Source organism: Methanobacterium bryantii, assembly GCF_002287175.1.
GTDB classification, from domain to species: domain Archaea; phylum Methanobacteriota; class Methanobacteria; order Methanobacteriales; family Methanobacteriaceae; genus Methanobacterium_D; species Methanobacterium_D bryantii.
Window position 1 is genome coordinate 288,137 of the sequence record NZ_LMVM01000023.1, and the last position, 57,671, is coordinate 345,807.

Genomic DNA, 57,671 nt, shown 5'->3' on the forward strand with positions numbered 1-57,671 from the left:
TTGCATTTTTCCATAATTATGTTGTGAATACTTTTCTCAAGCATACTGGGTTTTAAAGCTACTAAAACGTTTGCATCATAATCCTCGATTTCTTTAACTTTTACAACCCCCTCAGCTTCTTTTAAAGCTTCAACAGCCATTTCTGGATTAGTTACTACTTTTATTCTCATAACTGCAGAGTTCCAGTTGGTCATCTTCTTAGCTATCTCTATTTTATCCATTTCATCTTCTATTTTACCTGTGATATAAGAATGAAGAGGGACTAAAATTATTGCAACAGTAAGTCCAGCTATAGTAGTAATTAAAGCTATATAAATTCCTTCTGCCATTCCTGATGAGCTTGCGCCCATTCCAAGAGCTCTAAATGTGTACCACATACCTAAAACTGTTCCTATTAACCCTAAAAGAGGGGAAATTTCAATTATCATTTTAATTGTGCCCAGACCTTTAGTCATTCTTCCCATCTCAACTATGAAAACACGTTCCATTGCATCTTCAACTTCGGTTTTATTTCTGTAACCTATTTTTAAGGCCTCGGAAATGATTTTTGAGACGGGATTTTGATATTTACCTATTGAACGCAGTGCTTCAAGAGACCCTCCCTTTTCCATTGCATCGTTCACTGTTCCCATAATTAATGGTGGAGAAACTTTTGATATCTTGCGCAAATAACGAATTTTCTCAAGGGAAGCTAAAAATCCATATACTCCTATAATAGTTATTATATATGTTATAATTCCTCCGCTTTGGAACATCTCCAGTATAATACCAAAGTTACCGCTTAAAAACTCATATATCATTGTTATCCTGATCCTACTGATTTTAGCATGTTTCAGTTTAGTTGTTGTGTGTCCATTTAATAAATCTATCAAAATTAAAGCTGTAAACTAATGTTCTATGCTCAAACATGTATGTTTGAGAGTTTTGTAAACATTCAAAAATTCTTTAATTTTGATTATCGAAACCAAATTTCAAATACTTTTGAAATCTAGGATTTCGAATGGGCAAACATAAATGTTTGCAAGTTTATGATCTTCGTTTGTGCTAATGATTTAAAATAGTTACTGAAATTTTTATTATTAAATTAATTATCAGTATGATTACTTTTACTTTCTTATATCACTGTTTTAAAAAAAAATTTATTCTGGATCTAATTAAGAAATTTAAAAAAATAGGTTTTTATGAATGTATTTTACATGTTCCTTTTAACTGTAGCCCATGAACGCCTTACAAAATCCGGCAAATTTTCATAGGTAAACCTCTTTAAAAATGCAATTGTTTTAGGATCGCTGGGGTATCCTGACCCAACATCTTTATATTCCTTCCTTATTATATCAATTGCCGAATCACGTTCAACCTTGGCAACTATAGACGCTGCTGCCACAATTGGAAACTTATCCTCAGCTTTATGTTCCGCTATAACTTTCAGATTCTCCTTAACACTTTCCATTTCATCACAAAATCTCTGAGGTTTAATATCAAGACAATCTATATAAGCAACATCAGGATCAAAATGCCCTATAACTTTTTTCATGGCTATTTTCTCAATTTCATTTAAATTGACATCTTTAGCCCTTAAATTATCGATGTCTTTAGCTTCTATGCTAACAGTGTAAGATTCTGCAATTTTCTTTATTCTCCTTGCAAGTACTTTCCTCCTTCCAGGAGTTAATCTTTTAGAATCTTTTAACTCAAGCCTTTCAAGCTTTTCAAGTCTATCTTCATCTATTGCTACTCCGCAAACAACAAGAGGTCCAATTACAGGCCCTCTACCCGCTTCATCTATGCCGATTATTTTCATTGTATCTTAAAAAAGGTTCTTGATTTTAAAATAAAAAGTTTAGTATTTAATTTAAGAAAAAAAATTGAGAAATAAGTAATTGACTTATTTCATAGCTTTCAGACGTACTTCTGGTTCAAGTGCCCTTGGTTCTGCAGCTACAATAGCAGCTCCTTTTGCGACTACAGTCATTGGGTCATCTGAAATTTCTACAGGAACGCCGACTTCTTCATATATCCTTTCTTTTAATCCTCTAAGTTGTGATGTTCCACCAACAACTACGGTTTCTTTGTAAACCCCGGATATAAGTTCAGGGGACATTCTCTCAAGTATGACTTTTAATGCCTCAATAAGTTCAACTACAACTGGTTCTGCGGCTTCTGCTACCAGTTCTGAATCTAATTCAACTTCTTTTGGTTTGTTAGTTTCCATATCTTTTCCAATTGCAGTGGTCTTTATAGCTTCAATATCAGAACCAGAATGGACCATTCCAACTTCTATTTTAGCTTTTTCTGCTTCGTGAATTCCTATCTGGACATTGTATAACTCTTTAACTTTTTCTACAATGTTATCATCAATATTATCTCCACCAAGTCTTACGGTTTCTATATCAGTAATTCCACCGAGAGAGATAACCACAATATCACTTGATCCAGCACCAATATCAATTACCATTGTACCAGATGCTTCTGCAATTGGTAATCCTGCACCTATAGCTGCTGCAAGACCTTCACTTATAACTAAAACATAGCTTGCTCCAGCTTTTCTACCGATTTCTTCTACAGCATTCTTCTCGACTTCAGATGCATCTCCAGGAATACCTATAACTATCCTATCAATATGATCCATTGAGTCTCCTGCTCCTTTATCCATAGCGTAAATAAGGAGAGCTTCTGCCTGAGCTACACTTTCTATAACTCCTTTTCTTAGTGGCCTTACTGCTATAATGTCCTCTGGTGTTCTTCCAAGCATTAATTTTGCATCTTCACCTACTGCAAGCACATAAGATGGATCTTCTTTTTTTACAGCTACTACTGATGGTATTTTATAAAGATCAAATTTATCTCCTGAAGGTTTTGCGACAACGGTGTTAAGTGTACCTAAATCAATTCCTAAGGTATTTGTTATCCCTTCCTTCCTCACTTCTTCTGTTTCTTCCTTCTTTCCAAAAAGATTCATTTTATTCCTCCTTTAAAATATCATTAAACCTTATTACAAATATTTTGTTTGACTTTGCAATTTCTTTGATCTTCTCTATATATTCTTCTTCAGTTGATATTAAAACTGTTGATAAAGCCACATCTGCCATTTTAAATAAAGGGTCAGCAATATCTCGAGCAAATTTCGGTAACCATCGGGTTATGTAAACATCAGATTCTATAAAACCAGTAGTTTTATCTTCTAAAAGAAATGATGCCTTAGCTGTGCTTTTTTCCAGGTCTCCTAAGAACTTTTTAATATGATCCTCAGGCCCTACAGCCAGCATTAAGTTGGGTTCTTCCCCAATATAATAAGGAGCTATTTTAAGGGAAGCTCCGCCGTCTTCTTTAGATATTAAACTTAGATTTCTAATTTTATCCGCGTCACCATATAACATAATAAAATCAAATTTTTTGGTTACAAATGACTCTCTTGAAGTAATGTGTTCCCTGCAAAGTATCTTCACTCTTTCTTTATCTAATATAGCTTCATATGCAATATTATTAATCATTTCTTCATTACCGGCTATTACACACCATATTTTATCTGAAGTTTGCATTGTTGAAACTTTTGCAGCTTTCCTTAAAGTCTTAATTTTGTTTTCTATCATCAATACCACGTCTTACTTCTCATGGTAAAACTCCACACATAATAATAAATAATTTTTTTTAAATAGGTTCTAACCTTTTGAAAACCTATGATTTTCAATACCCCGAAATTCTAGGAATTTCGAGGGCTTTTGAAATCATAGATTTCGAATGTTTGCAAATCAGAGATTTACAACCGTAAAAATTCACAGAATTTTTTGAGGTTGAATGAAAACCATAGGTTTTCCTGAACCCAAAAAAACTTATGGTTTTTTGAGGCCGTCGAAAATTCAAAGAATTTTCGGGTATCAAAATCCATAGGATTTTACAGGATTTTGCATACTTATTTTAATATACTATTACAATTCCTACATATAAAAAACTATAAATAAATATGCCCAAATTTATCCCAATAGTACTCCCAATATAATATGTTCTATAATATATGACAATTAAGCAGAATAATTATATAAACTTTTATGAATTGATAAGATAGTAAATTAAATGCATATCCCCCCATCTAAAAGAAAACTAAATAAATTCTTTTTTAAACAATATGGATGTGTTGAAGCTCTATTTTTAGTATTGACACTCGCTTAAGCATGAAAAAGATTCAAAGTTTCAAGTGCAGATCAATTCATGAAAGACATAATTTATACCAATAATTTTTATAGATGGAACATAAAAAATCTGTAAATCCATTACATTTGTAAATTCATTACATTAACATCATTAAAAATTTGTGATTCTCATGTTCGTTAAAGGAACTTTAAAAAAAGCAGGAGTATTTTTAACTTTAGCAGTCTTACCATTTTTATTTGGATATTTCTTAGTAAGCCTAATCTTATTTTCCATTGTAGCATTTATTATGCAGTTTTTCAGAGATCCAAATAGGAGGGTGCCTCACGAAAAAGGTGTTGTAGTAGCCCCGGCAGATGGTAGAGTACTCAAAGGACAAATTGACAAAATAGAGATAGTTGAATACGAAGATCCCCTAATGAAACATATATTAAAAAAAGGGGAAAAAGGGGTTCGGATAAGTACATTCATGTCTCCTTTTGATGTCCACGTGAATAGATCTCCTGTTTCTGGAAAAATTGTAAAAACCAAACACTTCTCTGGAAAATTTAAACTGGCATTTAAGGATGCTGAAACCGAAACTGAAAAAGAAAAGAATTTGATAGTAATTGACTCAGAATATGGAAAAATTGGAGTTATTCAAATTGCAGGTTTTGTAGCAAGGCGTATAGTTCAATATGTCAATGTAGGAGACAGTGTCGAAATAGGGGAAAGATTAGGAATGATCAAATTTGGATCTAGAGTAGATTTAATTGTACCCTACGAAAAATGTAAATTAATGGTTAAAGAAGGTCAAAAACCAAAAGCAGCAGAAACAATAATGGCTAGAATGGTAATAGCTAATTAAATACGTACAATTTTTTCTAAATATACTGTTTCAATCTGCAAATATATTTTCTTTTAAATATAACTATTCATAAAATTTATTTTGATCCAAAATCATTACTAAATTCAAACCATCTTAATATAAGAATATTACAATATCAATAATCATATTTCATAATTTCTGCACATAATTTGCAGATGTTTTTAGTATAAATATATTTATAACAATTATCAATGATTACACACGGGGTTTTAAAAAATATTTTGGATTCAAAATCTATTGATAAGATAGTATTTTCTAACCGGAGGAAACGAAGCATTCGAAAATTTTTAATTTCGTAAACGTCAAAATCGAAGATTTTGAAAGTTTCCTCGGCCACAAAAACAAAATTTTTGTGGGCTCCCAAAATTTCGAAGAAATTAAGGTTGAAGGAAAAAACCATGTTTTTTCCTGAACATTCGAAAATTTATACATAAATTTTTGAGGACAAATATGAATATTAAATCTTTTACATCTATTGCAGATATAGTTTCAATTGCAAACGCTTCATCTGGATTTTTAGCAATCATAATGGTAACTACCGGTAATTTTGTATTAGCTGCTAAGCTTATGTTGCTGGCAGTCATATTTGACGCATTAGATGGATGGGTTGCCAGAAAATTAAAGAGAGAAGATGAATTTGGCTTTGGGAAGAATGTCGATTCTTTATCAGACATTATATCCTTTGGAGTTGCTCCTGGAATGTTTTTATATATATTAAGCCAATCTTCTGGAATATTATACATCAATATAATTGTAGCTATTTTAATAGTCATATGCGGGATACTACGACTTTCAAGGTTCAATGTAATTACAGATTCACATGATGACAAGTTTGTGGGGTTACCTATCCCATCCACAGCATTGATACTTTCGTCATTTTATCTTTCAGGATTTTTCAATGCAGGTTTAGCATTAGTTATTATGACCGTTGTATCATTATTCATGATAAGCACAGTCAAATATCCCAAATTTAGAGGCATTACAACATTAGCTGTGGGAAGCATACTAATTATAGCAACGCTATTACCTCAAAACATTTTGTCATATATCACATATTTCCCCGCAAAGCTTTTATTTATTATTATGCTACTATACTTATTGATTGTACCAGTTATAGATTTATACATTAAATTCTTTAGAAGTGGTCCGAATGTTAGATAAGATACGTGGAAAAAAGAAAGACGATAAAGATACTCCTGATCTTAGGGGGAATAACAATAAAAAGGATGACTCCGATATAGGAGGGCGCCTTAAAGGCATGGTAGGTAAAGTAACTGGAAAAGGAGACGATGATAAAAAAGAAGAAATGAAAACTCCTCCCGAAAGGAAAATGCCAAGACCTATGCCTAAACCTATGCCTAAACCTATGGCAAAACCTGGTGCAAAACCACGATTAAAACCTCCTCAAAAGAGACCTGATGATAAACGGTCAGGAATGGGTGGTTTTGGAAGAAGAATCCCTGATGATGATCAGAAGACTCTTGTCGGGGCTGCAGTTTTTGGAATTATATTGATTGTACTTGTTGGGGCAGGTTACTACTTTTTAGTCTACGCACCTTATCAGGACACGCTATCAAACGCCAAACAAACAAAACTTGCCGCAGTTAATACCTACTTTACAGGACCGCTGGCAACAGATGCACGGGGAATAAATATTAGAGCCCAAATTTCAAGTGCTACTACACCTGATCAGGTAGATGCTATAGATGTACTGGGTCCAGCAACAGAGGCATGGAGAGAATATCAAAATCAAGAGATTAATACGCAAAAAGATGCCTATGGGCGAGTCATGATAACGTACAACGACAGCACCGGCTCGCAAAAGAACTCAATAGTTAAGGTTGCAGATGCTAAATCAATAGTTAAACAAGCAGATGCTAGTGTTTTATCACAAATGGAGATTACAACCCCAGATACCGTTGCTATCCCAATAATCATTTCCAGACTGCAGGCTGCTGGAGGCCTTATAAATGTCGGAAATTCTGTTGACGTGTATTTAATGAATGGAACCACTTCAAATACTACTGTGTCAACAACAAATGGTACTCCTCAAATAAGCGGAGCAACTGTTCTCGCAATTTTAAGAGCTAAAGACAGCGGAACCATAAATGCAAACAAGTCTCATGCGCAGACTGTTGCCATGAGTAACTTAGTTTCAGGTAGTTCACGCAGTGAATCAGCATCAGAAGATGTTGAAGAACTCTTAAAAGCTGCTGCAGCTGATAACTGGGATCAAAGTGAAGTAAGTTCATTATTGAACTCATATGGTTGGAAATTATCAGATTTCGAGAGAACTTCAAACCTAGGAGAACTTGACGCACAATACCTATTATTACTAGAGGTTCCAAGAGAAAATGCAATATTCCTTATACAAAACATGAACAATGTCATACTTACAGTTCCAACCCAACAAGCTCCTAACTGGATGATTAAGGAGCTAAAACAAATATACGGATAATCATCTAAAACAGGTATGTGTGGTAAATCGGACCATTTACAAAGGCCACATATACCAACATATTATTAAAAGGGGAAAAGGGGATATTAATGAATATAAACAAGATATGTGTTGTATTAATTGTATTAGTAGCATTTATAGGAATAATAGGTTCAAATTTAGATAATAATGCAGTATATGGAGCAACAACATGGATAAAATATAATCAATCCAACGTTGGTTTAAGCAACCTTGTCGCCACCATAACTGTAACTATAAAAAATAAAGGAAGCCATGTAGAATATTTTAAGATAAGCAATGTCTACCAAGGTAGTCTGGCTGACGATAGTACAATAAAATGGGTTGTATATGACACGAATCCATCAGCAGTGAAAATGGTTGATGCAGTTAGTCCAGAATTAGGTGGAGACTGGGGATGGAAAATACAACCAGGACAAACAAAAACAGTGTCATTTACAGTATATGCACTTGGATCAATGGGAGTATACCCTAACGGTGCAAGCGATCAAGCAGTTATAGTTAACGAAAACGCTTCAGACAGCATTTACTGGCCAATAATTCCAGATCCAGGTATAGATGCTTCATGGTTCCAGCCAAATGAAATAGAGATACTTAATCCAGATCTGGATCTTAAATCATGGAAAGGTACTTTCACATTCAAACTTACAAATCGAGCTGATAACAGCGTATCGGGAATAATAAGAGCCCCAGTTGTACCTACTGATTCAAAACTTATATACAGTGACCCCAAAGCAACATTCAAAGATAAAGACATTGTAATGGACGGATCAGTTGCAGCGTGGGATGTCACTTTAGGTGCAGATTGTACCCAATGGTTCAAATACACATACTACTGGCCTTGCTCAGGTTCATCATCATCAGGCACAGGGAAATACACATCAGCATCATTACAAACAGCCAATGCAGCATCAGACAACACATCAGCATCCACTAAAAACACAGGAATTCCATACCTCCCATTCGCAATCGGAGGTATTTTAGCTGCTGGCGGACTAGCCTATGCAAGGCTTAGATGATAACTCATGCGAATAACATTAACCTTAATAATAATAAGCAATAAAAAAAGGTTACATGAAGTTATCAACATTTTTTATCATTGCAGGGATGGTAATCATCTCCCTTTATTTTATGGTTGAAGTAAGTTTCTATGCAACAACAGAAAATGTTGTTTTAAATAAATCAGATACTCCTTTTCTTGAAATACCAAAAATAGGTGTTGATCAAAATATCAACAACAAATCCGTAAATTACGGAGTATATTATGAACCAGAATCGGCAAAACCTGGTTATGGAACAGTAGTGCTGGCAGGGCACAGAACATTTTACAGTTCCCCATTTTTAAATCTAGATAAACTAAAAACTGGGGATAATATAACTATATCCTGGCCAGAAATAGGAAATGTCCAGTATAAAGTGGTAAGATCATACATCGTCCCAGCATCATACCAGCTGCCCCTAGATCAAGGAAAAACTCTTATCCTGTATACATGTTATCCACTTGGATCATCCAAAGAAAGGCTGATTATACAGGCAAATCAAACTAAAATAACTCCATTCACATATTCAAAAGCAGCCAATGCAGATAATGGAAAAACATCTTTTCCATATGCCCCTTTACTAATAGCTGCCTTTTTAGGAATAGGTTTAGTTTTAAGCTATCTATATCCCGTACAAGAAGATAAAATATTTATTTTCATGACTACCATTGCTCTTACGCTATTTTTAGTATTTGGATATTACTTCCCAGTCCCAGGAGATCAAATATCATCGCAGATATCAAATTTGAGTGATATGTTTGGAGGTTAAACCTCCATATATACTAAATTTTATAATTAATGTCGCTCAAATTAGAAATAAGGTAGATTCTAATGGACATTGAAGATAGATATTTCAAAAATATTTCAAGCAGAGAAAGGGTAATCTTTGAAGGTGCAATTACAATGGGAGCACTGTTCCACCAGTTTGTTGGAACACCTGTAAATTCAGAAAATGCAGAAACACTTGAAAAATCCATAAAAGAGGCAATGGAACTTCAGCCATGCATTGAAGAAGTTGAAGTAAAAATAGATCGGAAGATGCTTGAAGAAGCTAAAAGTAAATTCAATTATGTATCTTTAAACGGAGATATGCTTGACATACGAGTAGTTTCGAAGTATGCTGATAAAAAAGCGGTTTTGAGGATGGAATACATTGAAGAGTTGAAGTATCCTTTGATGTATGTTGAAGATATTAATGAATAAACAAATTACAGTAAAAATTCCTGTAATTACTTTTTTGTGGTGACTTCATGGACAGTTTAAAAATGTATGAAGACTTAAAATTTGCTATAAGATGTGTAGATATATGGAAAGAACTTAAACCGTCTGATACTGAGTTGGAAGAAGTTCTTAAACATGAGGCAGATAAGAAAGGCTTAGATCAAAGCACTCTATTTTGCCAACCGTTACAGGACTATTTAGAGATGTTAATCGCTATGATTCAAAGTGAAACTGGAGAATGGTTCTTTTATGTAGATATTGCGGGTGTTTTATACGATTTTGCCGCGACAGAAGAACTTTCAGTATACAAAACTGAATCAGGTTATTGCGTCTGTTTCAAAAAATAAGAACTATTAGCATAATTTGTGATACATTTATTTTTATATAACTACGAACACATATTCATTTAAGATTATCATTTAAATCTGTCAAAGCTCTCGTTCTGATGGATAGAAAATCAAAGATTTTCTAATGTTTGCAAAACTATCGAAATTTACAATTTTGATGCCAGTGAAATTTTCAATTTCACGGCAGAGAAATGAAGTTTCTAATGCAGCAAATCGCAGATTTGCATGCTTTGTTTTGCCAGTTCTATTCTTTTATAAACTTCCCAGTGATAACATGATAAAAGTAGATAAAGAACTATGTAAGGGGTGCAACATATGCACAGAATTTTGCCCCTTTAAGGTTTATGAACAATCAAAAAAACCTAATAAAAAGGGAGTTCGTCTTCCAACTCCGGAGCACGAAGAAAGATGCACTAAATGTGGTTTATGTGCATTAATGTGCCCAGATCAAGCTATACGAGTTGAAGAGAAAGAAGAATAACCTAAATAATTAAAATTGGAGACGTTAAAATGGTGAATACTGAAAATTATTTCATACAGGGTAACGAAGCATGCGCAAGAGGTGCTATTAAAGCAGGATGCAGATTCTTTGCAGGTTATCCAATAACTCCTTCCACTGAAATTGCTGAAGATATGGCAGTATTTTTGCCTAAAGAAGGAGGATCATTTATACAGATGGAAGATGAAATTTCTGCACTTGGTGCAGTTATAGGCGGTGTTTGGGGCGGTCAGAAAGCAATGACTGCAACATCAGGTCCAGGAATTTCCTTAATGCAGGAACACATAGGTTACGCTGCCATGACAGAGACTCCACTTGTAATCGTTAACATGCAGAGGGGAGGTCCTTCAACTGGACAGCCGACAATGGCAGCCCAGGGAGACATGATGCAGGCAAGATGGGGGTCACATGGAGATTATGAATTAATAGCCCTTTCACCATCTTCTGTACAGGAATGTTTTGATTTTACAGTGGAAGCTTTTAATTTAGCAGAAGAATACAGAGTACCGGTTCTAGTAATGGGTGACGAGATTGTGGGGCACATGAGGGAAAAAATTACTGTGCCAGATAATGTTAAAATCACCCCTCGAAAAATGCCTGAAGAAGGGCCAGAAACATTCTTACCATATAAAGCAGACTCTGAAGGAGTGTCACCAATGCCCCCATTCGGAGCAGGTTACAAAATGCATATTACTGGACTTACACATGATGAAAGAGGTTACCCTGATACTTCACGTCCAGAAACTCATTCAAAACTCGTAAAAAGGCTCTGCAATAAAATACTTAAAAATAAAGATAAAATATGCAGGGCTAAAGAATTGTATACTGAGGACGCAGATATTGTTGTTATTTCATATGGTGCACCTTCCAGATCTGCAATCACTGCAGTAAAACAAGCCCGAAAAGAAGGTATTAAAGCAGGACATATTAAATTAGAAACCGTATGGCCTTTCCCTGAGGAGATAATTAAATCTGCAACAGAAGGGGCTAAAAAAGTATTTGTTGTAGAAATGAACCTTGGACAGATAGTCCATGAAGTAGAAAGGGTTATCTGCGGAGCGGCAGATGTGGAATTACTCCCAAAAATCGGGGGAGAAATACACCGCCCCGGCGAGATATTGAAAAGTATAAAATCATGCAAATAATCATATTACTAGAATAAGTTCAGGAGATGAAAAAATGGCTACTAAACTAACAGGAAGTCGTTATACAGACTATCTACGGAAAGAACGGCTCCCACATATCTTTTGTGCAGGATGTGGAAATGGAATTGTTATGAACACATTCTTCAATGGCATGAACATGGCAGAATTTGATCTTGATAACATCGTAATGGTATCTGGAATAGGATGTTCCTCAAGGATACCAGGTTATATAAAATGCGATTCACTTCATACAACACATGGGAGACCAATCACATTTGCAACAGGAGTTAAATTAGCAAATCCTGACCTTGATGTAGTTGTATTTACAGGAGATGGGGATGCTGCGGCTATTGGAGGTAACCACCTAATTCATGGTGCAAGGAGAAATATAGACCTCACTGTAATATGTATAAACAACAGTATTTACGGGATGACCGGAGGGCAAATCAGCCCAACATCACCAAAAGGTAGTTATGGAAGTACAGCTCCATATGGAGCTCTTGAAAGACCTTTCAGTCTGGCGGATCTTGTAACTGCAGCTGGAGCAACCTATGTTGCAAGGTGGACCACAACTCACGCCATGCCGCTTTCACTTTCCATTAAGAAAGGTTTACAAAATAAAGGATTTTCATTCATTGAAGTCATTTCACAGTGTCCAACCTATTTCGGAAGGAAAAACAGGATGAGGACTCCCATTGAGATGATGGACTTCATGAAAAAGAACAGTGTCCTGAAGGAAAAAGCTGTAAACATGAGCGAAGAAGAACTTGAAGGAAAAATAATTGTGGGAGAATTTGTTGATAAAAGCCTGCCAGAATATTCAGAAAGGCTTTGTGAACTGGTAAATGAAAAATGTGAAAATGGAACTCCCTCAGAATCAATTAAAGCAGCTTATAAAAGTTAAAAAAAATACGAGGGATTAAATTGCGGAAAGATATAAGAATTGCGGGATTTGGTGGTCAGGGAATCATACTGGCCGGTATTGTTATTGGAAAGGCAGCTTCTCTTTATGATAATATATTTGCTGTTCAAACACAATCCTACGGCCCTGAAGCAAGAGGCGGGGCTTCAAAGACAGAAGTAGTTATAAGCGACAGCGAAATTGATTATCCTAAAGTTCAAAAGCCAGATATATTCATTGCAATGTCCAATGAAGCATTGATGGCATATTTAGATGACCTTAAAGATGGGGGAACATTGATAGTTGACCCCGACATGATAAAAGAAGAGGATATACTTCCCTTCATCGAAGAACATAATATCAATTATATTAAAGCTTCAGCAACAAGAACTGCAACAGAAAAGATTAAACTCAACATTGTAGCCAACATCGTGATGGTTGGAGCCATAGTAAAAGCAACAAAAGTAGTATCAGAGGAAGCCGCAAGGAATGCTATCGCGGCAAGCGTGCCCAAAGGAACCGAAGAAAAGAACATCGCTGCATTTGAAGCAGGTATGGATCTTATTGGAGAGGATTAGATTTGAGATGCTTCGAATACAGTGCTAAGAAAATATTTAAAACTGAAGGCATTCCTGTACCTGAAAGCTACGTTGCAAAAAACCCTGAAGAGGCAAAAGATGCCGCTGCAAAATTAGGTAAACCAGTTGCTCTAAAATCCCAGGTTCTTGTCGGAGGTAGGGGTAAAGCAGGAGGAATAAAATTTGCAGATACTCCAGAAGAGGCCGAAAAAGTTGCAAAAGAGCTTTTAGGTACTGAAATTAAAGGCGAAAAAGTAAGCAAGCTCCTTATCGAGGAAAAAATCAATATCCAATCTGAATTTTATATAAGCGTGATAATGGACAGGTCTGCTAAAAAGCCGGTGATAATGGCAAGCACTGAAGGAGGTATGGAAATCGAAGAGGTGGCTAAAAAAAGCCCTGAAAAGATAGTTAAATACCATATTAACCCTTTAAATGAATTTTTACCTTACCAAGCACGGGAAATTGCAAGAAAAATGGGAATTCCCAATGATTTGATTTCAAAAATGGGTGCATTCATTTTGAAGTTGTTTAATGTATTTGATAAATGCGATGCAACCATTGCAGAGATTAACCCACTTGTCTTAACTCCAGAAGGACTTATTGCAGCAGATGCGAAATTCGGAGTTGATGATGATGCTCTCTGGAGACATAACGAGTTTGCAGACCTTGAAGAAGCCAAAAAAGATGAATTTGCATATGTTACCCTTGACGGAGATATTGCAGTAATAGGAAACGGTGCAGGGCTTACTCTAACTGGTATGGATATGATTAACCTTTACGGAGGAAAACCAGCTACATTTTTAGATATAGGTGGTGGAGCATCACAGGAAAGTATTGCACGTGCAATAAATCTCGTCTTAAGCGAGCCAAACGTCAAAGTGATCTTTTTAAACGTGCTTGGAGGGATAACCCGTGCTGATGATGTTGCAAACGGAGTTATAACTGTTTTAAAAAGTGCAGATCATAAGGTCCCTATTGTCATTAGACTTACAGGAACAAATGAAAAAGAAGGTCAGCGTATTTTACGTGATGCAGGAATTCCATTTGAGATATCAATGGAAGAAGCTGCTGAAAAAGCGGTTGAGATCTGCAGGTCTTTAAGTTAAATCACGATGCAAATTGAAATTATCAAGAGAAAAACCGAGGAACTAGATGAATTAGCAGATAAAATTGAGGAACTTGGAATAAAAGTAATAAAAGGCATTCCTTTTTCGCATGACCCACTCACACATGTAGCATGTGGTGACTACGTTTGGAGTATTCCTTCAGGGGAAATTAAAAAAAATCAAAGAACTTTTATTAAATTATACCAAAAATGGTATTCCATTTCTTTACAATTAGTGGATGAATATCTAAACAAAGAAAGAGAAATTGAATTTAAAGATATTTATTCAGATATTCTAGACTATTTACAGCCAAATGGGCGTGAATACTCTACAGATAAGAATCTTTTTATTGATAAATTTCTTAATAAGTATGACATTCAAAGAGGAATTTTATTAAGCATTCCTGATATAATAGAAGTTAAAGAGATGAAATTACGTAAATTAATTTCAGCTGATTTTGTAGAAACTGAATTAGAGGAAGCAGAACTTCTTTTTAATCACGAATTTACAAGAGGTGCTGGTGCTTTAGCAGGAGTAGCTCTTGAAAAACATCTAGAAACAATGTGCCAACTTAATGATGTTTCATATAAACCAAAAGCTACTATCGATCCTTTAGCCACAGAATTATACCGAAATAATCGTTTAGACATTACTGAACTTAAAAAAGTACAGCATTTAGCAAGTATCCGGAATAAATGCGATCATCCTGAAGAAATTACCAAAGAAGAAGTTAAAGAATTGATAGATGGAGCTAAAAAATTTATTATAAATCATTAAATTAATTTTAAATATTTTTATATTAATTAATTCAATATTAATCTGGTTTATAACATGTTGATATTACCCTTTGCAATTTTAGCCATTAGTAATTTATTAAACGTCATTGTACGATCTATAAATTCACTAATTTCATTTTTAATACAATATTGGGTATTTATAACTCCATTTATAAGTGTTATAGGTGCTTTTTTGCTAAATCGCCATTATAAATTGAAAAAATCAAAAAAAGAATTTATTGAAGTTTATAAAAATTCAAATCAAATTAAAGATTCAGATTTCAATATTGCAAAATACAATGAATATTATTATAAACGTCTTGTAAATACTGAAATTTCTAATTCAATAAATAACCAAAAAAATATCCTTATTATTGGAAAACCAAAAGCAGGTAAGACAAGGGCAGCATATGAATCTATTAAATCAGTTAAAGGATTTAAAGTTATCAAATTTTGGGAAGAAACGATTAAAATTGAAGAACTTCCAGAGAACCTTTTTAAAGGTAAAATAATTATTTTTATAGATGATTTAAACAAATATATTAACAAATTAGATCTCAATCGACTGATTAAAAAGCTTAATTCAAAATCTAAAAAATATATGATCATTATAACATGTCGAAGTGGGGAAGAATATAAATCTATTAATAAGGAGTTTGGAGAGATTATAAGAGATTTCAATGAAATTAAAATCGAGGATATAACTAAAGATATTGCTCAGAATTTATCAGATGAATTAAATTTAAAAGTCGAAGATTTCGATGGAACAGTAGGATCTTTATTTCTTGGAATAGGAGATATGAAACTAAGATATGCAGAACTTTATAAGGAATGCAGAGTTTTATTCACAGTAATGAAAATTTTTGCATATGCAGAAAGTTATATTGTTACAAAAAGAACTTTAGAAGAAGTTTACAGTGAAATATTAATTAAAGAGAATATGCAAGCTGATTTTCTCTTTGAAGAAGCCATAAATAAACTTAAAGAAAATTCATTTATTTTTGAAGAAAGCGGAAAAGTTAGCGCTTGTCACGATACATACCTAAATATTCCAAAATATGAAATATCTTTTGACGATCTGAAATGGCTTAAAACTGTTTTATTCCAAATAAAAGATGAAAATGCATTATTTAATATTGGAAATTCATTTAATGACAACAGAAATTATGAAGAAGCTATTCAATGTTATAATAGAGCCATAGAAACAAACTCAAAGAACGATAAATCATGGAATAATAAAGGAATAGCTCTGGCAAGGCTATCTAAATATACTAAAGCAATAAAATGCTATGATAAAGCATTGAATTTAAATTCAATGAATGATAATGCTTGGACGAATAAAGGAATCTCTTTAGCGGCACTAGACAAAATAGAAGAAGCTATTGAGTGCTATGATAAAACTTTAGAAATAAATCCCAATCATGAAAAAGCTTGGAATAATAAAGGAAATGCACTTGGTGATATAGAAAGATACGAAGATGCCATTGAATGTTATAATAAAGCTTTAGAAATAAACCCAAAATATGGCAATGCTTGGAATAGTAAAGGAACTGCCTTAGCTATGCAAGATAAAAATGAAAAAGCTATCCAATGCTACGATGAAGCCCTAAAAATAAATCAAAAAAATGATAAGGCATGGTATAACAAAGGACTAGCCTTGGCAACGTTAGCTAAGTACACTAAATCTATTGAATGTTATCATAAATGCCTAGAAATAAACCCAAATCAAAGTAGAGTCTGGAATAGTAAAGGTAATGCTATGGCTATGCTGAAAAGACATGTAGATGCTATCAAATGTTATAATAAAGCTACAGAAATAAATCTAGACTATGAATATGCGTGGTATAATAAAGGAAATAGTTTAGATGATTTAGGAGGATATTGGGACGCAATAGAAAGTTATGACAAAGCAATAAAAATAAATCCAAAGAACGATAATGCATGGTATAACAAAGGATTAGCCTTAATTAAGCTATATGAGTACAATGAAGCCATTAAATGCTTCGATAAAGTATTGGAAATAAATCCAAAGCGTGATGAAACATGGAATAATAAAGGAAATGCTTTGGCTATGCTAGGAAAATACAAGGAATCTATTGAATGCTATGACAAAGTTTTAGAAATAAATCCAAATCACAAAACTGCCCAAAATAATAAAATGTTATCAATATCAAAATTTAGAATTGAAAAATAAATATTAGATTATTTCCAGTTTTCTTCATAAAACCGTTTTATTTTTTCTAAAGTTTCTAAATTAATCATTCGGCGGTATTCATTAGGATCGTTTAAATTTAAAAGTTTATAATCTTCCATATCTTTAATTATATTGAAATTACTTTTCAAATAATTCGAAAATTCAGTTAAATCCTTATTATTTTTAAAAATAATGAATGGAAATCCTGAAGTTCTAGTATCAAAATTAGAACTATTTTTTAATAATATATTTGCAAATAATCCATCAAATTCTTCTAAATTGTAATAATAAAATCCATGAGTGTCTTCGTCTTTAAATAGATACTTAAAAGAGGGCGCGGGAAATAATACTCTGCATCCATCACAATAAGCATATTCACATTCAAATATTAGTGTTGAATTATGTTTAAAGAAAGCTTTTCCATAGTACCCGGAATTATCTAAATAAAAAGCACAAAAAGGTTCCATGCCTCTTTCTTCAGATTCTGAAAGTTCTATTGTGAATTCAGGATTTATTTTATGATATGCTGACTTTCCCCAATCAAAATCACATTCCCAATCTCTATAATCTTTTAATAATTCTTTAAACCTATCTTCAATTTTTAAAGTTAACCCAAATTGTTCTTCCCACATCATTTTTATGTCATTATAATCCGCAGATTTATTGATACTCGTATTTTTATCGCCTGTCCTAGTGTAAATATAATTAGCTTTAACAGTCTTCTTCTCTTTTTTATAATCTTCAGTTAAAAAATATGGTTTAAATCTTTTATTTTTAATTACAATAACATCTATTTCTTTTTCGCCGTATTTTAATGTTTTAACTTCTATTTCAGGACGGTTGTCTCCTGCAAAATTAATTTTACTTAAAAAATCGGTTATATTGACTTGACTTTTTCTATTTTTTTGTTTTAATGTTAATCCTTTTATTTCACAATTTTTAGCAGGATCAGAAACTCCTAAAATTAAATATCTATCCCCTTCATGATAACAATTAGCTAAACAAAGAATATCATGCAATAATGATGCATTATCTTTGTGAGGTTCTTGTTTAAAATCCCAATATGTACCTTCACACTTACTTCCAATTAAACCTATTACTATTTTTTCCAGATTATCCAAAAAAACACCTACTTATTCTCTTTTAACAGCTCTTTGAGTTCCTTTATTTCAGATTTCATTTCATCCACAGATTTTTCCATGCGTATTATTTTGTTTTTAATTTCATCTTCTTCCTCTTCATGTTCTTCCATAAACAAAGAGGATAGATATGCAGTTAACAGGCTGAAAAAACCAACTCCAATGATCATCAATATAATCCCAACTATTCTACCACCCACAGAATCGGGGACCATATCACCATATCCAACAGTAGATATTGTAGATATTACATACCATACAGCGTCCAGAGGAGTATTAATGCCCCCACGAGATGACTCATCTAAAACTAGAATAGCAATAGATCCTGCACAAATGATAATAAATAAAGTAAGAATTATATAGCTGAGATTAGTTTTTTCAATAACGTTGAAAATAGTTTTTTTACCTTTTTCAAGCAGTACAACTATTTTAAATAGTCTCATAAAAGCCAGATAATTTGCCCATACCGGTGGGAGAATTATAAAAAAAAGTAAAGGTATCATTGCGAAAATATCGATTACATCTTCCTTTAAGTTTGATTTGTAATTTTCTGACCGTTTGTTACATATAAATTCGATAAAGAGAATTATACACACTACTAAATCAAAACCAATTATGTATAGGGAGTTTGAGTAAGATGGATATAACAGAATAAACCCGATAAGGATAGTGTCTAAAATCACCAAAGTAGATATAATTAAATCAGATATAGGTCTTAGATTAGATACAATCCAATCACGTGCAGACCTAGATTTACGACCTACATGTCTATCAGAGCCGGATTCTATTTGGCTATCTTCCAAAATAATCTTTTTTTCAGTTTCCAGGTGTGCAAATTTTGTTCCGCAGTACTGGCAGAAACTTGCATCTTCACTGTTTTCTTTACTGCATTCTGGACATCGTGTCATTTTAACATTCCTATTTGTAATGGCATGGAATTAGTTTCTTTGTTATCTATCTGTTTAAGTATAAAAGTATTGAATTAATTAAGTCTACTGCAAATTTTATTAGGTACATACAGGATCTGATGAAGCAAGCAGATAAATCTATAATTTGACACGTGAAATCATTGATTTTGATAGCTAGAAAAAAATCATAATTGTTTTATTAACCCTTCAATGATACACTTTAATACAATTCCTGAAACTGGAATGGCGTATTCACGTCCATTACTTGAGATATTAATGTTAACCCTATTGATGCCTATAAAGTACTCCGTTTTTTGCTTATTTTCTCTTCTAGAGGCTATACCATCCCTATAAGGTTCTATAGATATAATTTTCCTTAAATCTATGTTATTAGTACGCTTACTTCCTGTGAAAACCAGCCTTTTATTTGTTAAAGTGAGCATTCCCTGATCTACAGTTCTTAATTCTTCATGAGATTCACTGTGTGATGAAAAATTTCCTACTTTAAAAGATATCCCTTTTGCAGCCCGAAAAGTTTGCCCGCCATAAGATCCTCTTGTTTGTCTAACTGCTCGAGGTTCCCAAAGCGCTATATCTGACCAAAAAAGAAAAGCTCTCTCATTCTTTTTTAAAATTACTGGAGAATTCGTATCTGCAAATGTAACTTTTCCATGTGATGCATCTACCAGCCATGAATTAATATCCTGCTCTTGCTGTTTAGCATCTGAAATTCCACCATTCGCTATATTTATCCATTCTCTTTCTGCAAGGGCTTGTTTTCCATACTCCTGCCAGACATGGTTTGATTTATCGTTTACTCTGGTTAATTGATAATTTTTACCTTTTTTCTTGAAGGTAGATCCACAGCGTTCACATTCACAGATATGGATTGTTGTAAGTCCGAGCATTCCCTTATGATCATGGTAACATAATGGACCCTCCCCACAAACAGGACATTTCTCAATCCATATTTTTTCTGCTTGCGGTTTTTCTTGAATAAGTTCTTTATTTTCTGAATTCGTAAGTTTTATCCCGCAGTACTGACAGAATTTTGCTTCTTCGTTATTTTCTTTGCCGCATTTTGGACAGAAAATCATTTTAGCGCCTCCATATCACCTGAATCTATTTTTACCTTAATTTTTCCATGTCCATTCGATACCATAGATTCATCTCCGAATACAAAAATCCCTATTTTACAGACTCAAACCAAAATTCAAGCCCAATACCTGCAAATCTGAAGAAAATTTCCAAATGTTGTTACTTTCCGTGAATCTGAAAAACTGTGTTAAACCATCTAAAAAGGCTGTTACTACCACTGAAATCATTGCTAAAATTACTGCAATAGTATACTGAATATAAACAAAATAAACGAAAATATAATAAGAAAATAGCCCAATATACATCCAGGTACATCGTGAACAAACTGGAAAATAATGATTTCGGATTTTAAAAGTTCTTTCTGGTAATCTATGACATATAAACACTTTAGAAAGATTTATATACGAATTTTCTCCTATATTTAGCAAGTTTTGGTTATTCATAAGTCGATGTACTGGTATTTGTTTCTAATAATATTATTATTTACTATCATAGCAAAATAGAAACATTTATATCTTTAATCCTAAAATTGAAAGTTTTAATACAATATTATATAAAAAGTACTATATTTTTAACAAAAAGTAAAAATAATTAAGGCCTGCAGATTTTACACAGCATGTAACCGTGCGCTCTAGCTTGTGCCTTAGTTTTGAAGTATATTCTGTTATATCGTTTTATTTTTTTCGTAGCGGCAGGTAATCTTATGATAAACATGAGAATGAATACTGGCGACATAACGGTATTTATAAGCCGCCGAAACTGTAGGTGTACTAACCGGCTGAACTGTTATCTGTGAACTTGTAGACGCATCCATTGGTTCAAATACAGGTAAAAATGCAATTACAAAAATTAAAGCACTTAAAACTGCAATTATCTTTTTATCCACTGACTTCATCCCATTTATGCTAATAAAGATCATTTTTTACAGTACATAATAATAATATTTACTATAATCCTAAAAATAGAAAATATTATTTCTTTAATCCTAATATAAAAAAAATTTTAATATTATAATATAAAAATTAACATAGTATATTTAACTAAAATAATAAAAAAAAGTTTATTAAATTATTTATTAATCATTAACTACACTAAAAAACTAATTAATATTCCCTACTATTTTTTTAATTTACTATTTATTTTCGGGGAGATTTGCGCACTTTTAAATGATCCAGAGTAGATAACTACTTTTTTAAGTTATAACTTATAACAAGTCAGAATAAATTCTATTAACGTACCCTCTAAAAAGTCAATTAAAAATGAGATTAACCACTAGAAAGAACTAAAATCTATCCCATTATTTAGACAAAAAATTATTGGAGTTTATTCTTAAAATTGAATATTTTGAACCATTTTAAGAGCATAAATTCCAACCGCAGAAAGTATTACTATAACTAATACATGGTTGACTGGCATAATATTTATTTCCTGAGTTTTCTAATTATCCATAGAACATTCTACTATTTATTTATTTTTTCCAATTTTTTACCAAATTACCCCAGTAAAATAAGGATAAACCCGACTAAATATACCAGTAGAAATACAATACTTGCTGCAAATAAACCAATGAACATGTATTCCATATTTTTTTTCTCATTTACATCTAAAATTTCTGGTTTTTCCTCTTCTATATCTTTTTCAGGTTTTTTAACCCTTTTCTTTTTCTTTGCCATGATCATTTACTCCATTTAAACTTTCTAACCATTTTAATTCAATTATTACACCATCAAAAAAAGTTTTTTTAAGGGTAAAATTTTCATCTCACTTCAAACCATCATAAGTTTGGATTTAAATATGTCAAAAAGTATTAAAATATTTTAAATAATTATTCAAAAATAGAACGAAAAAATATCGTTACTATTTATAATATATCCCAAAGACAACAAAGCCCACCAGTACAACGGCTAGAACTAAAAAATACGGATATAATTCCAACATAGGGGCAGTATCCATTCTTAAAACATCTTGAAATAGAGAACGGGAAGTAAATTGAACTCCAGTACTTAAAAAGATCATCCCATTTAACTTCAATCTTTTTTTCTCTTTAAGGATAGCCACATACTCTTCATCGAAATTTTCCTTCGGAGTGCTGCCCAATAATCCTGATCCAAGTTTATAGACCTGGGATATTTGTAAAATATTTTTATAGTTCTTCCTATATTTGCTAGCTGCTTTACGCCAGCTTTCTCGTTTAGACTCCTGACTGCAGTTCTTATCATCAGGATGACAGTACTTCTGATTGGGTGATCTAACTTCAAATGGATCACCACACCATTTACAATATCTTATTACAGTGAATTTACCCATAAAATGCACCTGAATTTGAAAAAAATAAAATATCTAAAATTTTTATTATTTTAGATTACGATATGATTCAAACTGATTTCATATGTAACCATCATAAATTTATGTTTAAAATATTAAAAAAATATTACTAAAATTTATGAAATTTAACTGATTTTTTATTTCAAGTTTTTGAGGACTTTTTTTCTGTTAAAAGAACATTGACCCTTTTGGTTACATCATGGAAATCTTTTCTGAATTTTTCAAGTCGTGCTCTTGATTCACTTAATTTATTCTGTGATTGTCCATTTAATCCTTCTTTTGCTGCATATAGCGATTCAGAGTTGATAACTACAATCTCCTGCATGCTAATCAGGATATTTAAAACCTTTTGTTTTAGTGAACTGCACCGGGATGGTGAATTTAACTTTTCAAATTCATAGAATATAACTTCTATTTCTTTTCTAATAATATCCAGCTTCTTAGAAGCTTCTGAGTTACTAATTTTCCCTTGAGATTCATTATCTATTATTTCTTTAAGTAAAAGCAATAATCCTCCAGTTTCATCCATACATTTTGCACTCTTCTTTAAAAATTGCCTTTTAGTCAATTCCAACATAGATATACCTCATAAAAAATTTAAAATTTAGGTATTAATACTATGTTTTTTAAGATAGAAAAAAATTTACAAATCAGTGCAAATATATACCTATTAAATGTGGCTTACTGCCTCATCAAACAAAATCATAGACTTTTCTAAAAGCAAATTAAGAGCATAATCACACTTATGATATAGATCAAGGACATAATAATGTCTATCATCATTTCCCATTAAAATGAGAGGATAACTTCTGCAAACATGAGGCCTGCTGTCATATATCTTACATCTTTTTGCACCATGGAATTTACAGGGGAGATCTTCTTTAAACCGAAAATGCCCAGGATATTCATCATTACCTACTATTTCATATTTTAAATCAAGATTGAACCGTAACAATATTCCCAATTCATCTTTATGGATAAATATAGGTGATGACTCCTTGCAGCAAGTCCCGCAGTGGCTGCACCATTCAGGATGCGCTGCTGCAATTTCAAAATCAGAAGGGCCGCCGAAAATCTCTAAACTTATCATGCCTGCAAATTCAATTATTTCTTTAAGATCCTCTTTTTTAATTCCGCTGTATTTTTTAATTGATCTCTTTTTTCTAAGCCTTTTTAATGCTGATTTTTCAAGCATCTTCTTCTTTAATTCAATATTTTCGCCATTACCCTCGTTTTCTAAAACTTTTTCCTGAATCTTTTCAAACAAGTCCCTATCTATCAATGTATCCCTTAACATATAACTCACCATTAATTCATGATTATGCGAAAACAATGAACAATTCACTGAATTTAATGGTTCTAAGTCTCTTCAAATTTTCCGAATTATTTTACTTCAAGACGCTGAAAGAGTTCCAATATAGTTAGCATCGAATACTGAATTCAAATATCATAATTCAATTTATCTTTAATAATATCATAATTTACTATTTAACCAAAAATAGAAATTATTATTAATATGCAAAACACAATTTTTAATTTTAAGCCAATCAATAAGTATTGTGTTTTATTAAGAGTAAGGAATAGTAAAATAAAAAGCAGAACCTTTACCAAATTCAGATTCAACCCAGATACGCCCCCCATGACGTTCTATGATCCTTTTAACTATGGACAAACCAATTCCAGTTCCTTGATATTCATCCAGGGTGTGCAATCTCTGGAATATTACAAAAATACGTTTCATATACTGTTTTTCTATCCCAATACCATTATCTAAAACTGAAAAAATATGTTCTCGGTTTTTATCGTCTTTTTTAGCCGAAATATGGATTTCCGGAGGCATCATTTCTTTTTTAAATTTAAGGGAATTACTTATGAGATTTTGAAATATCCTTTGGAGCTGCCCTGCATCACACATTACAAAAGGTAATGAATTATAAGTAACTTTTGCATTATTTTCTTTAATTGAAAATTGAAGATTATCAATAGCCTGATTCAATATAAATTCACTGTTTACCCGCTTAAATTCATTTTCTTTTGTTGAAATACGTGAATATTCAAGTAAACCTTTAATCTGTTCTTTCATTCTAAGTGCAGCTTCAACTATATAATCCATGAATTCATCCGCGTCAGAGTCAAACTTGCCCTTATAACGGCGTTCTAAAAGCTGAGTAAAACTTGCAACAGTCCTGAGAGGTTCCTGTAAATCATGAGACGCTACATAAGCAAATCGCTGTAACTCTTCATTAGATCGTTTTAAATCACCAATTGTCTCTTCAAGCCGGTTTTTGTATTTTTTTAATTTATTTTTTGATCTAAAGCCCGTTAAAGCTTCTATAATTGCAACTGATAAAGATTCGATAATTTCAATATCTTCTAAACTATAGTTTCTTTTTTTATTAGCTAAAACTATTAATCCAATTACTTTATCGCCCTGTTTAAGTGGAACACATAAAAAAGAATTTACCAGAGGGTGCCCTTCAGGTAATCCATTTTTATCATAATTTAAATCATTTATAATTAGCGGCTCTTCTTCTTTTATGGCTTTTTTTAAATAACTGTTGATTTTCATACTTGTAATAGATTTATGAATTTTAGACTGATGAGTTTCATATAGTTTTCCTGCAGAAGAGCTCATAATTATATTACCTAACTGTCCATCATCATTAATTTCAGCTATAAAACCCATTTCACTACCAACTAGCTGTTCTGCTACCCTGATACCCACATCTGCAACTTCTTCTTCAGTTTCACTGGTTAAAGACTCTCGAAATATTTTATTAATTCCATTTAATACAGAATACTGCAGTTTAATTTGATTTTCTGCCTTTTTTCTTTCGCTGATATCACGTGAACCAAAAACAGCGCCTTTGGCTCGATGTTTTTCATCAAAAAATATATTACCTACTATTTCTAGCCAGATATAATGCCCATCAGCATGCCTAAATTGAACTTCCATCCTTTCAGGTCTCATTTCAATAAAACTAATTTCAATAGTACTTTTAACCTCATATAAATTATCAAAATGAACATAGTCAAATATTGGTGTTCCAATGAGTTCTTCTGGCTCATAACCAAGTAACATCTTACCAGAAGGACTGACATACTGAATAATTCCATGTATATCAGTTTGACTTACCATATCTACCATATTATCCGTAACCATGCGCAAATTCTTTTCACTGTCATTTAAAGCTTTTTCGGACTCCTTACGTTCAGTGATATCTCTATTAAAGCTGCCAATTATTACCCCTTTTTCGGTTTTTATGGGAAAAGTTATAGTCTGTAGAAATCTGTGTTCACCATCATCTCTCTGAATCTCATTATCTTCCGGTTGATTTACCTGTGGAATGTTTTTACTGTTCAACAATTGATTTATTTTTGATTTAAGCCCACCATATATTTCAGAAGTTTGTTTTTCTTCTGGAATAATCATATACTGCACATCCCAAATGAAATTGCCTATTATATTTTCCTTTTTAAGCCCGGTTATCTGATTAAAAGCATTGTTACATTCAATAATAGCCCCATGCTCGTCTGTTATGATTATTCCATCAGAAAGTTGTTTGAGGGTTTCACGAAACTTCTCTTCACTTTCTTTTAAGGCCTTCGCATTTTGCGATGCTACAAATGCTTTATGTTTAATGGCATTATAAGCTTCTTCAAGTTCTGTGGTTCGTTCTTTAACCTTTTTTTCCAGATTGTTACGTGCTTTTTCCAGTTCGCTTGCAATCTTTGATTGAGATACCCCAAATTCTTTGATTGCTTTTTCCATTTTTTTACGTTTGGTAATATCTGTATTAATTTCCATGTAGCCTGTTGGTTCATTATTTTCATTTTTTTGTAACTCCCACCGGCTTAAAACAATTATTTTTTCACCATCACGCCTTGTATGAGTCACTTCACCTTCCCAATGCCCATTTTGGAAAAGTTTACGGAATATTTCCTTTAAGGGCTCTGAAAAATCAGCTTTAAGCAGCTTATAAGATACTTTACCGTAAGCTTCTTTCCTCATCCACCCGTATCTTTTTTCTGCACCATGATTCCAAAATATAATCCTGTCTCCCATGTCACGGACTATAATTGCATCACGAGTAAGATCAAGTAAATCAGCCTGTTTCTGTAATTTTTCTTCCATTTTTTCTTTTTCAGTTATATCATTGCTGATTGTAACAAGTGTATTACTGTCAGATAAATAGGTAGAAACTGAATAATATTTATTTAATGGCTTAAAATAAGTCTTAAATTTTCCATTTTTGCCAGATCTTGCAACTTTACTGGTCATTTTAAAATGTAAAAATAGGGCATCATTATCACATAATTCAGTTATTGTTTTCCCTATTGCTTTTTCATAGGAGATAAATTCATTGATTACTGACGCATTGTTTATGTATTTGATACGTAAATTGACAACTTCATTAAGTGCATCACGTATTAATTCATAAACGATGACTCCATCCTGTAAATTATCAAAAATCTGAAAATTCACATTGGATTGAATATCCCCTGGATTATTATTAGTATTTATCATTTATATCCCCTTGGGAAAATATATAATAATCAATGCTATTTTTTAACTATTATTATTATGTTTTATTATTAAAATATAACTGACAGTACCTGTAAATTCATATGAATTCTTTATTTCATATTATGTTATCATAATTTACTATTATTTTTATACTTTATCCCAAATTAGTGTGAATAATTTTATTTTTTTTATTAGAGTTAGTTCCAATAACTCAGTATTAATAACTCTTGATATTGATCAATAAAATGTTATTATACTTACTAATGTATTTCCGATTTATAAATAATCAAAATTATTGTAATATATAATATAAAACATTAAATTAAAAGTAGACTTTAAAAATATTCAAATAGGTAAAAAGATTCGATATATTTTCGTGGTTTTCAAACATTTCATAAATAAATATTCTTTATTTTTTAACTGCATCAAGTATTGAAAATCCATTAAAATAGAAAATATTATATTTTTTAACCGCACAAGTTAAGATTCTAATTAACTTTCTAAAAATAAATCCAGAGATGGTGGATGCTACTTAATAAAAGCTTGAGTTGAACATGGTATGCTTAAAAAAATTGGTTTAGCTATTATAATTATCATAACTTCGTTCATGATTTATAGTTTAATTGAACCTTATTGGATTCAAATTGAAGAGGTCATGATAGAATCAAATCAAATTCCTGCCCAGTTTGATGGTAAGAAAATTATTTTTATATCGGATGTCCACATGGGATCATGGCCATTTTTTGACCAAGAAAGAACACAAGATTTGGTCAATGAGGTAAATGGATTGCATCCAGACATGATTTTACTTGGAGGAGATTATGTAAGCGACGAACCTCTCTATGTCAATTCTTCATTTACAGAACTTTCCAAATTAAAAGCACCTTTAGGTGTTTACTGTGTTTTAGGAAACAATGATCCTCGGAATGAATCTCTTGAAGCTATTAAAAACACCAATATCACATATATTGGTAATACAGGCCTCTGGATTGAATATCAGGGGGCAAAGGTTAGAATTGGTGGTGTAGGCGATATACAGACTGATACCCAGGATCAAGACTCTGCAGTAGGTAATGCAAATAAAAATGATTTTATGCTACTTTTATCTCACAATCCTGACTTTTTTCCGCTGGCTGATAAATCAAAAGTAGATTTAATGCTTTCAGGGCACACTCATGGGGGACAAATAACTTTCTTTGGGATCTGGGCCCCATATACTCATTCTCAATATGGAAATAAATATAGAACTGGAGTAATAAAAGAAAATAACTCTACAATGGTTGTAAGTAATGGTATTGGTACAATTACATTACCTATGAGGTTCTTTGCACGTCCTCAGATTGTAGTAATAGATTTAAAAAGAACTTAACGTTTAAAGCAACATTAATCAAATTTAAACTTAAAAAATAAGAAAATATTGATAGAATGTCCTATCAACTATCTATTGCTGTCCAAATATTAAACTTTTCAAATAGTCAAATGCAGATTGTAGATAACTCATTATTTGACCCAATATTCCGCCAGATTGAGACAGCTGCCCTGTAACATTTTGTAGTTGTGACTTAAATCCTGCCAGTTCTCCCTGTACCTGTTGGGAATTCGATATGGTGTTTGCAATTTCCTGTGCCTGTGAATCACTGATATTGATATTCAGGTTATTAGCAGTGTTAATTACAATTACTTTAATCTGACTTGCATCTTGTAGATTTTGATTTTGAACTTCATTCTGGACTTGTTCGAAAAGATTAGCTATTGTATCCGGACTCTGACCTGTCTGGTTTGCTATCTGAGTTTCTGTATATAATGTATCTGTTGCAGCTTGTTTAGCACTGTCAGGGATTTGAGCACCTACTGCAAGTTCATAAGATTTTAATACACCTGCTAAAGCAGATTCTCCAGAGGATACAACAGGAGAAGTAACTACTACATATCCATTATTAATTCCTAAAGATTTTAGTGCATTTGCATACATCTTAGGGGTAACAACATTTATTTTACTGCTGTCCACTGTGACATTAATTCCATTGCTATAACTCAGATCCACCATAGCACATGAGTATATCTGACTTGAAGAGTAAGTCCTTCCAGTTATATTTTGAGAAATTTCGTTAACTTCAGATGCTGTAATAAGCTTTGTAGTAGCTGTACTCACATTTTTATCAGTGTGAGACTGGAAATAATCCATTACAGAATTCTTATATTGAGAATTTGAATTTGTAGCTACTCCTATGGTTACTGCAAATCCTGAAGCACCATATATTGGGGCTATAGCCATTAATACCAGCAGAATTACTGCTATATACTTTTTCATTAAACCACCTCATTGAGTAAATGAACTGTTGATCTAACAATTTTGGTTATGTAGTTCATGCGTTTCAAGGCAAACCTTTTAGATTTACATGTCATTCATTTTTTTAAATCAATGATTCTTAGCATATAGACGGATATAAACTTTTTCACTTAAAAAGGAAGAAAAAGTACAGATAATGTGAAATATTATCTAAAAATAAGTTATGGGAATTATTTCAAAAGCACAACTCTACTTTCATATGATTTATCTTTAATCTCCAAATCACATTTTTCTGCTACAGAACTTGCAAAATCATAAATCTCCTGATTTGAAGGCATATTTTCAAAAGTCAGCCTTTTTCTGGAGTATCCTACAAACATGTACGCTTTAATTTCAACAAAATCAGGATTTGTCTTTTTAATCATGTCGGCATATTCATCTACATTTTGCATGTTGTATCCTTTTACACATGTCATTCTCAAGACCGTTCTGCAGTCAAAGCTTGAAATCAAATCAAGGCTTTTATTTAGGTTATTCCATCCATTTTCTACCTGAGGGTTGCATAATTTGTTATATGTCTCTTTATTTGGAGCATCAAGGGATACATAAAGCTGGGTTGGTTCTTCTTTAAGATTTTCCAATTTTTCAGGTGTCATCCCATTTGTAACCAGGAATGTGGTGAAATTTCTCCTGTGGAATTCTTCTATCAGGTCATCTATTTTGGGGTACAGCATTGGTTCACCAGCAAGTGAAATCGCTGCATTATTTGGATCCTGAGATTCCTGGAGTTTTTTAGGGTTTGCTTTTTCATTTCCAAAAAATCCGCAGAGAAGATTCCTCTGGGCATCTATGCAGCCGTCAATAATTTCTCCGGGTTCATCAAAATCTCCTTTCCATTGTGTTTGCGTAACTGAGAGATCTCTCCAGCAGAATAAACACTTTTGATGGCAGAAAGGAACACTTGGAGATATTTGCAAGCACCTGTGGCTTTCTATACCATAAAATTTCTGTTTATAACATACTCCCTCATCAAGTATGCTCTTTTTAGTCCAGTGGCATACTTTAGCTGCAGAATGTTTGTTATTTCCTACAAACCGGTATCCCATTTTTTCAAGCTTTTTGAGGTTTTCATCGTTTAATGACATTTTAATCCTGCTTTAATTAAGTATTTATTGATAATATCTGATTTGATTATTTTACTCATAAATAAACATATTCTAAATCAATTACTGTTCTAGAAGTATATGAAATATTATCCCTGTCTATTTTATATTTGAGTTATTTTACTCACATATCATTTTGCAATGTATAAATTTTTTCATATAATCCAAAATTATTTTTCATATTACAACACCTAAAAGTTTTATGATTTTATTCATAATTAAAACTGCTTTTTTTGTTAAAAACAAACATAAAAGTAATATAAATTTAGGTTAAATTTCAAATATTTATTATTTTTTGTATTCAAGATATAAGAAGGCGTTGTAATCTATAAATTCGTTAAAATCGCTTTTTGTTAGAATTAAAGATAGAATAATATTTATTTACCTAAATAGAGTTTAGAATTAGCGTACATCTAATTTAATAAATCACCCACCTCAAGGTAACATATTAAACGTTTATGTTTTAAGGGAATGGGCTTTTATGGAAGCCCTTCTACCAAAACACGGAAGTAAGTTTCCTTCTTTAAGCTACTTATTTTAAATTAACTTTAAGCTCGCTTTAAATCTAAAAAACAACGGTATAAAAGCTTTTTTTCGACGAAAAAATCAAAAGATTTATATATGCTGTAGGTTGATTTTTGTATTGTCCAAAACGTTCCAAGTAAAGTACATCTAGTACTATGGGACACGGAGGCGGTACAATTAAGCGACAAAAATTGTGCGCACTGCTACTAGTAGTAGGTATGGCAGTGGGCATTTGCCCTTCAATAGCAGGGGCATCAGACCAAAATGCATCGGACAATAATGCACAAATTGGTCTACAAAAACATACAAACGTTTTAGAAGTAAATGCTGCTTCGACCATAAAAGTTAAAGTTTGGTATAAGCACTGGTATAAATCCCATGGAAAATGGAGATATGTATGGAAATATTACTACAAATACAAAACCAGTACAGCTAAAGCAGCATCAAGTTACAGTAGCTCGTCTTATACATCAAGTAGTAAAGCAAATACGTTCAGCGACCCTAAATTAAACTCCATTATGAAATCGGCCGCAGGATACGGCTACAGAAGCGGAGTAAGCACTGCCTCAGGCTTAGTTAAATATAAAGCCGGTGATTGTTGGGCATATAGTGCATATTTAGACTCTAAATTCAAGGCTGCAGGATACAAATCAAGGGTAATTCAATACGCGACAAGTTATTCCAGCAGGCACAGATCAGTACAATTATATCAAGAAGGGACATGGAAAACTGTTCCTTACAGGGCATACGGATACAATTATTTAATTGTATAACCCAGTTCAAACTGTAATTTCAAATTTACTTCACTTTAAAATCGGATTTTAGTCCTTGAAACATGAAAAATAAAGTTTTAAGGGCTTTTTTTAATTTTAGTTTTAACACAGCCTAATCAAATTATTTTTTTTTGTATAAATTTATAATTACCAAAATATTTTTATATTCTGGACATAGAAATAACATCAATACTATATTTGCTTTTTTGGAGGTTAATCATGAACGAAATTAAAGAAACTCCAATTGTAATTTTGAATTTTAAAACATATTTAGAATCTACAGGAGAAAATGCTCTAAAACTTGCTAAAAGTTCAGAGATGGTTGCAGAAGAAACTGGTGTAAATATAATGGTTGCACCTCAATATACAGATATTTACAGGATTGCTCGCGAAGTGGATATTCCTGTTTTAGCCCAGCATATTGATACAATTGATGCAGGAGGACACACAGGCAGTATTCTACCAGAATGTGTAAAAGAAGCTGGAGCAGTTGGTACTCTTATAAACCATTCAGAAAGAAGGGTAGAACTTTTTGAAATCGACGCTGCAATTAAAAAAGCGGATTCACTTGGATTAAGTACCGTTGTTTGTACAAATAATATAGAAACAAGTTCTGCGGCTGCTACGTTAAATCCAGATTTTGTAGCTATAGAACCTCCAGAACTTATAGGATCGGGAATCCCTGTATCCAAGGCCGAACCTGAAATCGTTGAAAAAACAGTAGAAAGCATCCACAACATCAATCCAAAAGTAAGAGTACTCTGTGGTGCTGGGATATCAACAGGAGATGACCTGAAAGCAGCGATAGATTTAGGAAGTGAAGGGGTACTTCTTGCATCCGGAATAATTCTTGCAGATGATCCTAAAAAAGCGCTTCTGGATCTTGTAAGTAAAATATAACTGAAAAATAAAATTTGAAGTCATGTTACAACTAGCTATCAAAATAAAAAAAATTACAGCAGTACTTATTCATGTAAAGTGAATATAAATTAATATATAAAAAAAATTAAACTGGAGAGAAAAAATGTCCCTTCCATTTTATACCATAGATGACTTTAATTTAGAAGATAAGACTGTTCTTGTGAGAGTTGATATAAATTCGCCTGTAGATCCAAGTACAGGTTCTATTTTAGATAACACAAGAATAAAATTACACGCCGAAACCATAGATGAAATTTCCAAGAAGGGTGCAAAAACAGTTGTGCTGGCTCATCAAAGTAGGCCTGGAAAAAAGGACTTTACTACACTCCAGCGGCATGCAAAAGCACTTTCAAACATTTTAAATCGTCCTGTGGATTACATTGATGATATTTTCGGCACGGCTGCAAGGGAAGAAATAAAAAGAATGAAAAAAGGAGATATTCTCCTGCTTGAAAATGTCAGGTTTTATTCTGAAGAAATCTTAAAAAGAGATCCTAACCAGCAGGCCGAAACACACATGGTTCGTAAATTATATCCCATTATTGACATCTTTATAAACGATGCATTTGCAGCTGCCCATAGATCACAACCTTCACTGGTTGGTTTTGCGGTGAAGCTACCGTCAGGTGCAGGTAGAATAATGGAAAAAGAACTTAAGTCACTTTATGGCGCTGTTGATAATGCTGAAAAGCCTTGTGTTTATGTACTGGGCGGAGTAAAAGTAGACGACTCAATAATGGTTCTGGAAAACGTTTTAAGAAATGGCAGTGCAGATTATGTACTTACAACAGGTCTTGTTGCCAACATTTTCCTGTGGGCTGCAGGAATAAATCTAGGAAAATATAACGAAGATTTTATTATAAATAAAGGATACATTGACTTTGTGGAAAAAGGCAAACAACTGCTTGAAGAATTTGATGGGCAGATTAGGATGCCTGATGACGTTGCTGTTTGTGTAGATAATGTAAGAGTAGAATACTGTACTAAAAATATTCCAAACAAACCAATATATGATATTGGAACCAATACCATCACGGAGTATGCTAAATTTATAAGAGATGCAAAAACCATATTTGCAAATGGACCTGCAGGTGTTTTTGAGCAAGAAGGTTTTAGCATTGGTACAGAAGATATTCTAAATGCAATAGCATCCTCTAATGGATACTCAATAATTGGAGGAGGTCATTTAGCTGCTGCAGCTAATCAGATGGGTTTATCTTCAGGAATAACCCACATAAGCAGTGGCGGTGGAGCATCTATAAATTTACTTGCTGGTGAAAAACTTCCTGTTGTTGAAATATTAACTGAAGTAAAAATGAAAGGTAGAAAATAGTAAACCTTTTATTTTATATAGATTAAATCTTAAATATTAATATCTCAATTTGAGAGAAATTTTAAAATTTATAGTAAATGTTTAATCATGGATTAAAACTTAGATGAATTGACTTTCTCGTTAATTATTCAAAAAATAAAAATTTTAGATTTAATCGCACATAGTATTATATACTATGAGAATCTAACGAGTTATATTCGCCGGGTGGTACTACCACAAACTATTTAAAGGAATAGACTTATACCTAAAAATGCCTCGGTAGCTCAGTCTGGTGGAGCGCGAGACTTGTAATCTCGTGGTCGCGGGTTCAATTCCCGTCCGGGGCTTTAGGTTACAGGAAATACAACCTAAGCGAATTCGATGTGGGACCATAGGGTAGCTTGGTCGATCCTTTGGGCTTTGGGAGCCTGAGACTCCGGTTCAAATCCGGGTGGTCCCACTCAAATATCAATATGCAGCTGGGAGTCGATGATTATATCTTTATCCCGCCTTAGCTCAATTTGGCAGAGCATCGGACTGTAGATCCGAATGTTGCTGGTTCAAGTCCGGCAGGCGGGATTTTGATTATTAATAAGCTCCAAAAAATAGATAACGGAAGACAAAAATTGGATAGAAATAGAAAAGTATATAAGTAAGTATACGTATACCCAATTATACTCTCATTCTTAGCTGCCCTGGTGGTGTAGGGGCTATCATGTGGGCCTGTCGAGCCCACGACTCGGGTTCAAATCCCGGCCAGGGCGTTATCATTGAGGGCCCGTAGCTCAGTCTGGCAGAGCGCTTGGCTTTTAACCAAGTGGCCGCGGGTTCAATTCCCGTCGGGCCCGTTCTTAATTTTTTTACTGGAGGATAAAGTGTGAAAAAAGATATCTTAAAACACAAATTAGTTCCAGAACATACTATTTTGTCAAAATCTGAAATAACTAAAGTAATGAAAGAGTTAGATATCCACCCTGAACAGCTTCCAAAGATCAAACAGGACGACCCTGTTTGTAAAGCAATTGAAGCCAAAACAGGAGATATTTTGAAAATAACACGTAAAAGCCATACTGCCGGCAAGTTTGTTACTTATCGACTGGTATTAGATTAATTTTATTAATTTTTGGAGTTGAAGAAAAATCAAAGATTTTTTAGAACCCCCAAAAATAAAAAAATTTTTGGAGTTGAAGAACATCTTTCAGAATTTACTTTTAAAATTTGAGGTTTTGAAAGATTTAGGAACCACAAAAAAAGTTTTACTTTTTTTTGTAGGCCTAAACACACCGTGTTCGACAACCCAATTATTGAAAATAATTGGAGGAATTTAATGGGGAAAAATGCATGGGGACTGGTTGATGCATTTTTTGATCAGTACAATTTGGTAGACCATCATATAAAATCCTATAACGACTTTGTAGACCACCGAATACAAGATATAATTGATATAACTGAACCTATTGTACTCGAACAAGGCGAATACAAAGTAGAAACAGGCAAATTAGAGATTAGAAAACCATTTATTAAAGAAGCTGACGGATCAAAAAGTGTAATATATCCAACAGAAGCAAGACTTAGAAATTTAACTTATTCTGCACATATGTATCTGGAAATGGCCCTTATAAAAGAAGGAGAACCAAAACCAGATTTAGAAAAAGTGTATATTGGCGAACTACCGGTAATGCTCAAATCTAACATATGCCATCTGAATGGATTAAACGAAAGAGAATTACAGGAAAAGAAAGTTGGAGAAGATCCACAAGATCCTGGAGGATATTTCATTGTAAATGGTTCTGAAAGAGCTATTGTAACAATGGAAGAAATAGCACCTAATAAAATCATTCTCGAACGTATAGGTGAAAGAGAAGATAGACGTGCTAGAGCTATTGTAACTTCAATTAAAAGCGGATTTAGAGCTCGAATAACTTTAGAATACAGAAAACCTAGGAAAAAAGGAGTATTCCTTAGAATATCATTCCCATATGTTCCAGGAGAAATACCCCTTGTTGTTTTACTACGTGCACTTGGACTTGAAACTGACGAAGAATTAGTAACAAGTGTTTCAGATGAAAATGATATACAGTTCCTTTTAATAGACGATATCCAGACTTCAGAAGTAATGACTAGATACGACGCTGTTAAATACATAGGTAACAGGGTTGCAAAAGGTATGACTGAAGAGTACAGGATCAAAAGGGCTGAAGATGTAATAGATAGATACTTATTACCTCATATGGGCGTTGACCCTGAAAACAGGGCAGACAAAGCCACATATTTAGCTGAAATGACAGAAATGTTGCTTCAGGTTATTTTTGAAACTCGTGAACCACACGATAAGGACCATTATGCTAACAAAAGACTCAGAGTATCTGGTGACCTTATGGAAGACTTATTTAGAGTCGCATTTACAAGTTTAACCAGAGATATGACATATCAGCTTGAGCGAAGCCTTGCAAGAGGAAAAGAACCTTCTGTAAAGCAGGCTGTAAGGTCTGATGTACTTACAGAAAACATAAAACATGCTATCGCTACAGGAAACTGGGTTGGTGGAAGAGCTGGTGTAAGCCAGTTACTCGACAGAACAAGTTATATGGGAACATTATCTCACCTTAAAAGGGTTGTTTCACCTTTAAGCAGGAGCCAGCCTCACTTTGAAGCTCGTGATTTGCACCCAACACAGTTCGGGAAGATATGTCCAAACGAAACCCCAGAGGGACCAAATTGTGGGCTCGTTAAAAACCTTGCACTTCTTGCAAAGATATCTGAAGGGTCAGATCCAACTGAAATTGAAAATGTAATTAAGAAAATGGGAGTTTTAAGTTCCAAGTAAAGGGGTTAAAGCGTGAAAAAGTGTAAAATTTACATTAATGGTAAGCTCATAGGAGCTTGTGACGATCCAGAGGACTTCGTAGAGCAAATGAGGGAAAAACGGAGAAGCGGCGAAGTCTCTCATGAAATGAACATTACTCATTATCCAGAAACTGATGAAATTTATATATTCAACGATCCCGGAAGGACAAGAAGACCGCTGATAGTAGTTAAAAACGGCGAATCAATGCTCAAAGATGAGCATATTGATGCTATAGAAGCTGGTGAACTTGGATGGGACGATCTCATAAACCAGGGTATAATTGAATATTTAGATGCTGAAGAAGAAGAAAACACATATATTGCCATGTTTGGGGATCAGGTAACAGAAGACCACACTCATCTTGAAATTGATCCTTCTACAATGCTGGGAATATGTGCCGGTATTATTCCTTATTCTAACCACAACTCATCCCCAAGGAATACAATGGAAGCAGGGATGACAAAACAGGCTTTAGGGCTTTACGTTTCTAATTTTGCTTTAAGAACAGATACAAGAGCTCACCTTTTACATCAACCTCAAGTTCCTTTAGTTAAAACAAGGTCAATAGATGCAACTAACTACGATGCAAGACCTTCAGGTCAAAACTTTGTAGTTGCAGTCATATCCTACGAAGGGTACAACATGGAAGATGCATTGATACTTAACAAAGCATCCATCGAAAGAGGGCTTGCAAGATCATCATTCTTTAGATCATATGAAGCTTCAGAAAGAAGGTATCCTGGTGGACAGGAAGATAAATTCGAACTACCAGAAAAAACTGTTAGAGGACACAGAGGAGAAGAAGTTTACAGATACCTCGACGAAGACGGTATAATAAATCCAGAAGTTGAAGTTAAATCGGGTGATGTTTTAATAGGTAAAACTTCTCCTCCAAGGTTCCTTGAAGAAATAGATGAATTTGGAACAGTTGCAGAGAGAAGACGTGAAACATCCATCACTGTAAGACATGGTGAAAAAGGTGTTGTTGACGCTGTAATGGTTACAGAAACTGTTGAAGGAAGTAAACTCGCTAAGATAAGAGTTCGTGATCAGAGGCAGCCTGAATTTGGTGATAAATTTGCATCAAGGCACGGACAGAAAGGGGTTGTTGGACTTATAGTTTCACAGGAAAACATGCCGTTCACAGCAGACGGTATCGTTCCAGATTTAATGGTAAACCCACACGCTATCCCATCAAGGATGTCTGTTGGTCAGGTTATTGAGATGCTTGCTGGAAAAGCCGGTGCTATGGAAGGAAGAAGAATGGATGGAACTCCATTCACAGGGGCTGACGAAGAAGATTTAATCAAAGATCTTCTTAGAGAAAATGGATATGAAACAGCCGGACGTGAATCACTATACAATGGAATAACCGGTGAAAGAATAGAAGCTGAAATATTTATAGGGGTCGCTTTCTACCAGAAATTACACCACATGACTTCAGACAAAGTATATGCAAGGTCAAGAGGGCCTGTACAGGTTTTAACAAGACAACCTACAGAAGGAAGGGCAAGAGAAGGTGGTTTAAGGTTTGGGGAAATGGAAAGAGACTGTCTCATTGCTCACGGTGCAGCACTTGCACTTAAAGAAAGGCTTCTTGATGAATCAGATAAGTACGAAGCAATTGTATGTTCCGAGTGCGGAATGATTGGAGTTTATGACAGAATAAGGGGAAGAAAATACTGTCCAATATGTGGAGATTCAGAATCATTCCCTGTAGAAATCTCTTATGCGTTTAAATTACTTTTAGATGAGCTTAAGAGTTTATGCATATTCCCAAAACTCGTGCTTAAGGATAAAGCATAATCAAAAATCAACATCATTAATTTAGGGGTTTAAAATTTAAAAAAAATAGGAGTGAATATTTTGCAAGGAATTTTAAAGAAAATTTCCCAGATTAACTTTGGTCTGATGTCTCCGGATGACATAAGAAAAATGTCAGTTACCAAGATAGTAACTCCAGATACATACGACGAGGATGGATATCCAATAGAAGCGGGGCTCATGGATCCAAGGCTCGGAGTTATTGATCCTGGACTTAAATGTAGATCATGTGGATCAAAGGGATGGGACTGTCAAGGACACTTTGGTCACATAAACATTGCAAGGCCAGTAATTCACGTAGGTTTTGCAGACACCATCCACAAAATTTTAAGGTCAACCTGTAAAGAATGCTCGAGAGTATTGCTTACAGATACGGAAATTGTGGATTATAAAAATAAAATCGACACTTTAGTTAAAAACGAAGAAAGTTTAACTGATATCATAAAAGAAATCTACACAGTCGCAAGACGTGACAAATGTCCTCACTGTGACACAGAACAGGAAGATATCAAAATAGATAAACCAGTATCCATTGTAGAAGGTAATTACAAATTAACTCCAAGTGAAGTAAGGGAAAGGCTTGAAAAGATCCCTGAAGAGGATCACATGCTTTTAGGAGTAAACCCAAAGGTTGCAAAACCTGAATGGATGGTTTTAACTGTTTTGCCAGTTCCACCAGTTACTGTAAGGCCGTCCATAACTCTAGAAACAGGAGAAAGATCTGAGGACGATTTAACTCACAAACTTGTTGATATTTTAAGAATCAACCAGAGATTAAAAGAAAACATGGAAGCTGGTGCTCCTCAACTTATTGTAGAAGATTTATGGGAACTCCTCCAGTACCACGTTACAACTTATTTTGATAATGAAGCATCAGGTGTACCTCCTGCAAGACACAGGTCAGGAAGGCCACTTAAAACACTTGCACAGCGTCTTAAAGGTAAAGAAGGACGGTTCAGGAGTAACTTATCTGGTAAGAGGGTTAACTTTTCAGCCAGGACTGTTATATCTCCTGATCCAAATATAAGTATAAACGAAGTCGGTGTTCCAGAAATGATTGCAAAAGAAGTTACAGTGCCAATATATGTAACTCCATGGAACATGGAAGAAATGAAAGAATACATCAGAAACGGTCCAAATGTGCACCCTGGAGCAAACTACGTGGAAAGACCTGATGGAAGAAAAGTGAGAGTATACGAAGAAACTAAAGAAGCAGTGATCGAAAGATTAGAGCCTGGTTTCAGAGTAGAAAGACACTTAATAAATGGGGATATTGTACTGTTTAACAGGCAGCCTTCACTTCACAGGATGTCAATGATGGCACACGAAGTTAGAGTTTTACCATACAAAACATTCAGACTTAATTTATGTGTATGCCCTCCATACAACGCTGATTTTGACGGGGACGAAATGAACATGCACGTTTTCCAGACCGAAGAATCACGTGCAGAAGCTAAATCATTAATGAGAGTTCAAGAACACATCTTATCTCCAAGGTTTGGTGGACCAATTATTGGAGGAATTCACGATCATATATCTGGAGCATATCTACTAACTAGATTAGGCTCAGAGTATGAAGAAGATGAAGTATTCCAGATAGTAAAACGTGCTCGAATGCCATTACCAGATCCAAAAGGGGAAAAATGGACTGGAAAGGAAATATTCTCACTACTGCTCCCTGAAAATATGAACATGGTCTTCAAAGCAGAGATCTGCAGGAAATGTGACGAATGTCTGAAACAGGAATGTAAAAACGACGCTTATGTAGTCATAGAAGACGGGCAACTGAAAATGGGTGTAATTGATGATAAATCATTCGGATCATTTGCAGGAAATATTCTTGATGCAGTAGTTAAAGAGTACGGTACCGACAGTGCTAGGGAATTCTTAGATTCTGCAACCAAACTTGCGATTTCTGGAGTTATGACAAGAGGATTTACAACCAGTACAGCAGACGAAGAAATTCCTCAAGAAGCACAGGATAGGATTGAAGAACTTTTATCCAGATCAGAACGCAGAGTTGAAAATCTCATTGAAGCTTACAACAACGAAGAACTTGAAGCACTCCCTGGAAGAAGTCTCGAAGAAACACTCGAAATGAAAATAATGCAGGAACTGGGTGAAGCAAGGGACAAATCAGGAGTAATTGCAGAAAGTTACTTTGACATCAACAAGAACCATGCAGTAGTCATGGCACTTACAGGTGCAAGGGGTTCCATGCTTAACCTGACTCAGATAGCGGCTTGTGTAGGGCAGCAGTCTGTTCGTGGTGGTAGGATCGACAGGGGTTACAGTGAAAGAACACTTCCTCACTTTAAGAAAAGAGAATTAGGTGCAAAATCACGTGGTTTTGTACACTCAAGTTACAAATCAGGGCTTGACCCACTGGAATTTTTCTTCCACGCTATGGGTGGTAGAGAAGGTCTTGTAGATACAGCTATACGTACTGCGCAGAGTGGTTACATGCAGCGTAGGCTTGTAAATGCTCTGCAAGATTTAAGTGTCAGACCAGATGGAACTGTAAGGGACAACAGAGGAGTTATTATCCAAACCGTGTATGGTGAAGATTTAGTTGACCCTGCAAAAAGTGATTACGGAAAAATAGTTGATTTAGACAAGGTAATTGACGAGATAAGGATTAAAACCAGTAAATAACATTACTGGAATTAATTTATTATTTAATATTTTTTAAATTTTAAAGAAGTAGTTGGGTGGTTTCGTGCCAGAAGAACGTGTTATGAAAATCATAAAGAAAAAGAAAGCTAATTTTCCTGAAAGTTTAATTGATGAAATAGCTGCTGCCTCCGAAAGACGTGAGTTAACCGATAAAGAACTTGGAGAACTAATCGATAGAATCATAAAAGCATATGAACGTGCTAAAGTCGAAGATGGTGAAGCAGTGGGTACAGTAGCAGCGCAATCTGTCGGAGAACCAGGTACCCAGATGACAATGAGAACATTTCACTATGCAGGGGTAGCTGAACTAAACGTTACACTTGGTCTTCCAAGGTTAATTGAGATTGTTGATGCGAGGAAAAAAATATCAACTCCAACCATGGCCATATATTTTGAAGAAGAATACATGGATGATGAGGAGTTTGTAAGAAGAATAGCCAACCAGATTGGTAAAAGCAGCATGAATGATATTTTAAAGAATTTTAACCTTAATTACGCCGACATGAATGTTATTGTAGAACTTGATTTAGAGAAGATCGAAGATAAAAGATTAGATCTTGATGACATTATGAAGCGAATAGAAAAAGCTTTTAAAAGAGTAGAAATAGATAACAATATACTAAGTTTTGAACCTCCATCACCAAGTATAAGAGAACTGAGACTGCTTGCTGATAAAGTTCGCGACCTTCAAATCAGTGGTGTAAAAAATATCGGAAAAGTAGTTATAAGTAGAGAAGGTCAAGAATGGGCTATACACACAGAAGGTTCAAACCTTGGATCCGTTTTAAAAATGGAAGGTATTGACAAAATCAGAACCACTACAAATGACATACACGAAATAGAAAAAGTTCTGGGAATTGAAGCAGCCAGAAATTCAATAATTAAAGAAGCACAGACTACAATGGAAGAACAAGGTCTTACAGTAGATGTAAGACACATTATGCTTGTTGCAGATATGATGACTGCAGATGGTTCTGTAAAATCCATAGGTAGACACGGTATAAGCGGTGAGAAAGCAAGTGTCCTGGCAAGAGCTTCTTTTGAAGAAACTGGAAAACACCTCTTACGAGCCAGCATAAGAGGAGAAATTGACCATCTCACCGGAATAATAGAAAATATTATAATTGGACAGCCAATACCACTTGGAACAGGTTCTGTTGGCGTCGTTATGAAACCAAGATCATAAAAAAAGATGAGTTCATACTTATCCAATAATTCATGATAAACGAGAGAATAGGAGGCAACACATGGACGTAGATAGAGGAATTAGGGTTGCTGTAGATACAGGAACCGTTACATTAGGGTCTGACAAATCAGTTCAGGCTTTAAAATTAGGCAAAGGAAAACTGGTGATCATTGCAAGTAATTGCCCTGAAGAAACTAGGGAAGATGTAATGCATTATTCAAAATTATCAGATATTCCTGTTTATACATATGAAGGTTCAAGCGTAGACCTTGGATCTGTATGTGGTAAACCATTTACAGTAGCTACGCTTATTATAAGGGATCCTGGAGATTCCACAATATTAGAAGTTATGGGGTAATTTCTGTGACTATAAAATTTACAACGCATGAAATAAGATACATAGCTCTCTTTGAGAGCATGACTGGTGCAATGGTCAAAGATTGTATTGTTGACGATGAAAGTGCAAAAATAACCTTCCTTGTAAAAAAGGGAGATATGGGACTTGCAATCGGAAAAAGAGGCAGTACAGTGACTAAAGTCCAGAAGACAGTTGATAAAGGTGTCGAAGTCATAGAACATTCAGAAGATCCTGTAGAATTTATTACAAATCTTATGGCCCCAGCCAAAGTTAGAAGTATCAGAATACTTCAAAAAGAAAATGGTCAAAAAATCGCCACTGTAGAAACAGACCCTAGAAATAAAAGGACTGCTATAGGAAAAGGCGGTAAAAATATAGAAAGAGCAAGACTACTGGCAAAAAGACAACATAATATAAACAACATTGTAATAAAATAATCTAATCCATTTATAGTATTAATAGATTGATGTTAATTAGTTTAAACTGTATTTTGCAAGTAGTATAACAAATGATAATGAGGAGGAATCACGTTTGCCGGGACTTTTTGCAGCAAAAAAACTTAAAAAAAATAGACAGAACTTCAAATGGAAGGATGTAGAATACAAAAGGAAAGCTTTAAGATTAGACGTTAAAGCCGACCCATTAGAAGGCGCACCTCAAGCAAGAGGAATCGTAATTGAAAAAGTAGGTATAGAAGCAAAACAGCCTAACTCTGCTATACGAAAATGTGTAAGGGTTCAACTCATCAAAAACGGGAAGCAACTAACTGCTTTTGCTCCTGGAGATGGTGCTATCGGATTTATAGATGAGCACGATGAAGTTGTAATCGAAGGAATTGGTGGCCCTTCTGGAAGATCCATGGGTGATATTCCTGGAGTAAGATGGAAGGTTACAAAAGTAAACAACGTAGCCTTAGAAGAAATGGTAAAAGGTAAAATAGAAAAACCTGTAAGATAATCATTTTGATATTTAGTATATAAATCGTTAGATTAACGACTTTATTTACTATTTGCACCAAAACAAATAAAACGAAAACCAGTGAGGTAATTTCATGAGTAAAGTTTTTGATAAATGGGATTTAGAAGAGGTGAAAGTTGAGGACCTGGGTCTTGTAAATTATATTTGCTTAGACGAAATATTAGTTCCACATACCTTAGGAAGACACGTCAAAAGACAGTTCGCCAAATCAAAAGTTTCAATCGTTGAAAGATTAATGAATAAGATCATGAGGACACATATAAACTCAGGTAAGAAAAACAAAGCTTACAGTATCGTAAGAGATGCATTTGAAGTCATAAATAAACGTTCAAAAGAAAATCCTCTGCAGATATTAGTTAAAGCCGTTGAAAATACGGCCCCACGAGAAGAAATTACAAGGGTAAAATACGGTGGTATCGGATACCAGGTAGCAGTGGATATTGCACCTCAACGAAGAGTAGACTTAGCAATTGGTTTTATAACAAGAGGAGCTATGCAGTCTGCATTCAAAAGGAAACGATCAGCAGCAGAATGTTTAGCTGATGAACTATTACTTGCAGCTGAGTATGATACCAGAAGTTTTGCAATTGGAAAGAAAGACGAAAAAGAGAGAATTGCAAGATCTGCACACTAAACTTTAAATTTTTTAAATTAAGTAGATATTACGGCATATATATCAAAAAGATGAGTTTATTCAAGTCTAAACTGTATTCTAAACTTAGGCCAAAATATATAAGTTACTAATATATACTATAAAGATAGGGCATATCAATCTATTATTATACTAAACTAGTAATCTAAAATGCCTTAAAAATATCTGCTTTTTAACTATTTTATAATTACCAGGTGATTATAGTGAGTAGACGGACTAAAATGATTAATAAGATTAAAGAATTGATGTACCAGCCCAAAAATATAAGAAATATTGGGATAGTTGCCCACATCGATCACGGGAAAACAACCCTTTCGGACAACTTACTTGCTGGTGCAGGAATGATATCCACTGAACTTGCTGGAGATCAGAGATTCCTTGATTTTGACGAGCAAGAACAAGCAAGGGGTATTACCATCGATGCAGCAAACGTATCAATGGTACACAAATATAAAGATTCAGAATACCTGATTAACCTTATCGATACACCAGGTCACGTTGACTTCGGTGGAGACGTAACACGTGCAATGAGAGCTGTAGACGGTGCAGTAGTAGTAATATGTGCTGTTGAAGGAATTATGCCTCAAACAGAAACTGTACTAAGGCAGGCTCTAAAAGAAAACGTAAAGCCTGTTTTATTCATAAACAAGGTTGACCGTCTCATAAACGAGTTAAAATTAGACTCCACTGAACTTCAACAGAGGTTCATAAAAATTATCGCTTCTGCAAACAAGATCATAAGATCAATGGCTCCAAAAGAATTGAAAGATGATTGGCTTGCCAAAGTAGACGATGGAAGTGTAGCATTTGGTTCTGCATACCACAACTGGGCTATAAACGTCCCAATTATGCAGCAAACAGGTATAACTTTCAAAGATATTTACCAGTACTGTAAAGATGAAAACCAGAAAGAGTTAGCTGAAAAAGCACCAATTACTGAAGTTTTACTGGATATGGTTATAGAACATTTACCAAGCCCAGAAATATCTCAGAAATACAGGGTACCAGCAATCTGGGCTGGAGATATCGAAAGTGAAGAAGGACAGGGTATGATAAATACAAGTCCAGATTCACCGCTAGCTGTAATGGTTACAAACATCAGTATAGACAAGCACGCAGGGGAAATAGCAACAGGTCGTGTTTACGGTGGAACAATAGAAAAAGGTACTGAAATCTACATGGTAGGTTCACACGGTAAAGCGAGGACCCAACAGGTAGGGGTATACTTCGGTCCAGAAAGGATCAACACCGACAAAGTTCCAGCAGGAAACATAGTTGCAATAACCGGTGCAAGAAACGCTGTAGCAGGGGAAACAATCTCCGAACCTGGAAGGAAAATCAAAGCGTTCGAAGGATTAGAACACATTTCTGAACCAGTAGTTACAGTTGCTGTTGAAGCTAAAAACACCAAAGACCTTCCAAAACTCATAGAAGTTTTAAGACAGGTCGGAAAAGAAGACCCAACAGTACGAATTGAAATTAACGAAGAAACCGGTGAGCACCTCATAGCAGGTATGGGTGAACTTCACCTTGAAATTATCACTTACAGGATCAATGAGAAAGGTGTGGAAATAGAAACATCACCACCAATCGTTGTATACAGAGAAACAATCGCCGGCAAAGCCGGACCAGTTGAAGGAAAATCTCCTAACAAGCACAACAGATTCTACATTGAAATCGAACCACTAGAAGACGAACTTTTCCAGGCTCTACAGGATAAAAAAATCAAAGAAGGTAGAGTTAAAGGAAAAGAAGATGTACAAACATTCCAGGAATACGGCCTTCACAAAGAAGAAGCAAGAAAAGTATGGGATGTATACGAGCGCAGTTTATTCATAAACATGACCCGTGGTATACAGCACCTTGACGAAATTAAAGAGCTTTTACTTGAAGGTTTCGAAAGCGCACTCGACGACGGCCCAATCGCAAGAGAAAGAGTCATGGGTATAAAAATAAAACTCATGGACGCAAAGATTCACGAAGACGCAGTACACAGAGGTCCTGCACAGGTTTTACCTGCAATAAGGAAAGCTGTATACGGAGCTATCATGATGGCTAACCCAACATTACTCGAACCGCTACAGAAAGTATTCATCAACACTCCTCAGGACTACATGGGTTCAGCAACCAGAGAAGTACAGAACAGAAGAGGTCAAATTGTTGACATGCAGCAGGAAGGGGACATGATGACCCTTGAATCCAAAGTACCTGTTGCAGAAATGTTTGGATTTGCTGGAGACATAAGATCTGCCACAGAAGGTAGATGTTTATGGTCAACAGAAAACGCAGGTTTCGAAAGATTACCTGGAGAGCTTCAAAAACAAATTATAAGACAGATAAGAGATAGAAAAGGATTAAGTCCAGAACCATACGGACCAGATCACTACTTAGGATAAGTTATCCCTATCTTTTTTATTTTGAAATTATGAAGCCAAACCATAAAACTTAATAGAGATTATTCCAAAATATTGGTATTCTCAAAATAATCAGTATATGATTTTAAATGGAGTGACGGAAATTTTCGTAAATTTTGAGGATTTCCTGAACCCAAAATTTTTGGAGGTTAATTAAATGGCAAAAGGAAAAGAACACATAAACTTAGCGTTTATTGGACACGTAGACCACGGTAAATCTACACTTGTTGGACACGTATTACTTCAGTCAGGAGCTATTGCAGAGCAGCAGCTTTCAGATGGTGAAAACAAGTTCAGATTTGTCATGGATAAATTGACAGAAGAAAGAGAAAGAGGAGTTACAATCGACCTTGCTCACGCAAAATTCGAAACTCCTAAATATGAGTTCACAATTGTGGACTGTCCTGGTCACAGAGATTTTGTTAAAAACATGATTACAGGAGCATCACAGGCTGACGCTGCTGTATTAGTTGTCGCTATTGACGACGGTATTATGCCGCAGACCAAAGAACACATTTTCCTTGCAAGAACACTCGGTATCAACCAGTTAATCATTGGTATAAACAAAATGGACCTCGTAAAATACGATGAAGCAAAATTCAACGCACTTAAAGATGAATTAGGCGCACTCATTAAGACCGTAGCATACGACCCAGCTAAAGTACACTTCATACCACTCTCTGCATTCGAAGGAGACAACATCAAAGAAAACAGTGCAAACACCCCATGGTACAAAGGCCCTGCGCTCGTACCTGCACTTGACGAATTCTCCGCACCAGAAAAACCAACTAACTTACCATTAAGGGTACCTATTCAGGATGTTTACTCCATTACAGGGGTCGGAACCGTACCTGTTGGAAGAATAGAAACTGGTATAATGAAAAAAGCGGACAATGTTATATTTGAACCAGCTGGAAAAGCTGGAGAGGTTAAATCTATCGAGATGCACCACGAAATGATGGACTCCGCAGAACCTGGGGACAACGTCGGTTTCAACGTAAGAGGTGTCGGTAAAAATGATATCAGAAGAGGAGACGTAGCAGGACACACTGACAACGCTCCAACCGTTGCAAAAGAATTCACAGCACAGATTGTTGTTATGCAGCACCCTGGTGTTATCACAGTCGGTTACACACCTGTATTCCACTGTCACACAGCTCAGGTCGCATGTACTTTCTTAGAATTAGTACAGAAAATGAACCCTGCAACTGGTGCAGTTGAAGAAAAGAACCCTGACTTCCTCAAAACAGGTAACGCAGCAATCGTTAAAGTTAAACCAACCAAACCAATGGTTATTGAAAACGTCAAAGAAATTCCACACATGGGAAGATTCGCTATCAGAGATATGGGTCAGACCGTAGCTGCTGGAATGTGTATTGACATAGTTAAAGCAAAATAAGAATTAGGAATTAATTCCTAACCTTCTTTTTATATTTTGGAGAAGATTTAAATGCACAAAGCAAGAATTAAACTTACAGGAACAGACCCAGAAAAATTACAATTTGTCTGCGATCAGTTAAGAAGAATCGCAGAAAGAACAGGCGTTGACATGTCCGGCCCAATCCCACTCCCAACTAAAAAATTAGTGGTACCAACCAGAAAATCTCCAGATGGAGAAGGAAAAGCTACCTGGGAAAAATGGGAACTTAGAATCCACAAAAGACTTGTTGGAATCGAAGCCGATGAAAGGGCAATGAGACAGGTCATGAAAGTAAACGTTCCTGATAACGTAAGTATAGAAATAGAACTCAAAAGCTAATTTGTTTTAATAGCTTAAAAATTATTTTGATTAGCTTAAACTACGTTTTAAGCTTTTAAACACTTTATTTACTGGATGGTCAACAAAGATTTAATCAGTTGATCAAAAAGTATTTAATTAACTATTGATAAATAGAAAAATCTACTCAAAAATCCAATGCCGGGATAGCCTAGCCAGGAAAGGCGCGGGACTTGAGATCCCGTGGAGCTTTGCTCCTCCAGGGTTCAAATCCCTGTCCCGGCGTGTAACTTACAACTACTTTTTTACTTATTTTTAAAATATTATCAATTAATCAAAAACTCAAACCTTTTACTTAATCAAATCCAAATCATCTCCTCCAATATTCAACATAATATTTTTTTTCAAAACAAATCAAAAATTTGGACTTATTTATAAATTTATAAAAAAATATTTTACAAATCTACAAAAAAGGCATTGTATATATCTGCTGAAGCTCTAACAAAGGAATATTTTGATTAAGACTCATGAAATGGACACATTGATCTAAATTATAACAAATAACAGGCAAGATAGGAACATAAAGCACTCCTAAATGATAAAACCACTAAGAATTAACATGGATCGAAATTTTAATGAATTTTAACCCCCAATAAATATAACTATGGAAATTATGAATTTAACAACAAGTTTAATCTTGTTTTTAAATGTCACGCTACTATCTATTTTAGTCCCTGGAGGACCAGTAGAAAACAGAGACTTTGATTACTTAAAGAAGACTCCGAGTATATACTATGGATTCAGTATTTTCCTCATATCACTCATATTGATATCACTAGCCCTATGCTATTTTGTACTTTTAGATAACCTATGGGCATTTAAAGTTTCCCTGGCTGCAGGTGCGCTGTACTTCATGGTTTACATACTTGACCTTTTAAAAATATTTCCCAGATCACCAACTCCAATGTCAAAAATGTTGATGTTAATTGAAATAATTAACATGATGCTTGCACTGCTTCTGGTTATTTTTTTCTCTGGCCAGACTGTCTATTTAAAACAGCACCTCCATTTTATAATAAAAACAAGCCAAAAAAACAGTGCTACATATATACCAAATGTTTGAAAGTGGGGGATCTTCCAATTAAAAGTAATGAAACAAGAATATTGGCTCAAACTGTAAAATAGTAAAAACAAATTAAATCGATTTCTTGAAACTTAGGAAAGATCAAGAAAATTTTCAATTTAATCTCAAAAATCCAGTCACAATCGCTGTCCATCATGATTTCAATCTATTTATCCTAAAAATTAAATATTAACTCATTTTGATTTATTGAGTTTGTTCCTGTAATAATTAGAATATATCGCTCCTAAAGGATTATGAGCAAGTACTCTATCCTTCACAGCCAGAGTAGTTACTGGTGCTTCTGAATGTTCAGTAAATAATATATCATGACCAATACAAAGGCCAATTATAATATTAAGATCCGTTTTTTTCTTGTTTAGAAATGATGCTTGAGCAATAGGGTTGCACATGATCTCATCACGGGTTTTATCAATTTTATCTAAATCAAACTCGGTTTTATCAATTCCACAGACCTTACAACATGTAGAATATACCTTAAAATGCTCTTTAAATATAGAATATATTTCTCTGGATTCTTTTTCTAATCCAATACAGAATGCAAGTCCTATTTTCTTATAACCCATCTTTTCTCCAAAAAGAATTATTTCTTCTATACGGGTTTTTTTCATGTAATATTCTGCCTCCACAGAAGCGGCAGCTTTAATTAGAGAAATTTCACGTTCCCCATAAAGTTCTTTCATTTCTTCTGCAAGTTTAAGGCAGTCTTTTCCATTTCGGCATTCTTTTTCAGGGCATACTGCACAATTCAATATACAACCTCCATATAACACACTTATTTATAGCCAGGTTTATTATTGTATTGCTCTACCTGAAATTTTGGAAAATACATACAAAAACCTAAGGCAAAATTAAATTTATCATAAAAAAATAGAAATAACCATAATGCTACAAAAATTGAGTTTACATGATAATAACAGAGTAAATATAAAATTTACTCATTAAATAAAAGCTTTTTAAGCTCTTTTACATTTAATTCAATTAAAGGCTTTGCTTCAGGCTCAGCAAGTACTTGAAATTGTTCCAATTTAGTTTCAAGATATAAGTTATGCAATATATTCTGAAGTTCAGGAACAGGCATTTCTATGATTCTTTTTATGGTTAAAATTTCTTCTTCACTTAATTTATCAGTATAATCTTTTATCCTGACTTCAAACTCATCTACAGCATTTATATTTAAATTGATGTATTTCTTTATAGCATATGGGGGCATATGCTCAACTGCACGCAGTGCCTTCCAAATATCCTTCTCATTAAGTTTTAACCCTAATATTTCATTCAAATATTTTGTTGCCTTTGCTGCCCTTTCAGAACTGCCTCTTCCATAAACTCGAGATGCAAGGAATGCACTTACCAATATTGCAAAAAATACAAATAGTTGGTTTTGAGGAATGGATGAAAAAGGATATCCCAATGCATAAAATATAATAACTGTAAGTAAAACGCTTCCCGCTATGAATGTTAAAACAGCGAGGATAGCTGCAATTGTTTTATTTTTGATCAAATGACTTCACCATGTACTTATCATTTCGCCATGTATTTATAGTTTAAAGCAGATTTTATTCATTGATTTTTTTTCATTATTTATAGATGACCAAGATAAAGAAGTGACTGTTAATGCATAGTAAATACATAAAATCCTGAAATTTCAAAAATCATATATTTTAATAGTGTACTTCAAATTCAACTCCCATTTTCACGTAACATATTCCGCCTTCAAACTGACCACATACTCATAGTTTTCTGGGGCTCTAGTTTTTGCGTTTTCATCAGATAAAATTGCAACTTTTTTGCCGAAGTGTTCCAGCGCGGCATGTAAATGGTAAATTGCAATACCCATACTTATAATGTTGTACTTTTGAACCTTCGGTGCCTTATGTTCTTTTACAGCATATGGTTTAGAGCTATAAACATGGATCATATTTTCATCACCTGTAAAAAACCACGGCTGGCTGTTACCTGCAGAAGGGGCAAGACGGGCAGCTTCCACGATTTTATCTGCGCCTTTAACTGTGCTTATCTCATTTAGAGGTTTTCTTTTAAAGTCCGAAGCGCTGCTTCTGTGTAATTCCTCGGGTTTTGATTTTTTGGGTTTTCCAAATGACATTACAATTACAAATTCCAGATCTGAATTTTTCAGCACGTCTTCATTGGGCCTTGGAGAACCCTGCCAACAGCTGCCTATATCATTTCCAGATAAGAAAAGGTCCATTTGCTGCAGCATATAACCCACATTAACCAGATAATCACCTTTAGGCTCTGAAAATATAGCCATATAATGTGGTGCTTGTTTCTTCTTCGTTTCAACCTGTTCTAACGGTATAATTTTCACTTCAGTTTTGATGTTATCATACATAGGTTTTAAACTCTTTATATGATTTGAAATTTCTTCTAGAGTTTTTTTATCAAGTGGAGTTTGATCATATTTTTTAACCGATCTTCTTTTAAATATCGTACTATAATAATCAGTTCTTTCCATGATTTAACTCCTAAAAAGTTTATTCTGGATTAATTCATATTATTAAATTCAATATTATTAATATGTATGACCTGAGATATAATTGTAGAGACTATTTTGTCAGTGCCAAAAATAGACTTAAAAATTTTTTAATTAAATGCAATTAAATAGCGTAAAAATCATATACTTTTTATAAGAGTATAACAATACGCATTACAATAAAATGCAAGTTTTACCACGAAATTTAACTTATCAAAGGGAAAACAGAGATGATTCAATGAAAAGGATAGAAGGCAAGTTTCAACTGATAATAGGAATATTTTTCTTAGCATATTCTGCTTACCCCTTTTTAACTAAAGCATCCCTTGTACCATACATATTTTTCGCCCCGCTTGGTATCTGGAACATTATAGACGGGATATTTCAAAGAAAAAGTTATCAAAACAGGGTTTATCATCCTGGAATGTGGATTGCCATGGTACTCTGGGGCATGGTTATAGTTTACATCTACCTGTTCCAGCCAGCTTATGTAAAAGATCCTGTCTTTTATATTTACATCATACCATTTGTAATCATATTAGCCCTGGCTGTTTACGAACAGAAAAGGATAAGAAAATACCAGAAAGCAATAAAACCTTACGAAAATGCCATAAAAGCAAACCCTAAAGACACCACTGCATGGAACAATAAAGGAGCTACCATAGCCAAATTTAAGGCATACCCTGCAGCAATCCAGTGCTTTAATAAAGCAATAGAACTAAATCCAAAAGAGGCCGCAGCACTGTACAATATAGGTGTTGTCCTTATGGAACTGGGAAATCTTCAAGAGGCATTGAAATACTATAATATAGCCCAAGATTTAGACCCCGGATTTAAAAATGCTAAAAAAGCAGGCGAAATGATTTTAGAACTTTAATTACATTTAAAAATGTAATTTGCTTTTTTATATTGAATAATTAGATTTAATTCTTTTTTAAATTCTTTAACAATTCTGATTTTGTGTTTGGATTTAATTAGGATTTCAAAAAATAAGAAATTAAAGAAATGTGGAATATCTCAAAAATCATATCATACTGGATTTTCTGCTGGTTATCCACCACTAATTCCAATCATAGTTATCTTCTGGAGAATGGATGCCAATAAGAAAAGGAGTATTCCATTAATAACAAGGATTCCTGCCATAATCAAGCCTGGAATGAGATAAGGTAAAAGCATTGTCAAACCAAAAACGATTGCCACAAAGTTCAGCAAAGTCTGGGTAAATGAAAGCTTTTTTGCAATAGGGGGCACTTCATCCAGTTGCGATGAAGGTTTTTTGATTTCATACAGTTTTGGCAGGAACTGTTTAATAAGGAGGATAACTCCCCCCAAGATATTCAAAATTCCCAGAAATATCCTAAGCACATCAGTTAGAAGCCCTGGAACGATGCACGAGAAAATTCCCAATGCTGCAAATACAATTCCTACTAATATAAGCAGCCATGAACGGTTATACTGACCAACTGGAGTAGAACCCAATGCCATCATCTGAATGGCAATGATGACCAGAAGCAAGCCGAGCTGACCATCTGGAGAAAATGGTATTAATCCAAGGTTTACTGGAAAAAGAAGAACGCCAAGAAGCGCCAGGAGAACTCCTAATAAAAGCAGTATTGCAGGCGTGAGATGAAGGGAAGTCTCATGAAAAAAGGCAAAAAGTTTTGATTTACTGCTATCTGAATTTAATTTACTAAGTAAAAGATCATCCTGTTCTTCAGGATATACCCTCGAAACTTTATGAATACACCATGAAAGATAGAAAAAACTAATTCCATAGATAATGAGAATCAATGCGGTCTGCGGGTCTGTTGTGATACCTGGAAACATTGTTATCAAACCCGAAATAAGAGTTATTACATAGACAATGCCGCAGGCAATTGTCAGCTGCTGCAGTATTCCCGGAACTTTTATCCATGTTTTCGCCTTTTCTTTAGATGCTAAAAGCTGTACAAGAAGAGCAATCCCTCCAGCAAAAAGGATTATTCCAACCAGCATTCTGACAAGCCATGAAAGGTAGCCTGGGACAAAACATGCCACCATTCCAATGATTGCCGCGCATATCCCTATTATAATAAGTGCCCATGAACGGCGGAAGTCGCCGAATGGAGTTTTACCCATAGTAATAATTTGAAAAGATACTATGACCAGGAAAAGGCCGTAAGTGCTGTCTGGAGCATATGGCAAATCCCCAGTATGAATTTTAAACAGGAGAAACCCAAATACGAGCATGAATACTCCAAAAACCATTAAAATAACGACTTCTATGGAGAAATCATATTCCTTTCTCATTTTTAAAAATGTTTTTTGCCCACCATCAGAAACCAATTTATATTCCTCTTTAAGTACCTCTGGAAAATAAAAACAGAGAGAAAATCAATTTTCCACCCTATATTTACCTACCAAACCTCCAAACCCTGATTGAAATGAGCAGTAAATATTTTACTTGGATCATCAGTCTCTGTTACATTGGGTATCTTTACGTTTCCAATGCTTCCAAAGCCTACTGGTACGTACAATATAAAATCCATAGGATCGGATCCTTTAGAAACCGCCTCAAAGTATACGTTAATAGCATTAGTATCTGATTCAATTTGATCAATACTTCCAGTGTATAAACCATTGTTTACCGTTTTATCTGCATAGCTAAATGCCATTCCATAAAGAGAGCTGAGATTAACTTGATCTGACAACTGAGTACCATATATACTGTTTGATAAAAAGGCCCATCTCGCCAGCTGCCAGCTAGGCCACATTCCACTTCCCCAGCTCATTCCAGGGACAAAAAGGTCTTTAATAACTGTTTCAGACTTCGACATTTCATATGCAAGAGTAGCAATCCACATTAACACATATTCCTGGGTGAAATCATGTTCCTGGAGGTTCCAGTTTTTATCACCATGTTTAAGTGAAAAATTTACCATCTGATAAAAAGGCCCCTTGAGTACCCCATAGTTATCTGTCATCTGAATATCCAACGCATGCGACAATATACCGAATCCAGGCGTCCAGATCCCCTTTCTCCCGTTTTCATCGTAATCGATGATACCATCACAGTTCTCGTCAAAGCTATCCATAAATTCCTTGAGGATCGATGACCCCAATAAGATATCGTGCGCTTCAGCATAGCTCAAAATAGTTTTTTGCATATCCCAAAGCATGCAGCTAGGATTATAATACATGTTCTCAGTCACCAGCTCGATGAACATTCTATTTTCAATCCTGCCGAGATGGCCTGCCACCGAAGCAAGGTGTGTGCCCGTTACACTGTCCCAACCAGTGACATAATACTGCTGCTGCCCCACACCTCTCTTTTCAACATGACTGTACAATTTATACCGGAAAAGAGGTGAATCAAGCCCTTCCACAGTTATTATATTTTTTCCTTCTACTTTTGCCACGGGAACATGACGTACAAACTCCGTGATCCAGTTATTCTCCTTTTTCAGCTTAATTCCTTCAGACATTGGAACAGTCTTAAAGCAGTATCTGGCACATAAAAGGTCCATTGCAACGCAGTCAAGGGATGACCAGATATATCCTTCAGGAATTCTAACAGCAATGCCCTCAGGGTTATGGTTAAGGTTGATCATGTTGATGGAATCAGAAATATGAATTATAAACACGCCCTGGTTCTGAACTGCTTTGATAACATCAGCTTGCGTTCCAGGCATCCCTGCAGTCTTTGTAACAATATATTCTCCCTTTTCATCCTTCACTGGAAGATTAGTAGCCCCATCTATCTCTACAACCCATGGCATATGAGGCAGCTTCCCCTTAAAACTCGGAGTCTCAGAAGAAGGTAATGCATATTCCCATGTATTATTATGTCCAGTACTTGAGTGGCACTGTGTTGGATAAAGACCTATACCTAAATTTTTAATTGCATTGGTGAGGAGGTCCTGAGCATGGATTTTCAGCTTAGGGACATTAATCAAGACACATCCAGGATAATCACTGATATCGCCAGTATTTTCAGGATCACCACCAATAATTACTTTATGCAGAGTAATCTCTGAGTAATTCTCCCCTCCAGGGACAGATACTGCCCTTCCCATGGATTGATCGTCAAGCTTGTTTAGATCATAGACCATCAACCGGTCCCCTGCTTTACCCGGAGGCAAATATCTACCTGCTACGCTATCTTCATAGCCGTTCATAGGATCGTCAGTATGGGATGGAGAATGATGATCACTAAGATACCTGCGAACGAAGTAGAAACCCCATCCCCCATAGAAATCTCCACACCGCCCTTCAAAAACCGCTTCTGATGTGACTGTTTTTCCTGCTTTTTGACTAAAAATAGTCGCACAAAGAAGGGAAGATGTAGAAGCTTCACCTAACGCCATCTGGTGGTACTCAATGGATAATTTGTCGTGAAACCATCTCATTAAAGCAGCTATTACTGACCAGTCTGTACAGATTGGAGCACCCAGATCTTCACCATGCGTATCTGGTTCAATTACCTGCGGCCCGACGAGGTTAGGCTTAAATAACAATTTTTTTCCAGACTTTACCTGTGACTGTACCTTTTCGATAAAATTCGTCTCCTGGTCAAGACAAGCAAGGGAATGATCAACATTGGCATAAATATAATCAATTTTTTTAACAATGGCATCCCATACCTCTGAATCATCTTCATTAATGACCTTTTGAAGGAGATCAGGGATCTCAGCATATGCCTTTGAAGGATCCATCCTGACACCACAAACTGGTGATCCCTGCGAATCCACTTTTTTCTTTCCGATACTTGAATCTACAGGAATTTCTTTTATATAATATCCATTTGCACTCATAATATCAACAATCCTTGAAATATTAGAAGTAAGATCCTTTCTTTTCATAGGATTCCCTGCGTTCATGGGCCATCTGCAATAGAAGTTTTTCTGCTTCAGGATTCCCTAGAACGTAGTTTTTCCAACCTCCTGTACCTGGCTCTTCAGGCACTATGATAATCCCTTTTTGCTCGGAAACCCTGTTTAGAATATCGACTGCCGCTTTGTCAGCAGGATATGCATCTTCAGGGATCTTTGCTTCATCATGAGTTTTACCGTCGATGGATTTTTTAAAGATGGGTGTTGCAACATCAGACGGACAGATA

55 protein-coding genes and 6 tRNA genes (2 of these 61 running past the window's edge) are annotated in these 57,671 nt (G+C 34.5%); 38 read left to right on the forward strand and 23 right to left on the reverse strand.

The genetic code is table 11. From position 1 onward, the window contains the following. From ASJ80_RS09955 to ASJ80_RS09970, 4 genes are all read right to left on the reverse strand, one after another. On the reverse strand, positions 1 to 800 hold the 5' portion of the coding sequence (locus ASJ80_RS09955; protein ID WP_069582745.1) for a MotA/TolQ/ExbB proton channel family protein. The gene continues 40 nt to the left of window position 1, outside the view; the window shows 800 of its 840 coding nt (coding positions 1–800); its start codon is at positions 798 to 800; its stop codon lies beyond the left edge, outside the window. A gap of 392 nt (positions 801 to 1,192) precedes the next feature. Continuing rightward, entirely contained in the window at positions 1,193 to 1,801 is a 609-nt protein-coding gene (rnhB, locus tag ASJ80_RS09960) for a ribonuclease HII (protein WP_069582746.1), read from the reverse strand. 84 nt (positions 1,802 to 1,885) lie between these two features. Then, a complete protein-coding gene (locus ASJ80_RS09965; RefSeq protein ID WP_069582747.1) occupies positions 1,886 to 2,959 on the reverse strand; it encodes a rod shape-determining protein in 1,074 nt (357 codons plus the stop codon). Between the two features lies 1 nt (position 2,960). Then, the gene (locus ASJ80_RS09970) at positions 2,961 to 3,590 is read right to left on the reverse strand and encodes a hypothetical protein (RefSeq protein WP_069582748.1); all 630 of its coding nucleotides are present in this window, start codon (positions 3,588 to 3,590) and stop codon (positions 2,961 to 2,963) included. A gap of 728 nt (positions 3,591 to 4,318) precedes the next feature. Here ASJ80_RS09970 and ASJ80_RS09975 point away from each other — a divergent pair. The 14 genes from ASJ80_RS09975 (at position 4,319) to ASJ80_RS10045 (ending at position 17,300) form a co-directional block, all read left to right on the forward strand. Continuing rightward, positions 4,319 to 4,993 carry an archaetidylserine decarboxylase gene (locus ASJ80_RS09975; protein WP_069582749.1) on the forward strand — a complete coding sequence of 225 codons (675 nt, stop codon included), beginning with the start codon at positions 4,319 to 4,321 and terminating at the stop codon, positions 4,991 to 4,993. 471 nt (positions 4,994 to 5,464) lie between these two features. Continuing rightward, on the forward strand, positions 5,465 to 6,175 hold the full coding sequence (locus tag ASJ80_RS09985; protein WP_069582751.1) for an archaetidylserine synthase: 711 nt from the start codon (positions 5,465 to 5,467) through the stop codon (positions 6,173 to 6,175). After that, positions 6,165 to 7,472, forward strand: coding sequence for a DUF515 domain-containing protein (locus ASJ80_RS09990; protein ID WP_069582752.1), 1,308 nt, complete (start codon positions 6,165 to 6,167; stop codon positions 7,470 to 7,472). The genes ASJ80_RS09985 and ASJ80_RS09990 overlap by 11 nt, the downstream gene beginning before the upstream one ends. A gap of 89 nt (positions 7,473 to 7,561) precedes the next feature. After that, complete coding sequence (locus ASJ80_RS09995) at positions 7,562 to 8,509, forward strand: hypothetical protein (RefSeq protein WP_069582753.1); 948 nt, start codon at positions 7,562 to 7,564, stop codon at positions 8,507 to 8,509. Positions 8,510 to 8,621: 112 nt separating this feature from the next. Continuing rightward, positions 8,622 to 9,299, forward strand: a complete 678-nt coding sequence (locus ASJ80_RS10000) for a class E sortase (RefSeq protein ID WP_245837557.1) — start codon at positions 8,622 to 8,624, stop codon at positions 9,297 to 9,299. 62 nt (positions 9,300 to 9,361) lie between these two features. Continuing rightward, positions 9,362 to 9,733, forward strand: a complete 372-nt coding sequence (locus ASJ80_RS10005) for a dihydroneopterin aldolase family protein (RefSeq protein WP_069582755.1) — start codon at positions 9,362 to 9,364, stop codon at positions 9,731 to 9,733. Positions 9,734 to 9,780: 47 nt separating this feature from the next. Further along, positions 9,781 to 10,098, forward strand: coding sequence for a hypothetical protein (locus ASJ80_RS10010; protein ID WP_069582756.1), 318 nt, complete (start codon positions 9,781 to 9,783; stop codon positions 10,096 to 10,098). A 274-nt stretch (positions 10,099 to 10,372) separates the two neighbouring features. Next, the gene (locus tag ASJ80_RS10015) at positions 10,373 to 10,579 is read left to right on the forward strand and encodes a 4Fe-4S dicluster domain-containing protein (protein WP_048080422.1); all 207 of its coding nucleotides are present in this window, start codon (positions 10,373 to 10,375) and stop codon (positions 10,577 to 10,579) included. Between the two features lie 29 nt (positions 10,580 to 10,608). Beyond that, positions 10,609 to 11,742 (forward strand): 2-oxoacid:acceptor oxidoreductase subunit alpha, encoded by a 1,134-nt coding sequence (locus ASJ80_RS10020; protein WP_176720177.1) that lies wholly within the window; start codon positions 10,609 to 10,611, stop codon positions 11,740 to 11,742. A 34-nt stretch (positions 11,743 to 11,776) separates the two neighbouring features. Next, on the forward strand, positions 11,777 to 12,646 hold the full coding sequence (locus ASJ80_RS10025; RefSeq protein WP_069582757.1) for a 2-oxoacid:ferredoxin oxidoreductase subunit beta: 870 nt from the start codon (positions 11,777 to 11,779) through the stop codon (positions 12,644 to 12,646). Between the two features lie 20 nt (positions 12,647 to 12,666). Then, a complete protein-coding gene (locus ASJ80_RS10030; protein ID WP_069582758.1) occupies positions 12,667 to 13,221 on the forward strand; it encodes a 2-oxoacid:ferredoxin oxidoreductase subunit gamma in 555 nt (184 codons plus the stop codon). A 2-nt stretch (positions 13,222 to 13,223) separates the two neighbouring features. Beyond that, entirely contained in the window at positions 13,224 to 14,330 is a 1,107-nt protein-coding gene (sucC, locus tag ASJ80_RS10035; protein ID WP_069582759.1) for an ADP-forming succinate--CoA ligase subunit beta, read from the forward strand. A gap of 6 nt (positions 14,331 to 14,336) precedes the next feature. Next, positions 14,337 to 15,107, forward strand: a complete 771-nt coding sequence (locus tag ASJ80_RS10040) for a hypothetical protein (RefSeq protein WP_069582760.1) — start codon at positions 14,337 to 14,339, stop codon at positions 15,105 to 15,107. A gap of 213 nt (positions 15,108 to 15,320) precedes the next feature. Then, positions 15,321 to 17,300, forward strand: coding sequence for a tetratricopeptide repeat protein (locus ASJ80_RS10045; RefSeq protein ID WP_069582761.1), 1,980 nt, complete (start codon positions 15,321 to 15,323; stop codon positions 17,298 to 17,300). An 8-nt stretch (positions 17,301 to 17,308) separates the two neighbouring features. Here ASJ80_RS10045 and ASJ80_RS10050 read toward each other — a convergent pair whose 3' ends face one another. The 11 genes from ASJ80_RS10050 to ASJ80_RS10095 form a co-directional block, all read right to left on the reverse strand. Next, positions 17,309 to 18,421 (reverse strand): AlbA family DNA-binding domain-containing protein, encoded by a 1,113-nt coding sequence (locus tag ASJ80_RS10050; protein ID WP_069582762.1) that lies wholly within the window; start codon positions 18,419 to 18,421, stop codon positions 17,309 to 17,311. 8 nt (positions 18,422 to 18,429) lie between these two features. After that, a complete protein-coding gene (locus ASJ80_RS10055; RefSeq protein ID WP_069582763.1) occupies positions 18,430 to 19,347 on the reverse strand; it encodes a potassium channel family protein in 918 nt (305 codons plus the stop codon). A 185-nt stretch (positions 19,348 to 19,532) separates the two neighbouring features. Next, on the reverse strand, positions 19,533 to 20,444 hold the full coding sequence (locus tag ASJ80_RS10060; RefSeq protein WP_069582764.1) for a zinc ribbon domain-containing protein: 912 nt from the start codon (positions 20,442 to 20,444) through the stop codon (positions 19,533 to 19,535). Positions 20,445 to 20,540: 96 nt separating this feature from the next. Further along, positions 20,541 to 20,888 (reverse strand): DUF2085 domain-containing protein, encoded by a 348-nt coding sequence (locus ASJ80_RS10065; protein ID WP_083240859.1) that lies wholly within the window; start codon positions 20,886 to 20,888, stop codon positions 20,541 to 20,543. Between the two features lie 148 nt (positions 20,889 to 21,036). Next, complete coding sequence (locus ASJ80_RS17875; RefSeq protein ID WP_176720178.1) at positions 21,037 to 21,159, reverse strand: Ada metal-binding domain-containing protein; 123 nt, start codon at positions 21,157 to 21,159, stop codon at positions 21,037 to 21,039. After that, positions 21,110 to 21,331, reverse strand: a complete 222-nt coding sequence (locus ASJ80_RS10070; RefSeq protein ID WP_069582765.1) for a hypothetical protein — start codon at positions 21,329 to 21,331, stop codon at positions 21,110 to 21,112. Before ASJ80_RS10070 ends, ASJ80_RS17875 begins: the two co-directional genes overlap by 50 nt. Positions 21,332 to 21,938: 607 nt before the next feature. After that, complete coding sequence (locus ASJ80_RS10075; RefSeq protein ID WP_069582766.1) at positions 21,939 to 22,118, reverse strand: hypothetical protein; 180 nt, start codon at positions 22,116 to 22,118, stop codon at positions 21,939 to 21,941. Between the two features lie 184 nt (positions 22,119 to 22,302). Then, positions 22,303 to 22,752 carry a hypothetical protein gene (locus tag ASJ80_RS10080; RefSeq protein WP_069582767.1) on the reverse strand — a complete coding sequence of 150 codons (450 nt, stop codon included), beginning with the start codon at positions 22,750 to 22,752 and terminating at the stop codon, positions 22,303 to 22,305. A 160-nt stretch (positions 22,753 to 22,912) separates the two neighbouring features. Continuing rightward, a complete protein-coding gene (locus ASJ80_RS10085) occupies positions 22,913 to 23,347 on the reverse strand; it encodes a hypothetical protein (RefSeq protein ID WP_069582768.1) in 435 nt (144 codons plus the stop codon). Positions 23,348 to 23,440: 93 nt separating this feature from the next. Then, entirely contained in the window at positions 23,441 to 24,067 is a 627-nt protein-coding gene (locus ASJ80_RS10090; protein WP_069582769.1) for a YkgJ family cysteine cluster protein, read from the reverse strand. A gap of 270 nt (positions 24,068 to 24,337) precedes the next feature. Beyond that, complete coding sequence (locus ASJ80_RS10095) at positions 24,338 to 27,298, reverse strand: PAS domain S-box protein (protein WP_069582770.1); 2,961 nt, start codon at positions 27,296 to 27,298, stop codon at positions 24,338 to 24,340. Between the two features lie 559 nt (positions 27,299 to 27,857). On the opposite strand from ASJ80_RS10095, the gene ASJ80_RS10100 reads away from it, so the two are divergent. Beyond that, positions 27,858 to 28,667 carry a metallophosphoesterase gene (locus ASJ80_RS10100; RefSeq protein ID WP_069582771.1) on the forward strand — a complete coding sequence of 270 codons (810 nt, stop codon included), beginning with the start codon at positions 27,858 to 27,860 and terminating at the stop codon, positions 28,665 to 28,667. Between the two features lie 72 nt (positions 28,668 to 28,739). Here ASJ80_RS10100 and ASJ80_RS10105 read toward each other — a convergent pair whose 3' ends face one another. Together ASJ80_RS10105 and twy1 are read right to left on the reverse strand one after the other, a co-directional pair. Beyond that, positions 28,740 to 29,609, reverse strand: coding sequence for a DUF1002 domain-containing protein (locus ASJ80_RS10105; RefSeq protein ID WP_069582772.1), 870 nt, complete (start codon positions 29,607 to 29,609; stop codon positions 28,740 to 28,742). A gap of 209 nt (positions 29,610 to 29,818) precedes the next feature. Continuing rightward, positions 29,819 to 30,733: a 4-demethylwyosine synthase TYW1 gene (twy1, locus tag ASJ80_RS10110; protein WP_069582773.1), complete on the reverse strand. Its 915-nt coding sequence runs from the start codon at positions 30,731 to 30,733 to the stop codon at positions 29,819 to 29,821. Positions 30,734 to 31,431: 698 nt separating this feature from the next. On the opposite strand from twy1, the gene ASJ80_RS10115 reads away from it, so the two are divergent. The 22 genes from ASJ80_RS10115 (at position 31,432) to ASJ80_RS10220 (ending at position 50,058) form a co-directional block, all read left to right on the forward strand. Beyond that, positions 31,432 to 32,049 (forward strand): hypothetical protein, encoded by a 618-nt coding sequence (locus ASJ80_RS10115; RefSeq protein ID WP_141705150.1) that lies wholly within the window; start codon positions 31,432 to 31,434, stop codon positions 32,047 to 32,049. A gap of 219 nt (positions 32,050 to 32,268) precedes the next feature. Next, entirely contained in the window at positions 32,269 to 32,949 is a 681-nt protein-coding gene (gene tpiA, locus ASJ80_RS10120; protein WP_095652078.1) for a triose-phosphate isomerase, read from the forward strand. 124 nt (positions 32,950 to 33,073) lie between these two features. After that, positions 33,074 to 34,303, forward strand: coding sequence for a phosphoglycerate kinase (locus ASJ80_RS10125; RefSeq protein ID WP_069582776.1), 1,230 nt, complete (start codon positions 33,074 to 33,076; stop codon positions 34,301 to 34,303). A 252-nt stretch (positions 34,304 to 34,555) separates the two neighbouring features. Further along, a tRNA-Thr gene (locus ASJ80_RS10130) sits at positions 34,556 to 34,629 on the forward strand. A 38-nt stretch (positions 34,630 to 34,667) separates the two neighbouring features. Beyond that, positions 34,668 to 34,742: transfer RNA gene (locus tag ASJ80_RS10135), tRNA-Pro, on the forward strand. 45 nt (positions 34,743 to 34,787) lie between these two features. Beyond that, a tRNA-Tyr gene (locus tag ASJ80_RS10140) sits at positions 34,788 to 34,861 on the forward strand. 113 nt (positions 34,862 to 34,974) lie between these two features. Next, a tRNA-Asp gene (locus tag ASJ80_RS10145) sits at positions 34,975 to 35,046 on the forward strand. A gap of 10 nt (positions 35,047 to 35,056) precedes the next feature. Then, a tRNA-Lys gene (locus tag ASJ80_RS10150) sits at positions 35,057 to 35,130 on the forward strand. Positions 35,131 to 35,159: 29 nt separating this feature from the next. Beyond that, a complete protein-coding gene (locus ASJ80_RS10155) occupies positions 35,160 to 35,393 on the forward strand; it encodes a DNA-directed RNA polymerase subunit H (protein ID WP_069582777.1) in 234 nt (77 codons plus the stop codon). Between the two features lie 216 nt (positions 35,394 to 35,609). Beyond that, positions 35,610 to 37,109, forward strand: a complete 1,500-nt coding sequence (locus ASJ80_RS10160) for a DNA-directed RNA polymerase subunit B'' (protein ID WP_069582778.1) — start codon at positions 35,610 to 35,612, stop codon at positions 37,107 to 37,109. A gap of 12 nt (positions 37,110 to 37,121) precedes the next feature. Further along, on the forward strand, positions 37,122 to 38,936 hold the full coding sequence (gene rpoB, locus ASJ80_RS10165; RefSeq protein ID WP_069582779.1) for a DNA-directed RNA polymerase subunit B: 1,815 nt from the start codon (positions 37,122 to 37,124) through the stop codon (positions 38,934 to 38,936). A 60-nt stretch (positions 38,937 to 38,996) separates the two neighbouring features. Beyond that, a complete protein-coding gene (locus ASJ80_RS10170) occupies positions 38,997 to 41,609 on the forward strand; it encodes a DNA-directed RNA polymerase subunit A' (protein WP_095652079.1) in 2,613 nt (870 codons plus the stop codon). An 82-nt stretch (positions 41,610 to 41,691) separates the two neighbouring features. Further along, positions 41,692 to 42,816: a DNA-directed RNA polymerase subunit A'' gene (gene rpoA2 / locus ASJ80_RS10175; protein WP_083240867.1), complete on the forward strand. Its 1,125-nt coding sequence runs from the start codon at positions 41,692 to 41,694 to the stop codon at positions 42,814 to 42,816. Positions 42,817 to 42,877: 61 nt separating this feature from the next. Further along, complete coding sequence (locus ASJ80_RS10180) at positions 42,878 to 43,174, forward strand: 50S ribosomal protein L30e (RefSeq protein WP_048080444.1); 297 nt, start codon at positions 42,878 to 42,880, stop codon at positions 43,172 to 43,174. Between the two features lie 5 nt (positions 43,175 to 43,179). After that, on the forward strand, positions 43,180 to 43,611 hold the full coding sequence (locus tag ASJ80_RS10185; RefSeq protein WP_069582782.1) for a NusA-like transcription termination signal-binding factor: 432 nt from the start codon (positions 43,180 to 43,182) through the stop codon (positions 43,609 to 43,611). Between the two features lie 94 nt (positions 43,612 to 43,705). After that, positions 43,706 to 44,131, forward strand: a complete 426-nt coding sequence (locus ASJ80_RS10190; RefSeq protein WP_048080446.1) for a 30S ribosomal protein S12 — start codon at positions 43,706 to 43,708, stop codon at positions 44,129 to 44,131. Between the two features lie 94 nt (positions 44,132 to 44,225). Then, complete coding sequence (locus ASJ80_RS10195; protein WP_069582783.1) at positions 44,226 to 44,786, forward strand: 30S ribosomal protein S7; 561 nt, start codon at positions 44,226 to 44,228, stop codon at positions 44,784 to 44,786. A 221-nt stretch (positions 44,787 to 45,007) separates the two neighbouring features. After that, on the forward strand, positions 45,008 to 47,200 hold the full coding sequence (locus ASJ80_RS10200) for an elongation factor EF-2 (protein WP_069582784.1): 2,193 nt from the start codon (positions 45,008 to 45,010) through the stop codon (positions 47,198 to 47,200). Positions 47,201 to 47,375: 175 nt separating this feature from the next. Further along, positions 47,376 to 48,617 (forward strand): translation elongation factor EF-1 subunit alpha, encoded by a 1,242-nt coding sequence (tuf, locus tag ASJ80_RS10205; RefSeq protein ID WP_069582785.1) that lies wholly within the window; start codon positions 47,376 to 47,378, stop codon positions 48,615 to 48,617. 51 nt (positions 48,618 to 48,668) lie between these two features. Further along, positions 48,669 to 48,977, forward strand: a complete 309-nt coding sequence (gene rpsJ, locus ASJ80_RS10210) for a 30S ribosomal protein S10 (protein WP_048080450.1) — start codon at positions 48,669 to 48,671, stop codon at positions 48,975 to 48,977. A 158-nt stretch (positions 48,978 to 49,135) separates the two neighbouring features. Further along, a tRNA-Ser gene (locus ASJ80_RS10215) sits at positions 49,136 to 49,220 on the forward strand. A 379-nt stretch (positions 49,221 to 49,599) separates the two neighbouring features. After that, positions 49,600 to 50,058 carry a hypothetical protein gene (locus tag ASJ80_RS10220; RefSeq protein WP_176720179.1) on the forward strand — a complete coding sequence of 153 codons (459 nt, stop codon included), beginning with the start codon at positions 49,600 to 49,602 and terminating at the stop codon, positions 50,056 to 50,058. A 194-nt stretch (positions 50,059 to 50,252) separates the two neighbouring features. On the opposite strand, the gene ASJ80_RS10225 is transcribed toward ASJ80_RS10220, so the two are convergent. From ASJ80_RS10225 to ASJ80_RS10235, 3 genes are all read right to left on the reverse strand, one after another. Beyond that, positions 50,253 to 50,828, reverse strand: coding sequence for a DUF1847 domain-containing protein (locus ASJ80_RS10225; RefSeq protein ID WP_069582787.1), 576 nt, complete (start codon positions 50,826 to 50,828; stop codon positions 50,253 to 50,255). A gap of 182 nt (positions 50,829 to 51,010) precedes the next feature. Then, a complete protein-coding gene (locus ASJ80_RS10230) occupies positions 51,011 to 51,580 on the reverse strand; it encodes a hypothetical protein (protein ID WP_069582788.1) in 570 nt (189 codons plus the stop codon). Between the two features lie 192 nt (positions 51,581 to 51,772). Beyond that, entirely contained in the window at positions 51,773 to 52,555 is a 783-nt protein-coding gene (locus tag ASJ80_RS10235) for a nitroreductase family protein (protein WP_069582789.1), read from the reverse strand. Between the two features lie 256 nt (positions 52,556 to 52,811). Here ASJ80_RS10235 and ASJ80_RS10240 point away from each other — a divergent pair, with 256 nt between their 5' ends. Beyond that, on the forward strand, positions 52,812 to 53,450 hold the full coding sequence (locus ASJ80_RS10240; protein WP_069582790.1) for a tetratricopeptide repeat protein: 639 nt from the start codon (positions 52,812 to 52,814) through the stop codon (positions 53,448 to 53,450). 173 nt (positions 53,451 to 53,623) lie between these two features. Here the strand turns inward: ASJ80_RS10240 and ASJ80_RS10245 are convergent, their stop codons facing one another. The 3 genes from ASJ80_RS10245 to ASJ80_RS10255 all read right to left on the reverse strand — a co-directional run. Beyond that, on the reverse strand, positions 53,624 to 54,898 hold the full coding sequence (locus tag ASJ80_RS10245) for a DUF308 domain-containing protein (protein WP_218105031.1): 1,275 nt from the start codon (positions 54,896 to 54,898) through the stop codon (positions 53,624 to 53,626). 71 nt (positions 54,899 to 54,969) lie between these two features. Then, entirely contained in the window at positions 54,970 to 57,414 is a 2,445-nt protein-coding gene (locus tag ASJ80_RS10250; RefSeq protein ID WP_218105032.1) for a DUF362 domain-containing protein, read from the reverse strand. Next, positions 57,389 to 57,671: the 3' portion of an SDR family NAD(P)-dependent oxidoreductase gene (locus tag ASJ80_RS10255; RefSeq protein WP_069582791.1), read on the reverse strand. 554 nt of this gene lie beyond the right edge of the window; 283 of the gene's 837 nt are visible here — the last part of the coding sequence; the start codon falls outside the window, past its right edge; it ends in the stop codon at positions 57,389 to 57,391. Before ASJ80_RS10255 ends, ASJ80_RS10250 begins: the two co-directional genes overlap by 26 nt.

Coding starts and splice junctions, on each gene's coding strand:
- rnhB (WP_069582746.1), bottom strand. CDS start 1,801: ATGAAAATAATCGGCATAGATGAAGCGGGTAGAGGGCCTGTAATTGGA.
- ASJ80_RS09965 (WP_069582747.1), bottom strand. CDS start 2,959: ATGAATCTTTTTGGAAAGAAGGAAGAAACAGAAGAAGTGAGGAAGGAA.
- ASJ80_RS09970 (WP_069582748.1), bottom strand. CDS start 3,590: ATGATAGAAAACAAAATTAAGACTTTAAGGAAAGCTGCAAAAGTTTCA.
- ASJ80_RS09975 (WP_069582749.1), top strand. CDS start 4,319: ATGTTCGTTAAAGGAACTTTAAAAAAAGCAGGAGTATTTTTAACTTTA.
- ASJ80_RS09985 (WP_069582751.1), top strand. CDS start 5,465: ATGAATATTAAATCTTTTACATCTATTGCAGATATAGTTTCAATTGCA.
- ASJ80_RS09990 (WP_069582752.1), top strand. CDS start 6,165: ATGTTAGATAAGATACGTGGAAAAAAGAAAGACGATAAAGATACTCCT.
- ASJ80_RS09995 (WP_069582753.1), top strand. CDS start 7,562: ATGAATATAAACAAGATATGTGTTGTATTAATTGTATTAGTAGCATTT.
- ASJ80_RS10000 (WP_245837557.1), top strand. CDS start 8,622: ATGGTTGAAGTAAGTTTCTATGCAACAACAGAAAATGTTGTTTTAAAT.
- ASJ80_RS10005 (WP_069582755.1), top strand. CDS start 9,362: ATGGACATTGAAGATAGATATTTCAAAAATATTTCAAGCAGAGAAAGG.
- ASJ80_RS10010 (WP_069582756.1), top strand. CDS start 9,781: ATGGACAGTTTAAAAATGTATGAAGACTTAAAATTTGCTATAAGATGT.
- ASJ80_RS10015 (WP_048080422.1), top strand. CDS start 10,373: ATGATAAAAGTAGATAAAGAACTATGTAAGGGGTGCAACATATGCACA.
- ASJ80_RS10020 (WP_176720177.1), top strand. CDS start 10,609: ATGGTGAATACTGAAAATTATTTCATACAGGGTAACGAAGCATGCGCA.
- ASJ80_RS10025 (WP_069582757.1), top strand. CDS start 11,777: ATGGCTACTAAACTAACAGGAAGTCGTTATACAGACTATCTACGGAAA.
- ASJ80_RS10040 (WP_069582760.1), top strand. CDS start 14,337: ATGCAAATTGAAATTATCAAGAGAAAAACCGAGGAACTAGATGAATTA.
- ASJ80_RS10055 (WP_069582763.1), bottom strand. CDS start 19,347: ATGACACGATGTCCAGAATGCAGTAAAGAAAACAGTGAAGATGCAAGT.
- ASJ80_RS10060 (WP_069582764.1), bottom strand. CDS start 20,444: ATGATTTTCTGTCCAAAATGCGGCAAAGAAAATAACGAAGAAGCAAAA.
- ASJ80_RS10065 (WP_083240859.1), bottom strand. CDS start 20,888: ATGAATAACCAAAACTTGCTAAATATAGGAGAAAATTCGTATATAAAT.
- ASJ80_RS17875 (WP_176720178.1), bottom strand. CDS start 21,159: ATGTTTATCATAAGATTACCTGCCGCTACGAAAAAAATAAAACGATAT.
- ASJ80_RS10075 (WP_069582766.1), bottom strand. CDS start 22,118: ATGGCAAAGAAAAAGAAAAGGGTTAAAAAACCTGAAAAAGATATAGAA.
- ASJ80_RS10080 (WP_069582767.1), bottom strand. CDS start 22,752: ATGGGTAAATTCACTGTAATAAGATATTGTAAATGGTGTGGTGATCCA.
- ASJ80_RS10085 (WP_069582768.1), bottom strand. CDS start 23,347: ATGTTGGAATTGACTAAAAGGCAATTTTTAAAGAAGAGTGCAAAATGT.
- ASJ80_RS10090 (WP_069582769.1), bottom strand. CDS start 24,067: ATGTTAAGGGATACATTGATAGATAGGGACTTGTTTGAAAAGATTCAG.
- ASJ80_RS10095 (WP_069582770.1), bottom strand. CDS start 27,298: ATGATAAATACTAATAATAATCCAGGGGATATTCAATCCAATGTGAAT.
- ASJ80_RS10100 (WP_069582771.1), top strand. CDS start 27,858: ATGCTTAAAAAAATTGGTTTAGCTATTATAATTATCATAACTTCGTTC.
- ASJ80_RS10105 (WP_069582772.1), bottom strand. CDS start 29,609: ATGAAAAAGTATATAGCAGTAATTCTGCTGGTATTAATGGCTATAGCC.
- twy1 (WP_069582773.1), bottom strand. CDS start 30,733: ATGTCATTAAACGATGAAAACCTCAAAAAGCTTGAAAAAATGGGATAC.
- ASJ80_RS10115 (WP_141705150.1), top strand. CDS start 31,432: ATGGGACACGGAGGCGGTACAATTAAGCGACAAAAATTGTGCGCACTG.
- tpiA (WP_095652078.1), top strand. CDS start 32,269: ATGAACGAAATTAAAGAAACTCCAATTGTAATTTTGAATTTTAAAACA.
- ASJ80_RS10125 (WP_069582776.1), top strand. CDS start 33,074: ATGTCCCTTCCATTTTATACCATAGATGACTTTAATTTAGAAGATAAG.
- ASJ80_RS10160 (WP_069582778.1), top strand. CDS start 35,610: ATGGGGAAAAATGCATGGGGACTGGTTGATGCATTTTTTGATCAGTAC.
- rpoA2 (WP_083240867.1), top strand. CDS start 41,692: ATGAAAATCATAAAGAAAAAGAAAGCTAATTTTCCTGAAAGTTTAATT.
- ASJ80_RS10180 (WP_048080444.1), top strand. CDS start 42,878: ATGGACGTAGATAGAGGAATTAGGGTTGCTGTAGATACAGGAACCGTT.
- ASJ80_RS10195 (WP_069582783.1), top strand. CDS start 44,226: ATGAGTAAAGTTTTTGATAAATGGGATTTAGAAGAGGTGAAAGTTGAG.
- tuf (WP_069582785.1), top strand. CDS start 47,376: ATGGCAAAAGGAAAAGAACACATAAACTTAGCGTTTATTGGACACGTA.
- rpsJ (WP_048080450.1), top strand. CDS start 48,669: ATGCACAAAGCAAGAATTAAACTTACAGGAACAGACCCAGAAAAATTA.
- ASJ80_RS10220 (WP_176720179.1), top strand. CDS start 49,600: ATGGAAATTATGAATTTAACAACAAGTTTAATCTTGTTTTTAAATGTC.
- ASJ80_RS10235 (WP_069582789.1), bottom strand. CDS start 52,555: ATGGAAAGAACTGATTATTATAGTACGATATTTAAAAGAAGATCGGTT.
- ASJ80_RS10240 (WP_069582790.1), top strand. CDS start 52,812: ATGAAAAGGATAGAAGGCAAGTTTCAACTGATAATAGGAATATTTTTC.
- ASJ80_RS10250 (WP_218105032.1), bottom strand. CDS start 57,414: ATGAAAAGAAAGGATCTTACTTCTAATATTTCAAGGATTGTTGATATT.